The sequence below is a fragment of the Amaricoccus solimangrovi genome (assembly GCF_006385685.1).
In the GTDB taxonomy this organism is placed as follows: Bacteria; Pseudomonadota; Alphaproteobacteria; order Rhodobacterales; family Rhodobacteraceae; genus Amaricoccus; species Amaricoccus solimangrovi.
On record NZ_VFRP01000001.1, the window covers coordinates 111,551 to 166,721 of the forward strand.

General features: G+C 71.1%; 50 protein-coding genes and 1 tRNA gene (2 of these 51 cut by a window edge). 16 read left to right on the forward strand and 35 right to left on the reverse strand.

Annotated elements, in window-relative coordinates; all coding sequences use genetic code 11:
- Together FJM51_RS00495 and lpxB are read left to right on the forward strand one after the other, a co-directional pair.
- Positions 1-773 carry the 3' portion of an LpxI family protein gene (locus FJM51_RS00495; RefSeq protein ID WP_140452143.1) on the forward strand. Its footprint begins 88 nt before the window's first position, so the window shows 773 of its 861 coding nt (coding positions 89-861); its start codon lies off the left edge, out of view; the stop codon is at positions 771-773.
- Positions 774-811: 38 nt separating this feature from the next.
- Positions 812-1,975 (forward strand): lipid-A-disaccharide synthase, encoded by a 1,164-nt coding sequence (gene lpxB, locus FJM51_RS00500; RefSeq protein ID WP_140452513.1) that lies wholly within the window; start codon positions 812-814, stop codon positions 1,973-1,975.
- A 124-nt stretch (positions 1,976-2,099) separates the two neighbouring features.
- Here the strand turns inward: lpxB and gltA are convergent, their stop codons facing one another.
- Both gltA and gltX read right to left on the reverse strand, forming a co-directional pair.
- Positions 2,100-3,401: a citrate synthase gene (gene gltA, locus FJM51_RS00505; protein ID WP_140452144.1), complete on the reverse strand. Its 1,302-nt coding sequence runs from the start codon at positions 3,399-3,401 to the stop codon at positions 2,100-2,102.
- A 105-nt stretch (positions 3,402-3,506) separates the two neighbouring features.
- A complete protein-coding gene (gene gltX / locus FJM51_RS00510) occupies positions 3,507-4,970 on the reverse strand; it encodes a glutamate--tRNA ligase (protein ID WP_140452145.1) in 1,464 nt (487 codons plus the stop codon).
- 71 nt (positions 4,971-5,041) lie between these two features.
- Here gltX and FJM51_RS00515 point away from each other — a divergent pair, with 71 nt between their 5' ends.
- Positions 5,042-7,156 carry a ComEC/Rec2 family competence protein gene (locus FJM51_RS00515; protein ID WP_140452146.1) on the forward strand — a complete coding sequence of 705 codons (2,115 nt, stop codon included), beginning with the start codon at positions 5,042-5,044 and terminating at the stop codon, positions 7,154-7,156.
- 59 nt (positions 7,157-7,215) lie between these two features.
- Positions 7,216-7,704: a low molecular weight protein-tyrosine-phosphatase gene (locus FJM51_RS00520; protein WP_140452147.1), complete on the forward strand. Its 489-nt coding sequence runs from the start codon at positions 7,216-7,218 to the stop codon at positions 7,702-7,704.
- Between the two features lie 60 nt (positions 7,705-7,764).
- On the opposite strand, the gene FJM51_RS00525 is transcribed toward FJM51_RS00520, so the two are convergent.
- Both FJM51_RS00525 and FJM51_RS00530 read right to left on the reverse strand, forming a co-directional pair.
- Positions 7,765-9,036 carry a D-amino acid dehydrogenase gene (locus FJM51_RS00525; protein WP_140452148.1) on the reverse strand — a complete coding sequence of 424 codons (1,272 nt, stop codon included), beginning with the start codon at positions 9,034-9,036 and terminating at the stop codon, positions 7,765-7,767.
- Positions 9,037-9,160: 124 nt separating this feature from the next.
- Entirely contained in the window at positions 9,161-9,367 is a 207-nt protein-coding gene (locus FJM51_RS00530; protein WP_140452149.1) for a hypothetical protein, read from the reverse strand.
- Between the two features lie 122 nt (positions 9,368-9,489).
- Between FJM51_RS00530 and FJM51_RS00535 the strand changes: the two genes are divergently transcribed.
- Together FJM51_RS00535 and FJM51_RS00540 are read left to right on the forward strand one after the other, a co-directional pair.
- Positions 9,490-9,816: a hypothetical protein gene (locus FJM51_RS00535; RefSeq protein WP_140452150.1), complete on the forward strand. Its 327-nt coding sequence runs from the start codon at positions 9,490-9,492 to the stop codon at positions 9,814-9,816.
- Between the two features lie 229 nt (positions 9,817-10,045).
- Positions 10,046-13,696, forward strand: coding sequence for a vitamin B12-dependent ribonucleotide reductase (locus tag FJM51_RS00540; RefSeq protein ID WP_140452151.1), 3,651 nt, complete (start codon positions 10,046-10,048; stop codon positions 13,694-13,696).
- Between the two features lie 93 nt (positions 13,697-13,789).
- On the opposite strand, the gene FJM51_RS00545 is transcribed toward FJM51_RS00540, so the two are convergent.
- A complete protein-coding gene (locus FJM51_RS00545) occupies positions 13,790-14,215 on the reverse strand; it encodes an OsmC family protein (RefSeq protein WP_140452152.1) in 426 nt (141 codons plus the stop codon).
- A gap of 279 nt (positions 14,216-14,494) precedes the next feature.
- On the opposite strand from FJM51_RS00545, the gene rnd reads away from it, so the two are divergent.
- A complete protein-coding gene (gene rnd, locus FJM51_RS00550) occupies positions 14,495-15,655 on the forward strand; it encodes a ribonuclease D (RefSeq protein ID WP_140452153.1) in 1,161 nt (386 codons plus the stop codon).
- Positions 15,656-15,661: 6 nt separating this feature from the next.
- Here the strand turns inward: rnd and FJM51_RS00555 are convergent, their stop codons facing one another.
- Positions 15,662-16,177, reverse strand: a complete 516-nt coding sequence (locus FJM51_RS00555) for a DNA-deoxyinosine glycosylase (protein ID WP_140452154.1) — start codon at positions 16,175-16,177, stop codon at positions 15,662-15,664.
- Positions 16,174-17,478 (reverse strand): adenylosuccinate lyase, encoded by a 1,305-nt coding sequence (purB, locus tag FJM51_RS00560; RefSeq protein WP_140452155.1) that lies wholly within the window; start codon positions 17,476-17,478, stop codon positions 16,174-16,176. The genes FJM51_RS00555 and purB overlap by 4 nt, the downstream gene beginning before the upstream one ends.
- A gap of 81 nt (positions 17,479-17,559) precedes the next feature.
- On the opposite strand from purB, the gene FJM51_RS00565 reads away from it, so the two are divergent.
- Positions 17,560-17,973, forward strand: a complete 414-nt coding sequence (locus FJM51_RS00565; protein WP_140452156.1) for a DUF6314 family protein — start codon at positions 17,560-17,562, stop codon at positions 17,971-17,973.
- Positions 17,974-17,982: 9 nt separating this feature from the next.
- Here FJM51_RS00565 and FJM51_RS00570 read toward each other — a convergent pair whose 3' ends face one another.
- The 3 genes from FJM51_RS00570 to FJM51_RS00580 form a co-directional block, all read right to left on the reverse strand.
- On the reverse strand, positions 17,983-18,819 hold the full coding sequence (locus tag FJM51_RS00570) for an SDR family oxidoreductase (RefSeq protein ID WP_140452157.1): 837 nt from the start codon (positions 18,817-18,819) through the stop codon (positions 17,983-17,985).
- A 100-nt stretch (positions 18,820-18,919) separates the two neighbouring features.
- Positions 18,920-19,297, reverse strand: a complete 378-nt coding sequence (locus tag FJM51_RS00575) for a hypothetical protein (RefSeq protein WP_140452158.1) — start codon at positions 19,295-19,297, stop codon at positions 18,920-18,922.
- Positions 19,294-19,581 carry a rod-binding protein gene (locus FJM51_RS00580; RefSeq protein ID WP_140452159.1) on the reverse strand — a complete coding sequence of 96 codons (288 nt, stop codon included), beginning with the start codon at positions 19,579-19,581 and terminating at the stop codon, positions 19,294-19,296. The genes FJM51_RS00575 and FJM51_RS00580 overlap by 4 nt, the downstream gene beginning before the upstream one ends.
- A gap of 110 nt (positions 19,582-19,691) precedes the next feature.
- Here FJM51_RS00580 and FJM51_RS00585 point away from each other — a divergent pair, with 110 nt between their 5' ends.
- Positions 19,692-21,065 (forward strand): flagellar hook-length control protein FliK, encoded by a 1,374-nt coding sequence (locus FJM51_RS00585; RefSeq protein ID WP_140452160.1) that lies wholly within the window; start codon positions 19,692-19,694, stop codon positions 21,063-21,065.
- A gap of 19 nt (positions 21,066-21,084) precedes the next feature.
- Positions 21,085-21,774 carry a flagellar hook capping FlgD N-terminal domain-containing protein gene (locus tag FJM51_RS00590; protein ID WP_140452161.1) on the forward strand — a complete coding sequence of 230 codons (690 nt, stop codon included), beginning with the start codon at positions 21,085-21,087 and terminating at the stop codon, positions 21,772-21,774.
- 3 nt (positions 21,775-21,777) lie between these two features.
- On the opposite strand, the gene FJM51_RS00595 is transcribed toward FJM51_RS00590, so the two are convergent.
- Complete coding sequence (locus FJM51_RS00595) at positions 21,778-22,998, reverse strand: CoA transferase (protein WP_140452162.1); 1,221 nt, start codon at positions 22,996-22,998, stop codon at positions 21,778-21,780.
- Between the two features lie 148 nt (positions 22,999-23,146).
- Positions 23,147-25,189, reverse strand: a complete 2,043-nt coding sequence (locus tag FJM51_RS00600) for an ATP-dependent helicase (RefSeq protein WP_140452163.1) — start codon at positions 25,187-25,189, stop codon at positions 23,147-23,149.
- A 221-nt stretch (positions 25,190-25,410) separates the two neighbouring features.
- Here FJM51_RS00600 and cysS point away from each other — a divergent pair, with 221 nt between their 5' ends.
- The 3 genes from cysS to FJM51_RS00615 are packed head-to-tail and all read left to right on the forward strand — an operon-like array spanning position 25,411 to position 29,257.
- Entirely contained in the window at positions 25,411-26,856 is a 1,446-nt protein-coding gene (gene cysS, locus FJM51_RS00605) for a cysteine--tRNA ligase (protein ID WP_140452164.1), read from the forward strand.
- Positions 26,853-28,514: a citramalate synthase gene (cimA, locus tag FJM51_RS00610; protein WP_140452165.1), complete on the forward strand. Its 1,662-nt coding sequence runs from the start codon at positions 26,853-26,855 to the stop codon at positions 28,512-28,514. Before cysS ends, cimA begins: the two co-directional genes overlap by 4 nt.
- On the forward strand, positions 28,511-29,257 hold the full coding sequence (locus FJM51_RS00615; protein ID WP_233712917.1) for a squalene/phytoene synthase family protein: 747 nt from the start codon (positions 28,511-28,513) through the stop codon (positions 29,255-29,257). The genes cimA and FJM51_RS00615 overlap by 4 nt, the downstream gene beginning before the upstream one ends.
- Before the next feature lies 1 nt (position 29,258).
- On the opposite strand, the gene FJM51_RS00620 is transcribed toward FJM51_RS00615, so the two are convergent.
- From FJM51_RS00620 to FJM51_RS00670, 11 genes are all read right to left on the reverse strand, one after another.
- Complete coding sequence (locus tag FJM51_RS00620) at positions 29,259-30,506, reverse strand: MFS transporter (protein WP_140452166.1); 1,248 nt, start codon at positions 30,504-30,506, stop codon at positions 29,259-29,261.
- A 368-nt stretch (positions 30,507-30,874) separates the two neighbouring features.
- On the reverse strand, positions 30,875-31,813 hold the full coding sequence (locus tag FJM51_RS00625) for a 2-hydroxyacid dehydrogenase (RefSeq protein WP_140452167.1): 939 nt from the start codon (positions 31,811-31,813) through the stop codon (positions 30,875-30,877).
- 8 nt (positions 31,814-31,821) lie between these two features.
- On the reverse strand, positions 31,822-32,961 hold the full coding sequence (rodA, locus tag FJM51_RS00630) for a rod shape-determining protein RodA (protein WP_140452168.1): 1,140 nt from the start codon (positions 32,959-32,961) through the stop codon (positions 31,822-31,824).
- On the reverse strand, positions 32,958-34,880 hold the full coding sequence (gene mrdA, locus FJM51_RS00635; RefSeq protein WP_140452169.1) for a penicillin-binding protein 2: 1,923 nt from the start codon (positions 34,878-34,880) through the stop codon (positions 32,958-32,960). The genes rodA and mrdA overlap by 4 nt, the downstream gene beginning before the upstream one ends.
- Complete coding sequence (locus tag FJM51_RS00640; RefSeq protein ID WP_140452170.1) at positions 34,877-35,374, reverse strand: rod shape-determining protein MreD; 498 nt, start codon at positions 35,372-35,374, stop codon at positions 34,877-34,879. Before FJM51_RS00640 ends, mrdA begins: the two co-directional genes overlap by 4 nt.
- A complete protein-coding gene (gene mreC / locus FJM51_RS00645; RefSeq protein ID WP_233712918.1) occupies positions 35,371-36,291 on the reverse strand; it encodes a rod shape-determining protein MreC in 921 nt (306 codons plus the stop codon). The genes FJM51_RS00640 and mreC overlap by 4 nt, the downstream gene beginning before the upstream one ends.
- 67 nt (positions 36,292-36,358) lie before the next feature.
- Positions 36,359-37,387: a rod shape-determining protein gene (locus FJM51_RS00650; RefSeq protein WP_140452171.1), complete on the reverse strand. Its 1,029-nt coding sequence runs from the start codon at positions 37,385-37,387 to the stop codon at positions 36,359-36,361.
- Between the two features lie 179 nt (positions 37,388-37,566).
- Positions 37,567-39,213 carry an ATP-dependent nuclease gene (locus FJM51_RS00655; protein WP_140452172.1) on the reverse strand — a complete coding sequence of 549 codons (1,647 nt, stop codon included), beginning with the start codon at positions 39,211-39,213 and terminating at the stop codon, positions 37,567-37,569.
- Between the two features lie 79 nt (positions 39,214-39,292).
- Positions 39,293-40,870 (reverse strand): 2-isopropylmalate synthase, encoded by a 1,578-nt coding sequence (locus FJM51_RS00660; protein ID WP_140452173.1) that lies wholly within the window; start codon positions 40,868-40,870, stop codon positions 39,293-39,295.
- A gap of 430 nt (positions 40,871-41,300) precedes the next feature.
- Positions 41,301-42,089 (reverse strand): 23S rRNA (guanosine(2251)-2'-O)-methyltransferase RlmB, encoded by a 789-nt coding sequence (gene rlmB / locus FJM51_RS00665; protein WP_140452174.1) that lies wholly within the window; start codon positions 42,087-42,089, stop codon positions 41,301-41,303.
- A 109-nt stretch (positions 42,090-42,198) separates the two neighbouring features.
- Positions 42,199-43,287 (reverse strand): LacI family DNA-binding transcriptional regulator, encoded by a 1,089-nt coding sequence (locus tag FJM51_RS00670; protein ID WP_140452175.1) that lies wholly within the window; start codon positions 43,285-43,287, stop codon positions 42,199-42,201.
- 168 nt (positions 43,288-43,455) lie between these two features.
- Here FJM51_RS00670 and FJM51_RS00675 point away from each other — a divergent pair, with 168 nt between their 5' ends.
- A complete protein-coding gene (locus FJM51_RS00675; protein WP_140452176.1) occupies positions 43,456-43,971 on the forward strand; it encodes a hypothetical protein in 516 nt (171 codons plus the stop codon).
- A 60-nt stretch (positions 43,972-44,031) separates the two neighbouring features.
- Here FJM51_RS00675 and FJM51_RS00680 read toward each other — a convergent pair whose 3' ends face one another.
- Both FJM51_RS00680 and FJM51_RS00685 read right to left on the reverse strand, forming a co-directional pair.
- On the reverse strand, positions 44,032-44,808 hold the full coding sequence (locus FJM51_RS00680; protein ID WP_181164401.1) for a M48 family metalloprotease: 777 nt from the start codon (positions 44,806-44,808) through the stop codon (positions 44,032-44,034).
- Positions 44,809-45,041: 233 nt separating this feature from the next.
- Positions 45,042-45,127, reverse strand: a tRNA-Tyr gene (locus tag FJM51_RS00685).
- Between the two features lie 181 nt (positions 45,128-45,308).
- On the opposite strand from FJM51_RS00685, the gene FJM51_RS00690 reads away from it, so the two are divergent.
- On the forward strand, positions 45,309-46,157 hold the full coding sequence (locus FJM51_RS00690; RefSeq protein ID WP_140452178.1) for a fumarylacetoacetate hydrolase family protein: 849 nt from the start codon (positions 45,309-45,311) through the stop codon (positions 46,155-46,157).
- Positions 46,158-46,220: 63 nt separating this feature from the next.
- Here the strand turns inward: FJM51_RS00690 and FJM51_RS00695 are convergent, their stop codons facing one another.
- The 5 genes from FJM51_RS00695 to FJM51_RS00715 all read right to left on the reverse strand — a co-directional run bounded on the left by FJM51_RS00695 (position 46,221) and on the right by FJM51_RS00715 (position 49,447).
- Positions 46,221-46,541 (reverse strand): phosphoribosyl-ATP diphosphatase, encoded by a 321-nt coding sequence (locus FJM51_RS00695; protein WP_140452179.1) that lies wholly within the window; start codon positions 46,539-46,541, stop codon positions 46,221-46,223.
- The gene (hisF, locus tag FJM51_RS00700) at positions 46,538-47,302 is read right to left on the reverse strand and encodes an imidazole glycerol phosphate synthase subunit HisF (RefSeq protein WP_140452180.1); all 765 of its coding nucleotides are present in this window, start codon (positions 47,300-47,302) and stop codon (positions 46,538-46,540) included. The genes FJM51_RS00695 and hisF overlap by 4 nt, the downstream gene beginning before the upstream one ends.
- Positions 47,302-47,934, reverse strand: coding sequence for a LysE family translocator (locus tag FJM51_RS00705; protein WP_140452181.1), 633 nt, complete (start codon positions 47,932-47,934; stop codon positions 47,302-47,304). The genes hisF and FJM51_RS00705 overlap by 1 nt, the downstream gene beginning before the upstream one ends.
- A 10-nt stretch (positions 47,935-47,944) precedes the next feature.
- Positions 47,945-48,664, reverse strand: coding sequence for a 1-(5-phosphoribosyl)-5-[(5-phosphoribosylamino)methylideneamino]imidazole-4-carboxamide isomerase (gene hisA / locus FJM51_RS00710; RefSeq protein ID WP_140452182.1), 720 nt, complete (start codon positions 48,662-48,664; stop codon positions 47,945-47,947).
- 87 nt (positions 48,665-48,751) lie between these two features.
- Positions 48,752-49,447: a M10 family metallopeptidase C-terminal domain-containing protein gene (locus tag FJM51_RS00715; RefSeq protein ID WP_140452183.1), complete on the reverse strand. Its 696-nt coding sequence runs from the start codon at positions 49,445-49,447 to the stop codon at positions 48,752-48,754.
- A 174-nt stretch (positions 49,448-49,621) separates the two neighbouring features.
- Here FJM51_RS00715 and FJM51_RS00720 point away from each other — a divergent pair, with 174 nt between their 5' ends.
- Positions 49,622-50,005, forward strand: a complete 384-nt coding sequence (locus tag FJM51_RS00720; RefSeq protein WP_181164402.1) for a DUF2147 domain-containing protein — start codon at positions 49,622-49,624, stop codon at positions 50,003-50,005.
- A 19-nt stretch (positions 50,006-50,024) separates the two neighbouring features.
- Here the strand turns inward: FJM51_RS00720 and hisH are convergent, their stop codons facing one another.
- The 5 genes from hisH to FJM51_RS00745 all read right to left on the reverse strand — a co-directional run.
- Entirely contained in the window at positions 50,025-50,663 is a 639-nt protein-coding gene (gene hisH / locus FJM51_RS00725) for an imidazole glycerol phosphate synthase subunit HisH (RefSeq protein ID WP_140452185.1), read from the reverse strand.
- Positions 50,660-51,253 (reverse strand): imidazoleglycerol-phosphate dehydratase HisB, encoded by a 594-nt coding sequence (gene hisB / locus FJM51_RS00730; RefSeq protein WP_140452186.1) that lies wholly within the window; start codon positions 51,251-51,253, stop codon positions 50,660-50,662. Before hisB ends, hisH begins: the two co-directional genes overlap by 4 nt.
- A gap of 66 nt (positions 51,254-51,319) precedes the next feature.
- Complete coding sequence (locus FJM51_RS00735) at positions 51,320-51,715, reverse strand: DUF2237 family protein (protein ID WP_140452187.1); 396 nt, start codon at positions 51,713-51,715, stop codon at positions 51,320-51,322.
- A 60-nt stretch (positions 51,716-51,775) separates the two neighbouring features.
- Positions 51,776-52,834, reverse strand: coding sequence for a lipocalin-like domain-containing protein (locus FJM51_RS00740; protein WP_140452188.1), 1,059 nt, complete (start codon positions 52,832-52,834; stop codon positions 51,776-51,778).
- A 61-nt stretch (positions 52,835-52,895) separates the two neighbouring features.
- Positions 52,896-55,171, reverse strand: the 3' portion of a protein-coding gene (locus tag FJM51_RS00745) for an FtsX-like permease family protein (protein ID WP_140452189.1). It continues 118 nt past the right edge of the window; the window shows 2,276 of its 2,394 coding nt (coding positions 119-2,394); the start codon falls outside the window, past its right edge; its stop codon occupies positions 52,896-52,898.

Genomic DNA, 55,171 nt, shown 5'->3' on the forward strand with positions numbered 1-55,171 from the left:
ACCGCGTCGTGGTCTTCGAGGGCGTGGAGCTCGATTGGCTCGAGGGCCATCCGGTCCTGCGCGAGATCTTCGAGAAGCCCGGCAAGCTCTTCGCCGACCTGCGCGCGGCGGCGTGCGGCGTGGTGACCTTCGCGGGGGGAATGACGCGGCCGAAGCTGCGGCCGACGCGGTTCGACCTGAAATTCCTCGGCATGGCCCCCCGGCTCATCGCGGGGCTGCGGGCGGGCGACGATGCGACGCTGCGCATGGTCGCGGCGATCTTCGAGGCGGAGGGGCTCAGGATCCGCGCGCCGCACGAGATCCTGAGCGACCTGCTGGTCACCCCCGGCGTGATCTCGCGCCGTGTGCCGAGCGCCGCCGACCGCGCCGACGTGGCGCGCGCGGCGGCGATCGTGACCGCGCTCGGCGCCGCCGATGTCGGGCAGGGGGCCGTCGTCGCCCAGGGGCTCTGCCTCGGGCTCGAGTCGATCCAGGGCACCGATGCGATGCTCGATTTCGTCGCCGCGACCGGGGCGCCGTTCCGCCGCGACCCGGAGGGCGGGCGCGGCGTGCTCTACAAGGCGCCGAAGCCCGGCCAGGACTGGCGCATCGACCTGCCGGCGATCGGACCGGAGACGATCCGCCGCGCGGCCGCCGCCGGCCTCGCCGGGATCGCGGTCCGGGCGGGGGGCGTGCTGATGATCGGGCGCGAGGACTGCCTCGCCACCGCCGACGCCGCCGGGCTCTTCCTGCTCGGCCACGAGGCGGAAGAGCCGTCGGGGGAGGGAGCGTGACCCTGGGCGCCGCGCCGCCCCGCGGCCCGCGGCTCTTCATGATCGCGGGCGAGCCCTCGGGCGACCTGCTCGGCGCCGCGCTGCTGAGGGGCCTGCGCGAGCTGGGGCGGGCGCCGTCGCGGCTCAAGGGGATCGGCGGCCCGGCCATGGCGGCGGAGGGGCTCGTCTCGCTCTTCCCGATGTCGGACCTGAGCGTGATGGGCGTGGCGGAGGTGCTGCCGCGGCTTCCCGGCCTGCTCGCCCATATCCGCGAGACGGCGGAGGCGGTGATCGCCTTCCGCCCCGACGCGCTCGTGACGATCGACAGTCCCGATTTCGCGCTGCGCGTGGCGCGCAAGGCGAAGGCGGCGCTGCCGGATCTGAAGGTCATCCACTACGTCGCCCCCTCGGTCTGGGCCTGGCGGCCCGGGCGGGCGGCGAAGATGGCGCGGAGCGTGGATCACGTTCTGGCGCTCCTGCCCTTCGAGCCACCCTACATGGAAGCGGCGGGGATGAGTTGCGACTTCGTCGGCCATCCGGTCGCGGCGCAGCCGGTCGCGAGCGCGGCCGAGCAGGCGGCCTTCCGCGCCGGGCTCGGGATCGGGCCGGAACAGCCGCTGCTCCTGCTGCTGCCGGGCTCGCGGCGCGGCGAGGTGACGCGGCTCGCGCCCGTCTTCGCCGAGGTCGGCCGGAGGCTCCGGGCGGAGGATCCGGATCTGGCGCTGGTCGTGCCGAGCCTGCCCTCGGTCGCGGATCTGGTCGGCGCGCTGATGCCCGCGGACGCCGCCGGCTGGCCACGGATCATCGGGACCGAGCCGCTGCCCCGGGCGGAGGCGGAGGCGCGCCAGCGCGCGGCCTTCGCCAGCGCGGACGCGGCGCTGGCCGCCTCGGGCACGGTGAGCCTGGAACTGGCCGCGGCCGGCACGCCAATGGTGATCGCCTATGCGATGAACCCGCTCAGCGCCTGGCTCGCCCGCCGCCTGGTGCGGGTCTCCTCGGCGACGCTGGTCAATATCGTGACGGAGAGCCGCGCGATCCCGGAATTCCTGTTCGAGGACTGCACGGCCGAGCGGATCACGCCGGCCGTCGCGGCGCTGCTCGGCGACAGGGCGGCGGGGGCGGCGCAGATCGCGGCCGAGGCCGAGGCGATGGCGCTGCTCGGCCGGGGCGGCGAGGCGCCCGGCCTGCGCGCCGCCCGCTCGGTACTGAGGGTCATCGGGTAGGGCGGACATCCGTCCGCCACCACGGGGCGCCGCGTCGCGTAGGGCGGACATCTGTCCGCCACCACGGCGCCGCGTCGGGATGAGGCGCCCCGCCGGGGAAGGCGGACAGATGTCCGCCCTACGTTCAGCCGCGCTTTTCGACGTCGACGTAGTCGCGCGCGGTCGGGCCGGTGTAGAGCTGCCGCGGGCGGCCGATCTTGAGCTGCGGATCGGAGATCATCTCCTTCCACTGCGTGATCCAGCCGACCGTGCGCGCCAGCGCGAAGATCGGCGTGAACATCGAGGTCGGGAAGCCGATCGCATCGAGGATGATGCCGGAATAGAAGTCCACGTTCGGATAGAGCTTCTTCTCGATGAAGTACTCGTCCTCGAGCGCGATCTTCTCGAGTTCCTTCGCAACCTGCAGCGTCGGGTTGTTCTCGATGCCGAGCAGGCCCAGCACCTCGTCCGCGGACTGCTTCATCACCTTCGCGCGCGGGTCGAAGTTCTTGTAGACGCGATGCCCGAAGCCCATCAGCTTGAACGGGTCGTTCTTGTCCTTCGCGCGGGCGATGAACTCGGGGATCCGGTCGACCGTGCCGATCTCGCGCAGCATCTCGAGGCAGGCCTGGTTCGCGCCGCCATGCGCCGGACCCCAGAGGCAGGCCACGCCCGCGGCGATGCAGGCGAAGGGGTTCGCGCCGGAGGAGGAGGCGAGCCGCACGGTCGAGGTCGAGGCGTTCTGCTCGTGATCGGCGTGGAGCGTGAAGATCCGGTCCATCGCGCGGGAGAGGATCGGATCGACCGTGTATTCCGCGGCCGGAACCGAGAAGCACATGTTGAGGAAGTTCGAGGCGTAGTCGAGCGAGTTCTTCGGATAGACGAAGGGCTGGCCGATCGAGTACTTGTAGGCCCAGGCCACGATCGTCGGCATCTTCGCGATGAGCCGGATCGAGGCGACCTCGCGCTGCCAGGCGTCGCGGATGTCGGTCGAGTCGTGATAGAAGGCCGACATCGCGCCGACGACGCCGCAGACGATCGCCATCGGATGCGCGTCGCGCCGGAAGCCCCGGAAGAAATAGGACATCTGGTCGTGGAGCATCGTGTGGTTGGTCACGCGATTCTCGAAATCCTCGAGCTGCGCCGCGGTCGGCAGTTCGCCGTAGAGCAGCAGGTAGCAGACCTCGATGAAGAAGGACTTCTCGGCCAGCTGTTCGATCGGATAGCCGCGATAGAGCAGTTCGCCCTTGTCGCCGTCGATGAAGGTGATGGCGCTCTCGCAGGATCCGGTGGAGGTATAGCCGGGATCGAAGGTGAAGACATCGCCGTCGGCGTAGAGCCGCCGGATGTCGATGACGTCGGGTCCGAGCGTCCCCGAGTACATGGGCAGATCGAGCGTCTTCTCCCCAACGCTCAGTTTCGCCGTCCGGTGAGTCTGGTCGGTCATCCCTATCTTCCCTCCATGTGCCGCCCGTGAGAACGGGCGCGAAGATGTCTCGGCCGGCCGCGGGCCTGGCCTTCGATGCTCGCCGCGAGGCGCGGCTTCTCGCGATCAGGTCCGGGCCGCCTCCACGCAGTCGCCCAGACGCGCCAGGCATTCGTCGCGGCCGAGGATCTCCATCATCTCGAAGACACCGGGCGAAACCGTCCGCCCGGTCAGCGCGGCGCGCAGGGGCTGGGCGACCTTGCCGAGGCCAAGGTTCCTCTCCCCCGCGAACGTGCGAACGGTAGTCTCAATGTCCGCCGGATGCCAGTCCACTTGTTGCAGACGCGAAAGCAGATCCTCCAGCATTCCGGCCAGCGCGTTGTCGAGCACCTTGCGCGCGGCGGCGTCGGGCACGAAGGGACGCTGGCCGAGAAGGAAGCCTGCCATGTCAAGGACTTCCGGAAGGGTCTTGGAGCGTTCCTTCAGGTGCGGCATCGCGCGGAGCATCTGGTCGCGCCGCTCCGCCCCGAAGCCGGGCTCCCCCCGCGCCGCCAGATAGGCCTCGAGTTCGGCGAGCAGCCTTTCGTCGGGGCAGGCGCGGATGTGCTGTCCCGAAAGGTTCTCGAGCTTCTTGAAATCGAATCGTGCCGGCGCCTTGCCGAGATGGCCGAGGTCGAACCACTCGATCGCCTGTTCCGTCGTGAAGAACTCGTCGTTGCCGTGGCTCCATCCCAGCCGCGCGAGATAGTTGCGCATCGCCTCGGGCAGGTAGCCCATGTCGCGATAGGCCTCGACGCCGAGCGCGCCGTGCCGCTTCGAGAGCTTCGCGCCGTCCTCGCCGTGGATGAGCGGGATATGGCCCCAGATCGGCACCGGCCAGCCCATTCCCTGGTAGATCAGCGTCTGCCGGGCCGCGTTGGTCAGATGGTCGTCGCCCCGGAGGACATGCGTCACGCCCATGTCGTGATCGTCCACCACGACGGCGAGCATGTAGGTGGGCGTGCCGTCGGAGCGAAGCAGGATCAGGTCGTCGAGTGTCTCGTTGCGGAAGGTCACGGTGCCCTGGACCACGTCCTCGATCACCGTCTCCCCCTCGCGCGGGGCGCGCAGCCGCACCACGTAGGGCGCGTCGGGCCAGGTCGCGGGATCGGCGTCGCGCCAGGGCGAGCGGAAGAGCGGCGGCCGCCCCTCGGCCCGGGCCGTCTCGCGGAAGGTCTCGATCTCCTGCTGCGTCGCGTAGCAGCGATAGGCGGCGCCGCGCTCCATCATCTCGCGCGCCACCTCGGCGTGGCGCTCCATGCCGGCGAACTGGCTCGTCGCCTCGCGGTCCCAGTCGAGCCCGAGCCAGCGCAGCCCCTCGAAGATCTTCTCGGTCGCCTCCGGCGTCGAGCGGGCGCGGTCGGTATCCTCGATGCGGAGCAGGAAGGTGCCCCGGGCATGCCGGGCGTAGAGCCAGTTGAAGAGCGCGGTCCGCGCGCCGCCGATATGCAGGAAGCCGGTGGGCGAGGGGGCGAAGCGCGTCACCACGCCGGAAACGGGTACCTGACTCCGGGTCTCGGGGGCGGAAACCGCCCTGCCTTCGTCGGCCATGGTTAACCTCTTCTGAACCGCCGCGGGAGAAGGCTCGTCCTTAAGCGATTTCCGACGCGGAGAACAAGGCATTGGGGCGCATCGCCGCCATTCTGGATCGGCAGGCGCCGAATCTCGCGCTCTGGATCCCGGTGCTGCACGCCTGCGGGATCGGTCTCTATTTCGCGCTGCCCGCCGAGCCGCCGGGCTGGCTCCTCGTGGCCTGCCTCGGTCCGGCCGGGCTCTGCCTCGCACTCGCGCCCCGGCTCGGGCTCGGCGGCCGGGTCGCGGTGCTCCTTCTCGCGCTGCCGCTCGTCGGCTTCGCGGTCGCGGGCGGACGCGCGCGCCTCGTCGCCGCGCCGGTGCTCGACCGCGAGCGCACGGTCGCGATCGAGGGGCGGGTCGCCGGCCTCTCGCGCTCCGGCGCGGACCTGCCGCGGGTGCTGCTCGACGAGCTCTGGATCGGCGGGCTCGATCCGGCCGTCACGCCGGGTTTCGCGCGCGTCTCGCTCGGGCCCGGCACGGATCCCGCGCTGCTCGTCCCGGGGAAGCGGATCACCGGCACCGCCCGGCTCTCGCCGCCGCCCGGACCTTCGGAGCCCGGCGGGTTCGATTTCCGCTTCGTCGCCTATTTCGAGGGGCTTGGCGCCATCGGCTATACCCGGACGCCCTTCCTGGAGGCCGCGGCAAGCGAGGTCTCGCCCTGGCGGCAGATGGCCTTCCGCGCCCGGATGGCGCTCTCGCGGCGCATCCGGGCGGTGGTGCCGGGACAGGACGGCGCCTTCGGCGCGGCGATCCTGACCGGCGACCGCTCCGGGATCAGTCGGGCGACGGACGACGCGCTGCGCGCCTCGACGCTCTATCACCTCGTCTCGATCTCCGGCCTGCACATGGGCCTGCTCGCCGCGGCCGTCTTCGCCATCGTGCGCCACGGGCTCGCGCTCGTTCCGTGGTGCGCGCTGCGCTGGCCGCTGAAGAAGCTCGCCGCGGTCGCCGCGCTCATCGGCGGCTTCGCCTATCTCGCGATCTCCGGCAACGAGGTCGCGACGCAGCGGTCCTACGTGATGACGGCGGTCGTGCTCTGCGCCGTGCTGCTCGACCGGCCCGCGCTGACGCTGCGCGCCGTCGCGCTCGCCGCGCTCGTCGTGCTCACGCTGACACCGGAGGCGCTGGTCCAGCCCGGCTTCCAGATGTCCTTCGCCGCGACCCTCGCGCTCGTCACCGTGTTCGAGGCGCTCGGGACGCGGGCCTGGTGGTGCGCGATCCGGACCGACCGTCGCTGGCGCCTCGCGCGGCCCGTCATCGGCATCGCGATGACCTCGCTCGTCGCGGGCGCCGCCACCGCGCCGGTCTCGGCCTTCCATTTCAACGCCGCGGCGCCCTACGGACTCGTCGCGAACATGCTCGCCGTGCCGATGATGGGCCTCCTCGTGATGCCGGCCGCGGTCGCGGGGATCATGGCGATGCCCTTCGGTCTCGACGCCTTGCCGCTCACGCTGATGGGCTGGGGCGACGCCTATGTGCTCGGCGTCGCCGATTTCGTCGCGGGGCTCGGCGGCGCGGTCCGGGGCGTGCCGGCCGGGCCGCCCGCGACGCTGGCGCTGCTCGGCCTCGGCGGGGTCTTCGTCGCGCTCTGGCGCGGCCCGGGCCGCTGGCTCGGCCTGCTGCCGGCGCTCGCCGGCGTCGCGCTCTGGACGGCGGAGCCCCGGCCCGACCTGCTGATCGCCGGCAACGGGCGCCTCTTCGGGGTGATGACGCCTGGCGGGCGGACGATCAGCGTCGCGAAGGGCAACGCCTTCACCGCCGAAAGCTGGCTCCGGCGCGACGGTGACGGGGCGCGCCAGGCCGAGGCCGCCGCGCGCGGCGAGGTGCGGATCGCGCGCGGCAGGATCGAGGCCGAGGCGCCGGGGATCGGGCGCATCCTCTATCTCGGCTCGCCCCCGCCGGGGCGGCCGGAATGCGACGGCGCGGCGGTGCTGATCGCGCCGAGATGGACCGCGCCGCCCGAGGGCGGCTGTCTCTTCGTCGGCCGCGACCTGCTCGCGCGCGAGGGGGCGGTGGCGATAGACTTCGGCGAAGGATCGCCCCGGCTCCTCGGCGCGCGCTCGGCCGCGGCCGTCCGCCCGTGGTCGCCCCGTCCCGCCATCCCCGCCGCCGCCGCGCGCCCCGCGCCGGCGGGAGAGCTGCGCGCCGCCGCCGGGCCGTGACGCTTGCGCCCCGGCGCCGGGCGGATAGCATCTCCGGGCCGTCCGACCAGGGAGAGAGAATGCCCGCCCGTTCCGCCGACCGCCCCGCCGCCGTGCTGCTCGTCTGCCTCGGCAACATCTGCCGCTCCCCGCTCGCGGAGGCCGCGCTGCGCGCCGAGGCGGCCGCGGCCGGCCTCGCGCTCGAGATCGATTCCGCGGGGACCGGCGGCTGGCACGTCGGCGAGCCGCCCGACCCCCGTGCGCGCGCCGTGGCGCTGGCGCGCGGGATCGACATCGGCGGCTATCGCGGCCGTCAGGTGGCGCGCGCCGATTTCGCCCGGTTCGACCATATCGTCGCGCTCGACCACGAGAACCTCCGCGCCCTGCGCGCGCTTTGTCCCGAGGGGGCGCGGGCGCGGCTGAGCCTGCTGCTCGACCACGTGCCGGGGCGGGAGGGCGAGCCGGTCGCCGATCCCTATTTCGGCGGGCCGGAGGGGTTCGAGACCACCTGGGCCGACGTGACGGCGGGCGCCGCCGGGCTGATCGCGACGCTGCGCGGGGCGGGGTGACCGGGTCTCGGCGCTGATCGGCGCCGGGCTCGCCTGTCCGGGGAGTGCCCGGTGGCCCCCTCAGGCGCGCGGGGAAGCGGAGGCGTAGCGGGTGATGTCGAGCGGGCGGGCGTCGATCTCGGGCGTCAGCCCGGTCATCAGGTCCGCGAGCACGCGTCCCGAGCCGCAGGACATGGTCCAGCCGAGCGTTCCATGGCCCGTGTTGAGCCAGAGGTTCGCGAATCCGGCCCGGCCGATCACGGGCGGGCCGTCCGGCGTCATGGGGCGGAGGCCGGTCCAGAACGTTCCGCTCCGCGCCAGGCCGCCGGCGGGGAAGAGGTCCTTCACGACATGTTCGAGCGTCGGGCGCCGCCTCGGGTTCAGCCGGGTGTCGTATCCGGCGAGCTCCGCCATGCCGCCGACCCGGATCCGGTCGCCGAGACGCGTGATCGCGACCTTGTGCATCTCGTCCATCACGGTCGAGACCGGGGCGCCGGCGGGATCGAGGATCGGCACCGTCAGCGAATAGCCCTTCACCGGATAGACCGGCAGGTCGATCCCGAGCGGGCGGAGCAGGAGCGGGGCGTAACTCCCGAGCGCGACGACATAAGCCTCCGCGCTCAGCGCGCCCGCGGCGGTCTCGACCGCGGCGATCCGGTCGCCCTCGGCGCGGATCGCGTCGATCCCGACGCCGTAGCGGAAGGACACGCCGCGCGCCTCGGCGAGGTCGCGCAGCGCGTTGGTGAACTTGAAGCAGTCGCCGGTCTCGTCCTCGGGCAGCCGGAGGCCGCCGACGAACTTGCCCCGCACGCGCGCGAGCGCCGGTTCCGCGCGCACGCAGCCCTCGACGTCGAGCAGTTCGTGGGGCACGCCGAGGTCGCGCAGCACCGCGACGTCCTTGCCCGCGCCGTCGAGCAGTTTCTGTGTGCGGAAGAGCTGGAGCGTGCCCTGGGCGCGCTCGTCGTAGGAGATGCCGGTCTCGGCGCGGAGCGCGCGCAGGAGGTCGCGGCTGTATTCCGCGATCGGCACCATCCGGCTCTTGTTGACCTCATAGGGCCCGGCCGCGCAGTTGCGCAGCATCGAGAGGCCGAAACGCAGGAACGCCGGGTCGAGCCGGGGCCGGATCAGCAGCGGACTGTATTTCATGAAGGTCCACTTGATCGCCTTCACCGGAATGCCGGGCGCCGCCCAGGGCGAGGCATAGCCGGGAGAGATCTGGCCCGCGTTGGCGAAGCTGGTCTCGAGCGCCGGCCCCGGCTGGCGGTCGAGCACCGTGACCTCGTGTCCGGCCCGCGCGAGATACCATGCGCTGGTCACTCCGATGACGCCGCCACCGAGCACGAGAACCTTCATCCGCCAGAGCCCCCTCGCTTGCGAGACCCGCCGGAGCCGCCGCCGCCGGCGCGACGGCCCCCGCCGTCGATCGCCTCACTCTAGCCGGGCGCCGGCGCCGCGCAATCCCCTCCGGGGGAGGGGGTTACTCGCCGCCGGTGATCCGGGCGCGGCGGTCGTCGCGCGCCTGATAGATGATGATCCAGGCGAGCAGGATGAAGATCGGGTGGCCGAGCCCGCCGGAGACCAGGATGGCGGGCAGCCAGATCAGGAAGGTGACGATCGCCACCACCCATCGGCCCGTCAGCAGGATCGAGAGCGGCGGCAGAAACAGGGCGAGAACGTAGTTCATGCGGGACTCCTCGGGTTCCCTCGCAGGTAGGAAGGCTCCGCCGGGCGCGCAAGGCCGCGCGCCGGCTTTGACGCGGCGCCGCCGGGGTGGGATCATGCGCGCATTTTCATTGGAGATTGCGCATGAACTCGATTCCCTGGCCTTTCCCCGCCCTCGCGCCCCGCGAGAACCGGCAGGTGATAAATCCCTGGAGCTTCTTCCAGAACGCGCGATTCGCGCTCTTCAACGTCGACGGCCAGACCGCGCGGCCCGATGTCGAGCGGGCGATCCTCGACACCGCGAGCTACGGCAAGCAGCTCGGCCGGATCGAGGACGCGCTCGCCGTGCTCGTGCGCCTCGCGGAAAAGGGCGGCGCCGAGCTGACCGAGGAGGACGAGACGGCCTTCCTGATGCTGCGGGCGCTCCTCGTCGAGATCGCCAGGGCCAAGGAGGCGGCGCTCGCCCGGTAGGCGGCGGCGTGGACCGTCCGCCGCGCTCAACCAGGACGAGAATCAGCGGCTGACAGGATATCAACAGCCCGTTGTGGGTAACTTCCTGTCAACCACAATATCTAGGCTGAACCGCGGATAAATCGGTTGCGACTCGCGACCATTTGCGATCCCTTTGGGGCAGGGCCGACGCCGGCCACAATATCTGGTGGCATCACACAAGATGCCTTGAGATCCCGAGGAGAGAGCAATGAAGATCGAACGTCGCTTCACGACGGAGGAAACCGGTGCCTATGGGGCGCTCGCCTTCCGCGTCACTTCGTCGGAGATCCGCAACCCCGACGGTTCGATCGTCTTCAGCCTCTCCGACCTCGAAGTGCCGGAGACCTGGAGCCAGGTGGCCTCCGACGTACTGGCGCAGAAGTACTTCCGCAAGGCGGGCGTCCCGGCGGCCGTCCGCCGCGTGAAGGAAAAGGGCGTGCCGGAGTTCCTGTGGCGCTCGGTCCCCGACGAGGAAAAACTCGCCGCGCTGCCCGAGAAGGAACGCTTCGTCGGCGAGACCAAGGCCACCCAGGTCTTCGACCGGCTCGCCGGCGCCTGGACCTACTGGGGCTGGAAGGGCGGCTATTTCTCCTCCGAGGCCGATGCCCGCGCCTATCTGGACGAGATGCGCTACATGCTGGCGACGCAGATGGCGGCGCCGAATTCGCCCCAGTGGTTCAACACCGGGCTGCACTGGGCCTATGGCATCGACGGTCCGGGGCAGGGGCATTTCTACGTCGACTACAGGACCGGCGAACTCACCCGCTCGACCTCGGCCTACGAGCATCCGCAGCCGCATGCCTGCTTCATCCAGTCCGTCGAGGACGATCTGGTGAACGAAGGCGGGATCATGGACCTCTGGACCCGCGAGGCGCGGCTCTTCAAGTACGGCTCGGGGACGGGGACCAACTTCTCCGACCTGCGCGCGCAGAACGAGAAGCTCGCGGGCGGCGGCAAGTCCTCCGGCCTCATGTCCTTCCTGAAGATCGGCGACCGGGCGGCGGGCGCGATCAAGTCGGGCGGCACCACGCGGCGCGCGGCGAAGATGGTGATCTGCGACCTCGACCACCCGGATATCGAGGAATTCATCAACTGGAAGGTCGTGGAGGAGCAGAAGGTCGCCAGCCTCGTCGCCGGCTCCAAGATCCACGAGGCGCGGCTGAACGAGATCTTCGGCGCGATCCGCGCCTGGGATGGCGCCGAAGCCGACGCCTTCGACCCGAAGAAGAACGCGGGGCTGAAGGCCGCGATCCGCTCGGCCAAGAAATCGATGGTGCCCGACAGCTACGTGAAGCGCGTGCTGCAGTATGCCGAGCAGGGCTTCGCCTCGATCGAGTTCCGCACCTATGACACCGACTGGGATTCGGACGCCTATCTGACCGTCTCGGGCCAGAACTCCAACAACTCCGTCCGCGTGACCGACGCCTTCCTCAAGGCGGTGCGCGACAATGCCGACTGGGCGCTGATCCGCCGGACCGACGGCAAGGTTGCGAAGACGGTGAAGGCGCGCGAGCTCTGGGAACAGATCGGTCACGCCGCCTGGGCCTGCGCCGATCCGGGCGTTCAGTTTCACGACACGATCAACGCCTGGCACACCTGCCCGGCGGACGGGCCGATCCGGGCGTCCAATCCGTGCTCGGAATACATGTTCCTCGACGACACGGCCTGCAACCTCGCCTCGATGAACCTGCTGACCTTCCTCAAGGACGGCAAGTTCGACGCGCCGGGCTATGTCCATGCGACGCGGCTCTGGACGCTGACGCTCGAGATCTCGGTGCTGATGGCGCAGTTCCCGAGCCAGCGGATCGCGGAGCTTTCCTACCGCTTCCGCACGCTCGGCCTCGGCTATGCCAATATCGGCGGGCTGCTGATGAACCTCGGGCTCGGCTATGACTCGGCGGAAGGCCGCGCGCTCTGCGGCGCGCTCTCCGCGGTGATGACGGGCGAGGCCTATCGCACCTCGGCCGAGATGGCGGCCGAGCTCGGCGCCTTCCCGGGCTACGAGACCAATACCGACTCGATGCTGCGCGTGATCCGCAACCACCGCCGCGCGGCGACGGGCGCGCTCACCGGCTACGAGGGGCTCGCGGTGCCGCCGGTGGCGCTCGACCATTCCAATTGCCCCGACCGCGCGCTCCTCAATCTCGCGCATTCGATCTGGGACGACGCGCTGGCGCTCGGGACCGAGCACGGCTTCCGCAACGCGCAGGTCTCGGTGATCGCGCCGACCGGCACCATCGGCCTCGTGATGGACTGCGACACCACCGGGATCGAGCCCGATTTCGCGCTGGTGAAGTTCAAGAAGCTCGCCGGCGGCGGCTATTTCAAGATCATCAACCGGGGCGTGCCCCAGGCGCTGCTGAACCTCGGCTACACGCCGGCGGAGGTCGAGGAGATCGTCGCCTACGCGGTCGGCCACGGCACGCTCGGCAACGCGCCGGCGATCAACCCGACGGCGCTGATCGGCCACGGCTTCGGCCCGGAGGAAATCGCGAAGATCGAATCGGCGCTGCCGACCGCTTTCGACATCCGCTTCGTCTTCAACCAGTGGACGCTGGGCGAGGATTTCTGCGCGCAGGTGCTCGGCATCCCGCTCGAGAAGCTGCGCGACCCGTCCTTCGACCTGCTCCGCAGCCTCGGCTTCTCGAAGGCGCAGATCGAGGCGGCGAACATCCACATCGTCGGCGCGATGACGCTCGAGGGCGCGCCGCATCTGCGGCCCGAGCACTATCCGGTCTTCGACTGCGCCAATCCCTGCGGCAAGACCGGCAAGCGCTATCTCTCGGTCGAGAGCCACATCCGGATGATGGCCGCGGCGCAGAGCTTCATCTCGGGGGCGATCTCCAAGACGATCAACATGCCGAACGAGGCGACGATCGACGACTGCAAGGCGGCCTACGAGCTTTCCTGGTCGCTCGGCGTGAAGGCGAACGCGCTCTACCGCGACGGCTCCAAGCTGTCGCAGCCGCTCTCCGCCGCGCTGATCGAGGAGGACGAGGATCTCGAGGAAGTGCTCGCGACCGCGCCGCAGGGCGAGCGGGTCACGGTGCTGGCCGAGAAGATCGTCGAGAAGATCATCGTGAAGGAGATCGAGCGCTCGAATCGCGTGAAGCTGCCGGAGCGGCGCAAGGGCTACACGCAGAAGGCGATCGTCGGCGGCCACAAGGTCTATCTCAGGACCGGCGAATACGAGGACGGCCAGCTCGGCGAGATCTTCATCGACATGCACAAGGAGGGCGCCGCCTTCCGCGCGATGATGAACAATTTCGCGATCGCGGTCTCGGTCGGGCTCCAGTACGGCGTGCCGCTGGAGGAATTCGTCGAGGCCTTCACCTTCACCCGGTTCGAACCGGCCGGGATGGTGCAGGGCAACGACTCGATCAAGTCGGCGACCTCGATCCTCGACTACATCTTCCGCGAGCTGGCGGTGAGCTATCTCGACCGCACCGACCTCGCCCATGTGAAGCCCAAGGGCGAGAGCTTCGACGAGCTCGGCCATGGCGAGGCGGAACGCGCGGGCGAGGCGGGCGGCGAGGAGGCCCGTTCGGAGGCGGCGCAGCAGTCGATCGAGGTGATCAAGCAGATCTCCTCCACCGGCTACCTGCGCAAGCGCCTGCCGCGCGAACTCGTGCTGCTGCAGGGCGGCGCGACGGTCTCGGGCGCGCTCAACCTCGGCTCCGCGGTCGCCGTCGCGGAGATGACGGTCGAGACCCCCGCCACCGGCTTCGACGCCCGCGCCAAGGCCCGGATGCAGGGCTACGAGGGCGATCCCTGCGGCGAATGCGGCAACTTCACGCTGGTCCGCAACGGCACCTGCCTGAAGTGCAACACCTGCGGCGGCACCAGCGGCTGCAGCTGAGGAAGGCGGGACCGGGGGCGGCGCGCCGGCGCCGGCCCCCGGCACGCTTCGCGCCGCCGCGCCCGGAGGGGGCGCGGCGGCGCGTGGTCGTTCTCAGACCAGCGACGCGTCCATCGTGATCTCCGCGCCGGCGAGGACGCGGGAGACCGGGCAGCCTTCCTTGGCGCCCTTGGCGATCTCGACGAATTTCGCCTCGTCCGTGCCGGGCACGCTCGCCTTCACCGTGAGATGCACCGCCGTGATCGTGAAGCCAGCGCCGTCCGGGACCACCGTCACCGCGGCCGAGGTCTCGATCTTCTCGGCGGTCAGGCCCTCCTTGCCGAGCGCGCCGGAGAGCGCCATCGAGAAGCAGGCGGCGTGCGCCGCGCCGATCAGTTCCTCGGGATTGGTGCCCTTCTCCTCGCCGAACCGCTTGGCGAAGCTGTAGGGGACGTCCGAGAGCACGCCGCTTTCGCTCGAGACGGTTCCCGAACCGCCCTTGATGTCGCCTGTCCAGACGGCGGAGCCGGTACGTTTCATCGCGTTCTCCTTGCATGTTGCGGCCCGGGCCGGAGCCCGGACACGAGGTCACCGCCCGCGACACTGCCTCGCGCGCGACCGCTGAGGCAACGGCCCCCGGCCGGTTTCGTTCCGGCCGCCCGGCGCCACCGGGACGGCGCCTCGGTTCTTGCCATGCGATCATGCTTGTGCGAAACACGAAAAAACCGACGACCTGGACGAGCTTCGCGCACGTTTCTCAGCCCCGGTGCCACTCTGTACCGTTCACATAGTTCCGGCCGGGCGCCGGGGGAGTGCCGCTTGAAGCCGATTACCGAGACCGACGACCTCGCAAGATTCTGCGCGGATTGCGCCGATGTCCCCTACGTGACGCTCGATACCGAGTTCCTGCGCGAGCGGACCTATTACGCGCAGCTCTGCCTCGTGCAGCTCGCCCGGCCCGGCAAGGGCAACGACACCGCCGTGCTGATCGACGCGCTCGCGCCCGGCCTGTCGCTCGAGCCGCTCTACGAGCTCTTCCGCAATCCGAAGGTCGTGAAGGTGTTCCACGCCGCGCGGCAGGATCTCGAGATCTTCCAGCTCTCGGCCGGCGTGCTGCCGAAACCCTTCTTCGATACCCAGGTCGCGGCGATGGTCTGCGGCTACGGCGATCAGGTGAGCTACGAGACGCTGGCCCGCCAGATCGCCCGCGCCTCGATCGACAAGAGCTCGCGCTTCACCGACTGGAGCCGGCGCCCGCTCAGCGAGGCGCAGATGGCCTACGCGCTCGCCGATGTCACGCATCTGCGGCGCGTCTACGAGGTGCTGTCGCAGCGGCTGCGCGAGACCGGGCGCGAGAGCTGGGTTTCCGAGGAACTCGCGGTGCTGACGGATCCCGCGACCTACGCCGCCGATCCGGCGCTGGCCTGGACGCGGCTCAAGACCCGGTCCAGCCAGCCGCGCTTCCTCGCCGCGCTGAGCGAACTCGCCCGGTTCCGCGAGGAGACCGCGCAGGGCAAGAACGTGCCGCGCTCGCGCATCATGAAGGACGACGCGCTGCTCGAGATCGCGGCGAACCGGCCCAAGACCCACGAGGATCTGGCGAAATCGCGCCTGCTGCTGCGCGAGGCGCGCCGGGGCGAGATCGCGGACGGGATCCTCGCCGCCATCGCCCGGGCGGAGAAGCTGCCCGCCTCCGAGATCCCGAAGCCGCGCGAGGATCCGCCGCGCAAGCCCGGCTCCGAGGCCCTGGCCGACCTGCTGCGCGTGCTCCTGAAGGCGCGGGCCGATTCCTCGGGCGTCGCCCAGCGCCTGATCGCCTCGGGCGCCGATCTCGACGCGCTGGCGGCGGAGCAGGACGACGTGCCCGCGCTCAACGGCTGGCGCTACGAGGTTTTCGGGCGTGACGCCTCGGCGCTTCGGGAAGGCCGGATCGCGCTCGCCGCGGACGGTGGCGCGGTCAAGGTCGTGCCGCTCGACTGAGCCGGCTCAGCCGAGATATTCCCGCAACGCATCCCAGCGCCGCGCCTTCTCGGCGAGGGGCAGCGTATGGGCCGGGCTCGACGAGGGAAGGGCGAGAAGGTCGGGCGCCCGCTCCCCGGGCCAGAGGTCCGCGAGCCGCGCCCGGCCGTGACGCGCCGCCGTCGCTCCGTTGAAGGCGATGGCGCGCAGGTCTGGCAGCGTCGCGACCAGCCCCGCGAGGTCGGCGAATTCGGGATCGCGGATCGCCTGGTCGAGACTGCCGCGCCGCGTCGCCGAGCCGACCACGTCCCAGAGGCCGATCCCGGCCGCGCGCAGCGCGTCGAGCCGGGCCGGATAGGGCAGGGCGGCGAGATCGGCGCCGATCACGCCCCCGACCAGCCGCCAGAAGCCGTTGCGCGGATGCGCGTAGTACTGCCCCGCCGCGAGCGAGGCGACGCCGGGCAGGGAGCCGAGGATCAGCACCCGGGTCCGGGCGTCGGCCACGGGCGCGAAATGCCGCGCCCGGGGTTCCTCCCCGGTCACGCGCCGAAGACGCGGGCGAAGATCGTGTCGACGTGCTTGGTGTGATAGCCGAGGTCGAACTTCTCCTCGATCTCGGCGGGGGAGAGCGCCGCGGTCACTTCCGGATCGCCCAGAAGCTCGGTCTTGAAGTCCGCGCCCTGCTCCCAGACCTTCATCGCGTTGCGCTGGACGAGGCGATAGGAGTCCTCGCGGCTGACGCCGGCCTGGGTCAGCGCCAGCAGCACGCGCTGCGACATGACGAGCCCTTTGAACCTGTTCATGTTGGCGAGCATGTTGTCGGGATAGATCACCAGCTTCTCGATCACGCCGGCGAGCCGGTTCAGCGCGAAGTCGAGCGTGATCGTCGCATCCGGGCCGATCGCGCGCTCCACGCTCGAATGCGAGATGTCGCGCTCGTGCCAGAGCGCCACGTTCTCCATCGCCGGGACGACGGCCATCCGCACGAGCCGGGCGAGGCCGGTCAGGTTCTCCGTCAGCACCGGGTTGCGCTTGTGCGGCATCGCCGAGGAGCCCTTCTGGCCGGGCGAGAAGAATTCCTCCGCCTCCAGCACCTCGGTCCGCTGCATGTGCCGGATCTCGATCGCGATGTTCTCCATCGAGGAGGCGATCACGCCGAGCGTCGCGAAGAACATCGCGTGCCGGTCGCGCGGGATCACCTGGGTCGAGATCGGCTCGGGGCGCAGGCCCATCTTCTCGCAGACATGTTCCTCCACGGCCGGGTCGATGTTGGCGAAGGTGCCGACCGCGCCGGAGATCGCGCCCGTCGCCACCTCGTAGCGGGCCTTCTCGAGCCGGTTCCGGTTGCGGTCCATCTCCGCGTAGAACCGCGCGAAGGTGAGGCCCATCGTCGTCGGCTCGGCATGGATGCCGTGGCTGCGGCCGATCCGGACCGTGTCCTTGTGCTCGTAGGCGCGCTTCTTCAGGGCGGCGAGCACCTTGTCGAGATCGGCGATCAGGATGTCGGCGGCGCGCACCAGCTGCACGTTCAGCGTGGTGTCGAGCACGTCCGACGAGGTCATGCCCTGGTGCACGAACCGCGCCTCGTCGCTTCCGACATGCTCGGCGAGATGCGTGAGGAAGGCGATCACGTCGTGCTTGGTCACCGCCTCGATCTCGTCGATCCGGGCGACGTCGAATTCGACGTCGCGCGCCTTCCAGACCGCCTCGGCGTTCTCCTTCGGGATCACGCCGAGCGCGGCCTGCGCGTCGCAGGCATGGGCCTCGATCTCGTACCAGATCCGGAACCTGGTCTCGGGCGACCAGATGGCGACCATTTCGGGGCGGGAATAGCGCGGGATCATCGGGGCGGCCTTTCGCGGGGTTCAGGGAAGCGCGGCCGTCTGATAGACCGGCGCCCGGCATGGCACAAGGCGGGGGCGGCGTTGGAACTGGCGGCATTCGAGGGCGGCTGGCGGCTCGCGCGCCGGATCGAGGACGCCCGCGCCGGCGCGAGCGGGCGCTTCGAGGGCGCGGCGCGGTTCACCGCCGTGCCCGGCGGGCTCTCCTATGTCGAGGAAGGCCGGCTCATCCTCGGCGAGGGACGCCCGATGCGCGCGAGCCGGCGCTATTTCTGGCGGCCGGCGGGGGCCAGCATCGAGGTCGATTTCTCCGACGGGCGCTTCTTCCACGCCTTCGCGACCGACGCCGACCGGCCCGAGGCCGAGCACTGGTGCGACCCCGACCGCTACCGTGTCCGCTACGACTTCTCCGCCTGGCCCGAATGGCGCGCGGAGTGGCGCGTGAGCGGGCCGCGCAAGGACTACGCGATGGTCTCGACCTACCGCCCCGCGCCCTGAGGGCGGAGCTCAGTCCGCCGCCCCCTTCGCGAAGGCCGCGAAGGCCTCCGCGTAATCGGGATGCCAGCGCGAGAGTGGGGGGCGGTTCTCGATGATGTCGCCCGCGGCCCAGGCGATCCGGCGCTCGTCGAGCGGGCGGGAGACGTCGTTGTCCGGGCAGAGGATGTAGAAATCGCCGCGGTCGAGCGACTCGAGCATGAAATCCACCGTCTGCTCCGGCGTCCACGCCGCCTCCGGCTTCTCGGTCCGGCCGCCCGCGGCGAGCGGGGTGAAGACGAAGCCGGGGATCAGCAGATGCGCGCTGATCGCGCAGCCCTCGCGCCCGCGCAGGTCGTGCGCCAGCGCCTCGGCGAAGACCTTCACCCCGGCCTTGGCGACATTGTAGGCCGGATCGCCCGGCGGCGTGGTGATGCCCTGTTTCGAGCCGGTGGCGATCACGAGGCCCGGCCGCTCCCGCGCCAGCATCCCGGGCAGGAACACCTGCGCGCCGCGCACCACGCCCATCAGATTGACCGCGATCACCCGGTCCCAGGCCTCGGCCGGGCCGAGGATCCCGCTGCCGGGCTGGATGCCCGCGTTCAGCATCAGCGCGTCCACCCCGCCGAAACGCTCGCGCACCCGCGCCTCCAGCGCCTCCAGATCCCCGAGGCGGGACACATCGGTCTCCACCGTCAGGACCTCGCCGCCGATCGCCGCCGCCGCCTTCGCGAGCCGGTCGGCTCCGAGATCGGCGACGCAGACCTTGAGGCCGAGCGCGGCGAAGCGTTTCGCCGCCGCGAGGCCGATGCCGGAGGCGCCTCCGGTCACGACCGCGACCGCTCCGGGAACCAGGGCTGCGTGGGTCATCGCTTTCCTCCTTCCAGGGGTATTCGGCCCCCGTCTCGTTGCGAGGCCGACCCTAGCCCGGCGAAGGCCCGACGGCCAGCCGCCCGACGGAGGGAAGGGGTCAGGCGCGCCGGTCGCGCGTGCCGCCCTCCGAGCCGAACTCGACCGGGCGGCCGTCGGCGGAATAGATGCGCAGGCGTTCCGCCGCGCGGCGCGCGCGCGTGGCCGTCTCCGCCGCCGCCCGCGCGCCCGCGAGGCTCGCGCGCAGCAGCCGGCCGTTGCGCGCGGCCTTCGCCCTGAGCGCGGCGAGGAAATCCTCGTCCGGGCGCGCGCCGGCGAGGATGTCCGCGATCTCCGCCTCCCGCCGCGCGACGAGCGGCGCCAGCCGCGAAAGCGGCCCCTCCAGGATCACCCGGCGCTCCTCGTCGAGCAGGGCGAGAACCCTGTCCTGGCGCGACCCGCCGCCGAGCAGCGACCCGTCGAGCAGCGCCCGGATCATGCCCCGGCCCCCCGCGCCCTCAGCGCCTCGAAGATTGCCTCCGAGAGGCCGATCCCGCCGCGCTCCGCGAGTTTCGCCGCGTATTGCTCGGTCAGGAAGCTCGAGAAGGCCTCCTCGCCCGCGCCGCCGCCGAAGGCCGGGGAGGCGGCGTTCACCCCGCTCTCCCGCAGCATCTCGCTCAGGAAGCTCGCCTCGAAGGCCCGCGCCGCCGCGCGCGTGGCGCGGTCGGGATCGGGCGCCTTCGGGGCGGCTGCGGCTGTCGGGGTGGCGGGGGAGATGTCCATGGACCTGTCCTCGGAGGCTGCGCTGGGCGGACGATCCCGGCCGCGGCTTAAGAATTCGTAAGGCGGAACCGGGGCAGAACCGGGCGGGACAGACCCGGAGATGCCAGCGCATGAACGCCCCCGCCCTCGATTTCCTCGGCCCCGCGCGCCAGGCGCGCGCGACGGCGGCCCGTGAGGCGCGCCTGACGCCGGGGGAGGGCCCCGAGCCGGGCGCCGCCGGGGATTTCGCCAGCGTGCTCGGGCAGGACGCCGCCGCCCCCCCGCCGGCGCATGCCAAGGCCGACGCGCCTCCGGCGGAGGCGGCGCCCGCTGTCGCGGAGATCCCCGACCCGGAGCCCATCCCGGCGACGCTCCTCCCGACGTCCGGGGCGGAGGAGACGGAAAGCCTGCCCGCCCACGCCCGCGCGGAGAAGCGCGACCCCGACGAGGCGGCGCCCGTCGCTTCGCCCGCCGCGCCGATGCCCGCCATCGTCACCGCGGCGGCCGATTTCGCGCCGTCGGAGACGCCCGAAATCGTGCCCGCGGCTCCCGAGGGGGCGACAGCCGCGCCCACGCCGGCCCGCCGCGCCGTCGAGGCCGGGCCGCTTCCATCCCCGACGCCGGCTGTGTCCGCCGCGCCCGCCCGGCCCGCCGACGAGGCGGAGGCGGCGTCCGGTCCGGAGGCGTCCGAGGCCGCGCGGCCCGCCGCCCCGGACGCGCCCGCCGCGCCCGTGCCGGATCCCGGCGCGGCGGTGGCCGCCGCCGACCTGCCCGCCGCGCCGGATCACCCGCCCGCCGTCCGCGCGGCCTCCGCGGAGCCCCGTCCCGCCGCGGCCGCGAAGCCCGCCGCGCCAGAACGGGAGCCCGGGGCGGCCGCGCGGGCGGATTCCCCGCCTGTGCCATCCGCGACCGGATCCTCCGACGCCGGATCCTCCGCCACGCCCCCCGCCGCGCCGAGACCCGCGCCCGCCCGGCCCGGGAGCCATCCGGGCCTCGCCCCGGCGGATCCCGCGCCGCTCGCGATCGGTCCCGCCCCGCAAACCCCGGCCTCCTGGCGCCTCGTGCCCGACGCCCCGGCCGAAGCCCGCGCCGGTTCCGGGCCGCGCGCGGTCTTGGACCAGATCACCGTCGCGGTGGCCGAGAGCCGGGACTCGCGCGTCGAGATCCGGCTCGATCCGGAGGAACTCGGCCGCGTCCATATCGCGCTCACCCGCACCGAGCACGGGCTGCACGCGCTGGTGACGGCGGAGCGGCCGGAAACCATGGACCTGCTGCGTCGCCACGCAGAGACTTTGACGCGCGACCTGACGGCCGCGGGCTACGGCTCCGTCTCGCTCGACATGGCCGCGGGCGGGCGCGATCCCGGCTCCGGCGCGCCCGCCTCGGGCCGTCCCGCCCGGACCTACGCCGCGACGCCCGGTCCCGCCGGCGGCGCCGCGCCGACGCCGGCCCCGGCCGCGCCCGCCGTCCGCGCGGCCGGCGGCCCGCTCGACATCCGCCTCTGACCGAAAAGGGAGTCCGGCGATGGACCTGACCTCGACCACCACCGCGACCACCGCCCCCGGCGGCGCGACCGCCTCCGCGACCCGGACCGCCGCGGGCACGGCCACGAGCGCCGCCTCGGGCGCGCTCACCGCCGATTTCGACACCTTCCTGAAGCTCCTGACCACGCAGATGAAGTACCAGGATCCGCTCCAGCCGATGGACTCGACCGAGTTCGTGGCCCAGCTCGCGAGCTTCTCGGCGGTGGAACAGCAGATCGGTTCGAACACCCGGCTCGACTCGATCCTCGCGGCGCTCGGCGGCGGCGCGGCCGGGGGCTTCGCGGACTGGATCGGCCGGGAGGTCCAGGCGCCGACCAGCGCCGCCTTCACCGGCGATCCGGTCGAGATCGGCGTGACGCCGGAGGCGGGGGCGGACAGGGCGGTGCTGGTGGTGAGGAACGATTTCGGGGCCGAGGTCACCCGCCTCGGCGTCGATCCGGCGGCGACGAGCGTCACCTGGGACGGGACCGACGCCCAGGGCGCGACGGCGGCCTCGGGCAGCTACGGTTTCACGCTGGAGAGCTATTCCGGCGACGTCCCGCTCCCGACCACCGAGGGGCGGGTGTTCTCGACCGTGACCGAGGTCCGCCGCGGCGCGGCGGGCGAGACCGAACTCGTGCTCGCCACCGGCGACATGGTCTCCGCGGGCGAGATCACGGCGCTGCGCTGACGATCAGGCCGGCACCGGCCCCGCGATCACGCCCGAATCCATCAGCGCGCCGATCTGGCCCGAGGCGAGGCCGAGCACGTCGGCCAGCACCTCCTCGGTATGCTGGCCGAGTTCGGGCGCGGGGCGCGGCCGGTCCGGGGCCATCGCGCCGAAGCTGATCGGGGAGGCCGGAACCGGAAAGCGGCCGATGCCCGGCTGGTCGACCGCGTGGAACATCGGATTTTCCGGCGAGAGATCGGGATCCTCGCGCACCGCCTCGGCGAAGCTGCGAAAGACCGACCAGGTCACGCCGGCCGCGTCGAAGGAGCCGGCGAAATCCTCGACGGTCCGCGCCGCGAACCAGGGCCGGAGCAGCGCGGTGATCTCGTCGCGCGCCCGGAACCGCGCGCCTTCCTCGTTGAGATCGAGCCCGAGCCGCGAGCCGAGCGCGGCCATCGGCACGCCGACGCCCGTGACCTTCACGAGGCTCTTCCACTGCCGCCCGGTCAGGCCGATCACCATGACCCGCCGCCCGTCGGCGCAGAGGAAGTCCTGGCCATAGCCGCCATAGAGCGCGTTGCCGTATTTCGGCCGGTCGACCCCGTTCACCACCACCTCGCCGATGATCCCGCAATGGCCGAGCACCGCCGCCGCCACGTCCTTCAGCGCGAGCTCGACCAGTTGCCCGCCGCGCCCGCGCCCGCGGTCCCGCTCGGCGGCGAGCAGGCCGAGCGCGACCATCTGCCCCGCGATCAGATCCCAGGCGGGCAGCACATGGGCGACCGGATCCGCCGATCCCTCCGGCCCGGTCGCCATCGGAAAGCCGAGCGCGGGATTGACCGAGTAATCGACCGCCGGCCCGCCGTCGCGCGTGCCCTTGAGCGAGACCATGATCACGTCCTCGCGCCGCTCGCGCAGGCTCGCGAAGCTCATCTCGCCCCGCGCCGGCAGGTTGGTGATGAAGCAGCCGGCGTCCGGCCCCGGCGCGCAGATGAGTTCGGCGGCGAGTTCGCGCCCGCGCGGATCGGCGACGTCGATCGCGACGGAGCGCTTGCCCTTGTTCATCCCGGCCCAGAACAGGCTCCGCCCGTCCGGCGTGACCGGCCAGCGCGCCGCGTCCATGCCCCCGCCCGGCAGGTCGATCCGGATAACGTCCGCGCCCATCTGCGCGAGCGTCATTCCGGCCGAGGGCACCGCCACGAAGGCGGAACTCTCGACGACCCGCAATCCCCGCAACACGCCCATCTCCATTTCCCCGCGTCCTCGGCCCCGTTTCCCGAAAATTCTGGGCAAAAACCGGGGCGTGCGCCACGCGACATTGGTTCATGAGACTTCGGTTCATGCGACCTCCGGCCGAAGGGACGGATCGCGCGGCGCTCGGGGGCGGGCGGGCTCACTCCCACATGCCGCGCATCCGCGCGGCGAGGTCGCGCCGGGGGCCGGGCGCGGCCCGCGCCTCCTCGGGCGGCGGCGGAGGCCAGGAGCGTTCGGCGAGCCGCGCGACCACCGCGTCGCTCAGGAAGCGCGAGCGCGCGGCATGGACGTGGCGATCGCCGCGCGCCGCCTGGTTGTGGACGTGGAAGCGCGCCGGAACAAGGAGATGCAGCGCGTCCTTCGCGCGCGTCATCGCGACGTAAAACAGCCGCCGCTCCTCCTCGACCCCGGCGCGGGAGCCGGTCGCGAGGTCGGAGGGGATGCAGCCGTCGACGCAGTTCAGCACGAAGACCTGCTTCCACTCCTGGCCCTTGGCGGAATGGATCGTCGAGAGGATCATGTAGTCGTCGTCGAGAAGCGGCGGCCCGGCGAGATCGCCGCCCGCGGCCGGCGGATCGAGCGTGAGCTCGGTCAGGAACCGCGCGCGCGAGGGATAGCCCGCCGCGATCCCCTCGAGCGTTGCGAGATCGGCGATGCGCGCGGGCGCGTCCTCGTGGATGAGCTCGAGCCGCGGCTCGTACCAGGCGCGGAGCGCGGAGAGATCCGCCGGCCAGCCGTGCCCGGCGCGGAGCCCGGCGAAGAGCGCGACGAAATCCGCCCATTCCGCCGCCGCCCGCGCCGGCACCCGCGCGCCCCGGAGCGCCTCCGTCCCGCCGGGCGCCGCGAGCAGCGCCAGCAGCCGCTCGGCGCTCGCGGGGCCGATCCCGGGCACGAGCCGGAGCGCGCGGAAGCCCGAGACCCGGTCGCGCGGGTTCTCCGCGAGGCGCAGGAGCGCCATCACGTCCTTCACATGCGCGGTGTCGAGGAATTTCAGCCCGCCGAACTTCACGAAGGGGATGTTGCGCCGCGTCAGTTCCACCTCCAGCGGCGCGCTGTGCGAGGCGGTCCGGAACAGCGCCGCCTGACCCTTCAGCGCCACGCCCGCCTCGCGCGCCTCCAGCACCCGCTCGCAGACATAGGCCGCCTGCGCCGCCTCGTCGGGCACGCGGATCATCAGGGGCGGCAGGCCGCCTTGCCGCTCCGCCACCAGTTCCTTCGCATACCCCTCCCGCGCCTCGGCGATCACCGCGTTCGCGGCGGCGAGGATCGGCGCGGTGGAGCGGTAGTTGCGGGTCAGCGTCACGATCCGCGCGGGCGGGCTGAAGACCGCGGGGAAATCGAGGATGTTGCGCACCTCGGCCGCGCGGAAGGAGTAGATCGACTGCGCGTCGTCGCCTACCACCGTCACGCCGCGCCCGTCGGGCCGGAGCCCCGCGAGGATCGCCGCCTGGACGCGGTTTGTATCCTGATACTCGTCGATCAGCACATGGTCGAACCGCGCGCCCAGCCCGAGTTCCGGTTCGGCGGCGAGTTCGGCCCAGTAGAGCAGCAGATCGTCGTAATCGAGCACGCCCTGCGCCTGTTTCGCCGCGACATAGGCGGCGAACAGCGCCTTGAGCTCCGCCTCCCATTCCGCGCACCACGGGAAATCGCCAAGCGCCGCGGCCAGCGGCGCGCGCGCGTTGACCGCGCGGGAATAGATCGCGAGGCAGGTGCCCTTGGCCGGGAACCGCTTCGCCATGCGCGAGAACCCGAGTTCGTGCCGGCAGAGGTTCATCAGATCAGCGGAATCCTCGCGGTCGTGGATGGTGAAATCCGGGTCGAGCCCGATCTCGGTCGCCTGTTCGCGCAAGAGCCGCGCGCCGATCGCGTGGAAGGTCCCGGCCCAGGTCAGCCCCTCGGCCAGCGCCTCGGCCTTCTCGCCCATCACCTCGCGCGCGATCCGCCCGACGCGGCCCCGCATCTCCGCCGCCGCGCGGCGCGAGAAGGTCATGAGCAGGATCCGCCGCGGGTCCGCGCCCTCGACGATCAGATGCGCGACGCGATGCGCCAGCGTCATCGTCTTGCCCGACCCCGCGCCCGCGAGCACGAGCAGCGGCCCGTCGCCATGCAGCACTGCCGCCCGCTGCTCGGGGTTCAGCCGGTCGAGATATCCGGGTGTCGAAAGGGCGGCCTCGCTCATGCGGCGCATCTGGCACCGTTTCCGCTTTGTTCGCAAGCCTCGCGCCGTGTCGCGCTTGATTTCGCGCGCGGCGCGGCGCATATGGGGCGCCATGACGCGCCCCTGTCCGATTCCGACCGGCCTCATTCCCCGCTGAACCCAGAGGTTTCGCGGCGCGCTTTCCATTTCCAACTCAGGTCCGATGTGATAGCCCGCCGCGGCACAGCCGCGAGCCGCATGACATGACCGAGATCACGCTCTACAACACCAGGACCCGGAAGAAGGAGCCGCTGGTCCCGATCGACCGGGAGAATGTGCGGATGTATGTCTGCGGCCCCACCGTCTACGACCGCGCCCATATCGGCAACGCGCGCCCCGTCGTCGTCTTCGACACGCTGTTCCGCCTGCTCCGCCACACCTACGGCGCGGATCACGTCACCTATGTCCGCAACTTCACCGACGTGGACGACAAGATCAACAAGCGCGCCGCCGAGACGCTGCTTCCCGGCGAGACGGAACTCGAGGCGATCCGCCGGATCACCGACGAGACCATCGGCTGGTATCACGCCGACATGGACGCGCTCGGCACGCTCCGCCCGACGCAGGAGCCGCGCGCGACCGAGTTCATCGGCGCGATGATCGCGATGATCGAGACCCTGATCGCGAAGGGCCACGCCTACGCCGCCGAGGGCCACGTGCTCTTCGCCGTGGCGAGCTATCCGGAATACGGGGCCTTCGCGAAACGCTCGCTCGACGAGATGCGCGCCGGCGCCCGCGTCGAGGTCGCGCCCTACAAGCGCGACCCGATGGATTTCGTGCTCTGGAAGCCGTCAACGCCCGACCAGCCCGGCTGGGACAGCCCATGGGGCAGGGGCCGCCCCGGCTGGCACATCGAATGCTCGGCGATGAGCTATGAGTTGCTCGGCCCGAGCTTCGACATCCACGGCGGCGGCATCGATCTGGTGTTCCCGCACCATGAGAACGAGATCGCACAAAGCTGCTGCGCGCATCCCGAGGGGCGGTTCGCCAATATCTGGATGCACAACGGCTTCGTAAACGTCGAAGGCGAGAAGATGTCGAAGAGCCTCGGCAACTTCTTCACCGTGCGCGATCTGCTCGACAAGGGCGTGCCGGGCGAGGTGATCCGCTTCGTGCTGCTCTCGACGCACTACCGGCAGCCGATGGATTTCACCGAGGCGAAGATCGAGGAAGCCACCAATACACTCCGCAAATGGGCGGCCTATACCGATGGAATCGATACGGCGGGGCAACCCTGCGAGCGATTCATCGCGGCGCTCGCCGATGATCTGAATACTCCTAAGGCCATCAGCGTTCTTCATGAAATCGCTCGCCAAGATCCGCAAAGGCTGTTCGACGCGGGCCGGTTTCTGGGCTTTGAGATGTGCAACCCCAACCCGGACATTCCGCAGACGTTCTCAACAGAAGCATCGCGCCTACTGGATCGGCTGCTGGAACTGCGGGAGCGTATGCGGGGAGAGAAGAAGTATGCGGAAGCTGACCAGCTTCGAAATGAACTGATGGAAGCCGGGTGGATGGTAGTTGACGGTACCGGATCGCGAAGCGCGGTAGGACGCCCGAATTGGGCGCCCGAACTCGGCGTTCTAGAACGCGAAGCCCTCCGGGAAGATCGCGTCGGGGAGGTGGCAAAGAAATGGCTAGCGCAATGACCCTCTCCCGCCTCACCCTCTACGACACCACCCTCCGCGACGGACAGCAGGCGCAGGGCGTGGATTTCTCCGCCGGGGACAAGGCGCGGATCGCGCAGGCGCTGGATGCGCTCGGGATCGACTATGTCGAGGGCGGCTGGCCCGGGGCGAACCCGACCGACAGCGCCTTCTTCGCCGCGCCGCCCCGGCTCGCCCGCGCGCGGCTCACCGCCTTCGGCATGACCAAGCGCGCCGGGCGCTCGGCGGCGAATGACGAGACGCTGGCCGGCGTGATGAACGCGGGCACGGCTTCGGTCTGCCTCGTCGGCAAGACGCATGACTTCCACGTCACCGCGGCGCTCGGGATCACGCTCGAGGAGAACGTCGCCAATATCGCGGCCTCGGTCGCCCATGTCGCGGCGAGCCGCGAGGCGCTGTTCGACGCGGAGCACTTCTTCGACGGCTACAAGGCGAACCCCGATTACACGCTCGCCTGCCTCAACGCCGCGCTCGAGGGCGGCGCGCGCTGGCTCGTGCTCTGCGACACCAATGGCGGCACGCTGCCGGCCGAGGTCGGGCGGATCGTCGCGGAGGTGATCGCCTCCGGCATCCCTGGCGAGCGGCTTGGCATCCACGCGCATGACGACACCGGGAACGCGGTGGCGATCTCGCTCGCCGCCGTCGACGCGGGCGCGCGGCAGATCCAGGGCACGCTGAACGGGATCGGGGAGCGGTGCGGAAACGCCAATCTCGTCAGCCTGATCCCGACGCTTCTTCTGAAGGAGCCTTACGCGAGCCGCTTCGAGACCGGGATCGCGCGGGACGACCTGCCGAAGCTGATGGGGCTTTCGCGGATGCTCGACGACATCCTGAACCGGGTGCCGAGCCGTTCGGCGCCTTACGTCGGCTCCTCCGCCTTCACGCACAAGGCCGGGCTCCACGCCTCCGCGATCCTCAAGGATCCGACCACCTACGAGCATGTCGCGCCCGAGACGGTCGGCAACGCGCGCTACATCCCGATGTCGGCGCAGGCGGGCCAGTCGAACCTGCGCTCGCGGCTCGCCAAGGCCGGGATCGACGTGCGCGCCGACGATCCGCGGCTCGCGGCGATCCTGACCGAGGTCAAGGCACGCGAGGACCGGGGCTTCTCCTACGACACCGCCGGCGCGAGCTTCGAGATCCTCGCGCGCGAGCTTCTGGGCGAGATGCCGCGGTTCTTCGACGTGGAGCGCTACCGCGTCACGGTCGAGCGCCGCATGGGGCCGCGCGGCGAGCCGGTGACGGTCTCCGAGGCGGTCGTGGTCGCGCGCTTCGGGACCGAGCGGGTGATGAGCGTCTCCGAGAGCCAGGATCCGATCACCCATGCCGACCAGGGGCCGGTCAACGCGCTCTCCCGCGCACTCGGCAAGGATCTCGGGCCGTACCAGCCCTATATCGACGACATGCGCCTCGTCGATTTCCGGGTGCGGATCACCTCGGGCGGCACCGAGGCGGTGACGCGCGTGCTGATCGATTCCGAGGATGGCGACGGGCACCGCTGGTCGACGGTCGGCGTCTCGGCGAACATCGTCGATGCGAGCTTCCAGGCGCTGCGCGACGCGATCCTCTGGAAGCTGATGCGCGACGGCGCGCCGGTCGCGGGCGCCGCGGTCCGCCCGGCGGCCCCGGCGCGCGCGTGAGCGCCGAAAGCCTCGCCGCCGAGGTCGCGCGCGCCGATCCCGACCGGTTCCGCGCGGCGATGACCGCGCCGGCGGCGGCGCGGCCGGCGCTCTTCGCGCTCTACGCCTTCAACCTCGAGATCGCCCGCGCCCCGTTCGTCACCCGGGAGGCGATGATCGCCCAGATCCGCCTGCGCTGGTGGGCCGACGCGGTCGCGGAGATCTACGAAGGCCGGCCGCCCCGCCGCCACGAGGTGGTGGAGCCGCTCGCCGCCGCGATCGCGGCGCATGGCCTGCCGCGCGCGCTCTTCGACGGGATGATCGAGGCTCGCGCGCTCGACATCGATCCGGACGCCCTGGCGGGCCGGCCGATGCTCGACCGCTACATCGCGCATACGGCGGGCCATCTGATGGAACTCGCCGCCCGCGTCCTCGGGGCGCCGGAGAGGGCGCTGCCGGTGGTGCGCGACTACGCCCAGGGCGCGGGGCTCGCCGCCTGGCTCCGCGCGCGGCCGGAACTCGCGGCGCGCGGCCGGCCGGGTCCGGCGGTGGATCCCGGGACGCTGGCGCGCGACGGGCTCGACCTCATCGCCCGCGCCCGCGCCCGCCGGGCCGAGGTGCCGCGCGCGGCCGCGCCCGCGCTGCTCGCGGGCGTGCTCGCCGCGCCGAGGCTCGCCCGCGCGGCGCGGGGCGAGGAGATGGAACTGCCGGAGGTTCGCGCCCGCGCGACGCTGCTCCTGCGCGGGCTCTCGGGCCGCTGGTAGCTCAGGCGCGCGGCGGCGCCCGGCGCGCCTCCGGCGAGAGCACGAGCCAGATGAGCGCCCCGCCCGCGAGCGCGAGCATCGGGATCATCGCGAGATTGACCGCGTGCCAGCCCTGGACCGGGTCGCCCGCGACGCAGTTCATCAGCCCGCCCGAGGCGAGCGAGGCGAGGCCCACCATCGCGAAGACCGCGAAATCGTTCATCCCCTGCGCCCGCCCGCGCTCCTCCGGGCGATAGGCGGTGGCGAGCATGGTCGTCGCGCCGATGAAGCCGAAGTTCCAGCCGAGCCCGAGCAGGACGAGCGCCGCGAAGAACCGCGGGAGTTCGACCCCGCTCAGCCCCATCGCGCCGGCGCCGGCGAGGATCAGGAGCCCGATGGCAACGATCCGCTCGGCGCCGAACCGCGCGATCAGCGCGCCGGTGAAGAAGGAGGGCACGAACATCGCGAGCACATGCGCGCTCACCACGTCGGCGGCGTTCGCCGTCGTGAAGCCGCAGCCGACGATGGCGAGCGGGGTCGAGGTCATCACGAGGTTCATGAGCGCGTAGGAGACCATCGCGCAGATCATCGCGACCACGATCCTCGGCTCGCGCAGCAGTTCACCATAGCTCCGCGCGCGGGGCGCGTCGGGACGCGGCGGCGCGGGACGGGGGCTGTCGAGCAGCCGGAACACCCAGACGCCGGCGAGATTGAGCAGGATCGCCGCGACATAGGCGCCCGCGAAGGGGACGGGCGCGAGCGCGTCGCTGAAATGGCGCACGATCTGCGGCCCGACGATGGCCGAGGCGAGACCCGCGGCCATGGTCCAGGAGATCGCCTTCGGCCGGAAGCTCTCGCTCGCCCCGTCCGAGGCGGCGAATCGGTAGAAGCCCTGGGCGGACATGTAGACCCCGACCAGCGCCGAGCCGAGCAGGAAGAGCGCGAAGGAGCCGAGCACGAGGCCGAGCGCGCAGAAGGCGGCGCCGAGCCCGCCCCCGAGCGCGCCGAGCGCGAAACCGAGCCGCCGCCCCCGCCGCTGCATCAGGTTGGCGAGCAGCGGCGCGGTCAGCATCGAGCCGAAGACGGTGAGCGAGACCGGCAGCGTCGAAAGGCAGCGGCTCGGGCTCAGCATCTGCCCGGCGAGCCCGCCGAGGATGAAATGCACCGGCATCTGGCTGCCGAGCACGACCTGCGCCGCGGCGAGAACCGCGACGTTGCGCCGCGCGCGGCGATCGTCGATCCGGGGCGGGGGGGAGGTCGGCGCGTCCATGCCACCTCCTAGCGCGCGCCCGGGCCGTTTCCAAGCCGCGAGAAGGGCCCTCCGGGCGGGGGCGCCGCGTCGGGCGTTCCGTGCGTGGCAAGGCCGTGCCCGCGGCGCGCTTCGGGACCTTCGCCTCTCAGGGCGCCCCACCGGAACCGCCGCGCCGCGCCCGCCGGCTGTTCGGGCCGCCGGGTGCCCGGCCCGTCCGCGGCTGGCTTCTTCCCCCGTTTCATATGGGCATGAAATCTATCGGGCAGTCCGCGCCGGCCCGAAGGGCCGGAGCGAGGGGCCCCGCCAACAGGCGGGGAGAAACCGACTCCGGCCAAAGGGCCGTCCACCGTGCCCGCCGGAGGCGGGCGCGCCCAGCGCCCCCGCGCTCAGTACCCCTGCGCCCTGTCCACGCGGTAGAGCAGCGCCTCGCCGTCCTGATCGCGGCGGATGTTGAGCGCGATCGTCTCGGAGGCGGTGTCGGCGCGCGTCTCGGCGCCCACATGCGGTGTGACCGTGATCCGGGGATGGCGCCAGAACGGATGTTCGGGCGGGAGCGGCTCGACGCGGAAGACGTCGAGCGTCGCATGGGCGAGTTGGCCCTCGTCGAGCGCGTCGATCAGCGCCTGGTCGTTCACGACGCCGCCCCGGCCCGGATTGATGAGGAAGGCGCCGCGCGGCAGCATGGCGAGCGTGCGCCGGTTCAGCAGGTTCTCCGTCGCGGCGGTGCCCGGCAGGAGCGAGATCAGGATCTCGGTTCGCGCCAGCAGCGCCTCGAGCCCTTCCTCGCCGGAATGGGCGGGGATCCGGCTCTCCTCCCTCGGGCGGCGGCTCCAGCCCTCGACCTGGAAGCCGAGATCGCCGAGCGCCAGCGCGACGTCGCCGCCGAGCGCGCCGAGACCGAGGATCCCGACGCGCCGGTCGCGCGCCAGCGGCGGCACCACCTCGTTGCGCCAGACCCCGTCCTGGCCGAGGATATGCGCGTCCATGCCGAGGTGGTAGCGCAGCACGTGCCCGGTCACGTATTCGATCATGCCCTGTGTCAGGCTCGGATCGACCATCCGGCAGAGCGGCGCGGTCAGCGTCGGATTGCCGAGCGCGCGTTCCACCCCGGCCCAGAGGCTGAGGACGGCGCGCAGCTTCGGGAAGCCGGCGTAATCGGTCACCGGCCCCTCCGGGTGCCAGATCACGTATTCGGCGCCCCCCGCCGCTTCGGGATCGCGGATCAGCGCGATCTCGAGCTCCTCGGTCTCGAAGGCGCGTTCCAGATGGGGGATGTATTCCGCCGCGACCGCCTCGGGCGCGGAGATCAGTACCTCGATCGGCATGTTTCGTGTCAGCCTCTCTCGCGTGGCCTGTGGACATGCGCGCTCTGCGCGAGGCCGAAGGCGGCGAGCAGGACCAGCATCGCCGATCCCCCGTAGGAGACCAGCGGCAGCGGCACGCCGACCACCGGCATCAGGCCCATGACCATAGCCATGTTGACGGCGAAGAACAGGAAGAAAGTCGCGCCGATCCCGCCGGTCAGGAGCGCGCCGAACCGGTCGCGGTTGGCGATCGCGCTCTGGACGCAGAAGAGGATGACGAGCGTGAAGAGGATGAGAAGCGCCAGCGTGCCGAGAAAGCCGAATTCCTCGGCGAGCGTCGTGAAGATGAAGTCCGTGTGCTTCTCGGGCAGGAAATTGAGCCGGCTCTGCGTGCCCTGCATGAAGCCGCGCCCCGCGAGCCCGCCGGAGCCGAGCGCGATTTTGGCCTGGGTGATGTGATAGCCGGTGCCGAGCGGGTCCCGGCCCGGGTCGAGGAAGGTGTCGATCCGGTTGAACTGGTAGTCGCGCAGGAGCTGCCAGTCGGTGCCGCGCGATCTCAGCACCAGCGTGACGAGCCCGGCGGCGGCGGCGGCGGCGGTCGCGAAATACCAGATCGAGACGCCGGCGAGGAACATGACCGCCGCGCCTCCGGCGAGCAGCATGATCGAGGTGCCGAGGTCGGGCTGCGTCATGACGAGCGCGACCGGCGCGAGGATGAGCGCGAGCGGCGGGACCATCCAGAGCGGGCGCGAGACCTTGCCCGGATCGAGCCGGGCGTAATAGGCGGCGAGTACCATCACGAGCGAGATCTTCATCATCTCCGAGGGCTGGAGCACGATGAAGCCGAGGTTGATCCAGCGCTGCGCGCCCATGCCGACATGGCCCGCCGCCTCGACATAGAGGAGCAGCGCGAAGGAGCCGAGATAGGCGAGCGGCGAGACGAGCTTCCAGAAGCGGATGTCGATCATCGCGATCACCAGCATCACGCAGAGCCCGAGCGCGAAGCGGATCATCTGCGCCCGCGCCCAGGGATCGAGGGAGCCGCCGGCGACGGAATAGAGCATCATGAAGCCCATGCCCGCCACCGCGGAGAGCAGCAGGACCAGCGGCCAGTGCACCGCGAGGAGCTTCGCCGCGCCGCGGGGGGCGCCCGTGCCGCGCGCGCTCATGCGCGGTCCCGCGTCCCGGCGGCGGGCGGCGCGGCCTCGGCGGCGGGCATCCGCGCGCGTTGCTCCCCGATCGACTTGCGCTGCTCGGGCGGATAGGCCTCGAGCGGCGGCTCGCCGCCGCAGAGCGCGTAAAGCAGGATGTCGCGCGCGATCGGCGCCGCGACCGCCGAGCCGCCGCCGCCATGCTCGACGATCTGCGCGATCGCGTAGCGCGGCTTGTCATAGGGCGCGAAGGCGATGAAGAGCGCGTGGTCGCGCCGGTTCCAGGGCAGTTGCTCGTTCTTCGTGACGCCGCGGGCGCGTTCCGCGGCGGTGATGACGCGGACCTGGCTCGTCCCGGTCTTGCCGGCCATCAGCATCGCCGGATCCGCGATGCGCGAACGATAGGCCGTGCCCTCGTTCGAGACGGCGAACATGCCGTTCCGCACCGCCTCGAGATGGCGCGGGTCGAGGCCGAGCGATTTCGGCGGCTCGAAGGGCAGGTCCACGCCGCCGATCGCCCTGACGAGGCGCGGCGCCACCTCGGTCCCGGTCGCGACGCGCGCCGCCATCACCGCGAGCTGGAGCGGCGAGGCGAGCGTGTAGCCCTGGCCGATCCCGTAGTTGAAACTGTCGCCCACGGTCCAGCTTTCCTTCCGCGTCTCGGCCTTCCAGGCGCGGTCGGGCATCAGCCCGGCGGTGACGGCGGGCAGCGGCAGGTCGTGGCGGTAACCGAGGCCGAGGCGGCGCGCCATCGCGGCGATCGCATCGGCCCCGGTCCGCCGCGCGACCTCGTAGTAGTAGCAGTCGCAGGATTGCGACAGGCTCTTGCGCAGGTCGACCGAGCCGTGGCCGCCGTGCTTCCAGCAATGGAAGCGGCGGTTGCCGAGCTGGGTGAACCCGGCGCAATGCACCCGGTCGCCCGGCGCGATCGTCCCCGCGGCGAGCGCCGCGAGCGCCACGACAGGCTTGAAGGTCGAGCCGGGGGGATAGGCGCCCGCCACCGTCTTCGCCGCGAGCGGGCGGTATTCGTCCTCGAGCAGGCTGTTCCATTCCGCGACGCCGATGCCGAAGACGAAGCTGTTCGGATCGAAGCCGGGGGCGGAGGCGAGCGCGACGATGTCGCCGTTCGTCACGTCGATCACCGCCGCCGCGGCGCTCTCGCCCTCCATTCGCCGCATCGCATAGCTCTGCAGCCCCTCGTCGAGGGTGAGCGCGACGTCCTGGCCCGGCGTGCCCTCGGCCCGGCCGAGTTCGCGCATCACCCGGCCGGCGGCCGAGACCTCGATCCGGAGCGTGCCCGCCTCTCCCCGGAGCGTGTCCTCCATCCGCTGCTCGACCCCGGTCTTGCCGATCTGGAACCGCGGGATCCGCAGCACCGGGTCGGGATCCTCGATCTTCGCGAGATCGCTCTCCGAGACCGGCCCGACATAGCCCACCACATGCCCGGTATCGCGGCCGAGCGGATAGGAACGGCTGAGCCCGACCTCGGCGACGACGCCCGGCAGGACGGGGGCGTTGGCCGAGATCCGCGCGACATCCTCCCAGGTCAGATGCTCGGCGATCACCACGGGCACGAAGGCGCTGTGCGTCGCGATCTCGCGCAGCGCGCGCTCGCGCGTCTCGGCGTCGATCGGGATGATCCGGCCGAGCCGGTCGAGGATCGCCGGCGGGTCGCCGGCCTGTTCGCGCACGAGTGAGACGCGGTAGTTGCGCCGGTTGATCGCGAGCGGCACGCCGGCGCGGTCGGTGATCGTGCCGCGCGCCGGCGGGATCAGGCGCAGGTTGATGCGGTTCTCGTCGGCCAGCATCGCGTAATGCTCGTGCTGGCGCACCTGCAGGTCGCGCATCCGCCAGCCGAGCACGCCGACGACGCCGAGCTGGACCCCGAGCAGCATCAGCGCCCGCCGCGTGATCCGGGGGGGCGGCGCCGCGCTCATCGCGTCCCGCTCCGCGCCGGGCGCTGGCCGAGCAGCCAGCCGACCCCGAGCGCGACGAAGGGATAGGCGAGCACCGTCGCGACGACATGGCCGCGCAGCGCGGCGAGGCCGGGGCCGAGGGTGAGCCGCTCGGCCAGCGCCGTCGCGAGAATCGTCGCCGCGAAGGCCGCGGCCGCGAACAGCCATTCGCGGGGCGGGGACCAGCCGCGCGCGGCCCCGTCCGGGGCGCGGAAGATCTCGCTGGCGATCAGCAGCCCGAGCGCGCCGAGGCCCGGCGGGCGCGACAGCATCAGATCGGCGAGGAGGCCGAGCCCGACGATGACCGCCGCGGGCGCCGCGTCGGGCGCGCGCGCGACGAAGGCGAGCACGAGGCACCAGAGCAGATCCGGCATCGCCGCGCCGCTGCCGGGCGCGACGGGCACGAGCGGCGCGTGGATCGCGACGATCCCGAGGAGCGGGAGCAGCGCGCGGCGGGACCAGCGACCGGACCTCATCGTCCGGTCTCCGCGGCGGCGGTGTGCGCGTTCTCGGACGCCGCCGGCGCCTCCGGTTGGCGCGGCCCGATCAGTCCGCCGGGCTCGGTCACCATCGGGACCGGCGCGCGGCGCAGCAGCCGGACGAAGGCGAGCCCGGCGTAATCCGCCGCCAGCCCGACCCGCGGCCGCCCGTCCGCGGTCCGCGTGACCCTGCCGACCAGCACGTCGGCGGGGAAGATCCCGCCGTCGCCCGAGGTCACGACGCGGTCGCCCGGATGGATCGCCTCGGCCTGGTCGAGGAAGTCGAGCACCGGCGCGCCGGTCATGTCGCCGCTCAGGATCGCGCGCCCGCCGGAGGGCAGGATCGTGACCGGCACCCGGCTCGAGGAATCGGTCAGGAGCAGCACCCGGGCCGAGCGTTCCGCGACGCCCGCGACGCGCCCGACCAGCCCGAGCCCGTCGACCGCCGCCGCGCCGTCGCCCACCCCGTCCGCCGTTCCGACGTTGATCGTGACCGAGCGCTGGAACGGCCCGCCCGCGTCGGCCATCACCTCGGCGGTGACGAAGCTGATCCGGGGATTGAGCCGCACGCGGTTGAGCGCCAGCAGCCGCGCGTTCTTCTGCTCGAGCTGCAGCGCCATTTCGCGCCAGCCCTGCATCCGCTGAAGCTCGCGCCGGAGCTCCTCGTTCTGCTCGTGCACCCGCGCGTAGGAGCGCAGGTCGGAGACCATCCGCGTCGCGGAGGCGAGGGGGCGGATCGTCCAGTCGAAACTCGGCGCGAAGGCGTCGATGAGGCTGGCGCGGAACTGCTCGACACGGAGGTTGTCGACGCGCCAGAGCAGGAACAGGCCGATCATCAGCGCCGCCGCGATCCCGAGCAGGATCCGCCGCAACCCGCGCAGATAATCCGGTGATGCCTGTTTCTGGAGCGCCACGCCAATCCTGCCTCAGCGGAGGCCTCGCGTCGGGAGCGGCCGGGGCGACCCGCCGTTCCCGCCGCGCTCAGCCACCGAAGTCTATCACATGGGAAAGCTGCTTTTCAAATTCCAGCGACTTGCCGGTGCCGATCGCGACGCAGTTGAGCGAGTCGTCCGCCACCGTGATCGCAAGCCCCGTCTGCTCGCGGAGCGCGAGGTCGAGATCGCCGAGCAGCGCGCCGCCGCCCGTCAGGATCACGCCCCGGTCGACGATGTCCGCCGCGAGATCGGGCGGCGTCTGCTCGAGCGCGACCATCACCGCCTCGACCATCGTATGCACCGCCTCCGCCAGCGCCTCGGCGATCTGGCCCTGGCTGATCTCGATCTCCTTCGGCACGCCGTTCAGCAGGTCGCGCCCGCGCACCTCCATCCGCTCGCCCCGGCCATCGTCGGGCATGCGCGCGGTGCCGATCGTCATCTTGATCTTCTCGGCGGTCGACTCGCCCACGAGGAGATTGTGATGCCGGCGCAGGTAGCTCACGATCGCCTCGTCCATCCGGTCGCCGCCGACGCGGACGGAGCGCGCATAGACCACGTCGCCGAGCGAGAGCACCGCGACCTCGGTCGTGCCGCCGCCGATGTCGACGACCATGTTGCCGGTCGGCTCGGTGATCGGCAGGCCGGCGCCGATGGCCGCGGCGATCGGCTCCGAGATGAGCCCGGCCTTGCGCGCGCCCGCGGCCATCATGCTCTCGCGGATCGCGCGCTTCTCGACCGGGGTGGCGCCGTGAGGGACGCAGCAGATGATCTTCGGCTTGCCCCATCCGCGGCGATGCACCTTGCGGATGAAGTACTTGATCATCTCCTCGGCGACGTCGAAATCGGCGATCACCCCGTCGCGCATCGGCCGGATCGCCTGGATCGAGCCCGGCGTGCGGCCGAGCATCAGCTTCGCATCCTCGCCGACCGCGAGCACGGTCTTCTTGCCGTCCTTCACGTGGAAGGCGACGACCGAGGGCTCGTTCAGCACGATGCCCTTGCCCTTGACGTAGATGAGCGTGTTCGCCGTGCCGAGGTCGATCGCCATATCGGAGGAAAACCAGCCGCCAAACATCCGTGATCCGCCTTCGCCTGCCTCGGGAGTGTTCTCGTTGGCCGCCTTGGGCGCGGCTCATCCGCTTATAGGGGGCGGGCGCGAGGGGCGTAAAGCGGGGAGGGGGCCGATGGGCGCCGCGGCGCGGGCGAGATACAACTTTCGCGCGAGTGTGTGGCGTGGGCGCAACGGCGTCGGATCTAGGGCATTCCACTACGAGTTGGGTCGCCAATCCAGCGTACAATTCTGTTCAAGAATTCCCAAACATCATCTTCGCCAGGTTGAACGTACGCCGGATCTGCGGGATCGCTCCCCAGCATCTCAAGAGCTGCTACCGACCAATCGGTCTTCTTCCCCGGTATCCGCAGGTGAGGGAGCCAGCTTTCAAGTTCTCCATTGGGCACCGGAAATATTCCATAGTGTTCAAGATCAGTAAATAAACGTAGAGCAGCGTCACGATCTTGGGCATCAAGGCAATTGACGCCGCCATCTGTTTTCATATTTCGTCCTGAATTCTCAAATACCGACCTAATGGAAGATCGTAGTTGACCATAGCCATTATGGAGAGCTTCCGGGATGTTGGCCGCCTTCATCCAATTTGTCCAATTTTGCCCGCCGTCCGTCACAATGTCGATGTCAGAGATGGCCGCCGCCGGAACGCCAAATTCCCTTAGAGGACCCATAATATCCCTAATGGTATGCTTATTTTGAGCATTTACGAATAAAATTGAGGGTAAATTCATTATTTTGTTAGAAAGTCGATAATATATTTCAGCATAAAATGCTCTGTCATTATCAGACTCACATATCACTACCCCGTCGTGAAACAGGCCTGATATGACATTAGAACTGCGTATGAGGGGACGACGAAAGAAGTTTTTTAATCGGATAGGATCAAGGGTTCGACCCCGTGACTTTCCGTCGGAGAATTCTAATCTTACAACACGAACCGCCGGCGAACCCTGCACGCAACCTAGAAGAAAATCGGCGCTATGGGTGGATGCCACCATCGTAGCGGCCCGTTCGCTTATTAACGCTGCCAGACTTTTTCCTAGTTTTCGTGCCAGCGGAGGATGAAGAAATGCCTCTGGCTCATCAACTAGTACCGTATGGTACTCTCCGGAGCAGACTGCCGTCACAATGCCTGTGAAAGCCTGAACGCCATCGCTGGTCTCTTTGATGTGAAGTGCATTCTTGTAAAATTCCCGCATTTTTACATTGAGAGACTGTTCATCTTTTGGCGGTTTGACTCGCGAAAGGCGGATGCGCATCTGTCCGAGATTGGTTGGATCAATAACGAACCACATGCCAAATGCGTCTTTGATGATTTGGCGCACCTTGCGCCGTACTTCATCGTTGACAAAGAGGTTTGTCAGAATATTCTGTGGTGCGCGAAGAATATCCCCGGCGCTTCGATCGCTTGTCAGATCAAATCGTGATCTTCCATCCAAAAGCGTAACGCCCCAGCGATAGTAATATCTTGCCATCCAAGATGCATTGGCCGCTCCCGCAGCAGTATAATATAATTCCTCTCTGTTTACTTGCGTGTAATCTTGTTCACCAGATAGACTTATACCGCCTAAAATAACATAACCTGCTCGTACATTACTTGGGGAAAAGATCGACATCTTTTCCAATGTGCTATCAATCTCGCCTGACGACGGCCAATGAAGCGAAAATTCTTTTAGCAACATTCTTTTTCGATCAGTGTCTGCGTACAGACTTGCAATTTCGCGAAGAATTAAACTCTTACCAGCATTATTTGGCCCAACAAAGATCGTTACTCCATTCATCGGAAGATGTATGTCGTCGTTTTCGGTAAACTGTAATGTGATGGATTCTAGCAATTAATTTAATCTTTCGAACCGGCGGTCGGGATCGACGCAGAATAAGCTTGGCCCCGGCTCATCACCGGGGCCGCCGCCCTCACACCACCACGGCCTCCGGCGCGGTCTTCGTCCGCCGCACCATCAGCCGGTTCACCGCGTTCACATAGGCGCGGACCGAGGCGACGATCGTGTCGGTGTGCGCCGACTGGCCCGTGGAGATCTTGCCGTCCTCCTCGAGCCGCACGCTCACCGTGGCCTGCGCGTCGGTGCCCTCGGTCACCGCGTGCACCTGATAGAGGTTGAGCCGCGCCTCGTGGGGCACGAGCTTGCGAACCGCGTTGAAGGCCGCGTCCACCGGGCCGTCGCCGGTCGTCTCGGCGCGATGCTCCACCCCGTCGATCGTGAGCACGAGATCGGCGGTCTGCGGCCCCTCGGTGCCGCAGATCACGCGGAGCGACTTCACCTGGATCCGGTCGTTCGCCGCGTTGGTGCCGGTGTCCTGCATGAGCGCGATCAGGTCGTCGTCGTAGACTTCCTTCTTGCGGTCGGCGAGTTCCTTGAAGCGCACGAAGACGTCGGCCAACTGGTTGTCACCGACCTCGTAGCCGAGTTCGCGCAGCTTGGAGCGGAGCGCCGCGCGGCCCGAATGCTTGCCCATGACGAGCGAGGTGGCGTTGAGCCCCACGTCCTCCGGCCGCATGATCTCGAAGGTCTCGGCGTTCTTCAGCATGCCGTCCTGGTGGATGCCGCTCTCGTGCGCGAAGGCGTTCTTGCCGACGATCGCCTTGTTGTACTGCACCGGGAAGCCGGAGACGGTCGCGACCACGCGGCTCGCGTTCATGATCTTCGTCGTGTCGACGCCGGTCGAGTAGGGCATGATGTCGTGCCGGACCTTCATCGCCATCACGACTTCCTCGAGCGCGGTATTGCCCGCCCGCTCGCCGAGGCCGTTGATCGTGCATTCGATCTGGCGCGCCCCGGCCTCGACCGCGGCGAGGGAGTTCGCCGTCGCCATGCCGAGGTCGTTGTGGCAATGGGTCGAGAAGACCACCTCGTCGGCGCCCGGCACGCTCTCGATGAGCATCCGGATCAGCGCCGCGCTCTCGCGGGGCGCGGTGTAGCCGACCGTGTCGGGGATGTTGATCGTGGTGGCGCCCGCCTTGATCGCGATCTCGACCACGCGGCGGAGATAGTCGTGCTCCGTCCGCGTCGCATCCATCGGCGACCACTGCACGTTGTCGCAGAGGTTGCGGGCGTGCGTCACCGTGTCGTGGATCCGCTCGGCCATCTGGTCCATGTCGAGATTCGGGATCGCGCGATGCAGCGGCGAGGTGCCGATGAAGGTGTGGATGCGCGGCCGCCTCGCGTGGCGCACGGCTTCCCAGCAGCGGTCGATATCGGCGAAATTCGCGCGGGCGAGGCCGCAGATCACCGCGTTCCGCGCGACCGAGGCGATGCGCGAGACCGCCTCGAAATCGCCCTCCGAGGCGATCGGGAAACCCGCCTCGATGATGTCGACGCCCATCTCGTCGAGCAGCGTGGCGATCTGGAGCTTCTCCTCGAGCGTCATCGTCGCGCCCGGCGACTGCTCGCCGTCGCGCAGCGTAGTGTCGAAGATGAGGACGCGGTTCCGGGTGTCGCTGGAATCGCTGGCGGGGGTACGGGCTTCGGTCATGCCGGTGCTCCTTTTGGGAGGTCGTCTCGGATCTGTGGTTTGCTTCGCGGCGCCGGGGTCTCGATATCCTCTGAGCGCGCGCGCCGACCGGGCGTGCTCAGAGGCCGCTAAGCAGCAGAAGGAGGGCGCCCCGGGCATGGCCCGCGCCTTCGAGTCCTTCCGAGATCCATCCCATCCGCGTCATGGGCGCGGACTATAGGCGGGGCGGCCGGCGGTTGAAAGGGTGAAAATCGCCCCCGCGTGGACTGCGTCGCCGGGCGCGGACGCGCGACCAAAAAAAGCGCCCGGAAAATCGCCCGGGCGCGAAGTCGGAACGAGGGACAGTGAGACGAGGCAGGGCAGTTCCAAGGCACGCTGCCTCACCACCCGATGTAGGATGCGCCGGCTTCCCTTAAAGGGGAGTGAAGCAAACGTGATCGCGGGGAGAGCTTTACTTCGCCCGGCCCCGCGTCGCGGCGTAGAGCGCGACCGCCGCCGCGTTCGAGACGTTGAGCGAGCCGAAGGCTCCCGCGGCCGGGATCCGCGCCAGGCGGTGGCAGAGCTTCGTCGTGAGTTCCCGCATCCCCGGCCCCTCGGCGCCGAGCACGAGCGCGAGCGGCTGGCGCTCCAGCCCCGCCACCGCCGCGTCGAGCGTGAGTTCCGCCGCGCCGTCGAGGCCGATGACCGCGTAGCCCATTTCGGTCAGCGCGCCGATCGCATTGGCGAGGTTCGGCACGCGCAGGTAGGGCTGGCGCTCCAGCGCGCCGGAGGCGGTCTTGGCGAGCGCGCCGGTCTCGGGCGCCGAATGCCGGTGCGGCGCGATCACCGCCCGCGCGCCGAAGACCTCCGCCGAGCGCAGCACCGCGCCGACGTTGTGCGGATCCGTCACCCGGTCGAGGAGCAGCACGACCGGCGCCCCCTCCCTCGGCGCGCAGACCTCCGAGACCGAGCCCCAGTCGAGCGGCTCGACCTCGAGCGCCGCGCCCTGGTGGACCGAGGCGGGATCGAGCGGCGCGTCGAAGCGGCGCGGATCGGCGATCCGGGGCTCCATCCCGCTCGCGGCGATCTCGGGGCCGAGCTTGTCGGCGGCGTTGCGCGTCAGGACGAGCTGGCGCCGCTTGCGGCCGGGGTTGGCGAGCGCGTCGCGCACCGCGTGCAGGCCGAAGAGCCAGACGCTTCCGCCCGCGTCCGCGCGCCGCGCCCGTTCCTTCTCGATCGTCCAGGCGGGTTTCTTCGCCACTCTGCCCTCGCTCCGCGCAAGCGGTCCCCGGTGCGGGCCATGCCGGCCCCGGCGACGCGGATAGCAAGTCCGCGGGGGCGGATGCAAGGAGAGCGGGCGGGACCGGCCCTCAGGCGGCCGGAAGCGGCGGGGGCGCCGGCCGGGCGGTCGACCGCCTGACGGCGAGTTCGAACGGAAGGGCCAGGTGCCGGACGGGTCCGCCCTCGAGCACGATGCGCGTGGCGGCGCGGCCCTTCTCGAAGGCCGGCGTCCGCGCGACGGAGAGCGGTGGGCCGGAGCGCTCCTCCTCCTCGGCCCCCACGCCGAAGCTGATCACCGACAGCGCGGCGGGCACGTCGATGCCGCGCCCGCGGGCCTCCTCGAGCACGGCGAGCCCGAGATGCCCGGACAGGCAGATGATCCCGGTGGCGGCGGGCGCGCGGTCGAACAGGAGGGCGAGGCCGCCCCGCGCCAGCGCCTGCTCGCGCGTGAAGCCCGAGGCTTCGATGATCGGCACGTCGTCCATCGAGAGCCCCGCCGCGTGGACCGCGTCCGCGATCCCGGAGAGGCGGGCGGAGGTGGTGTAGCGGAAGCGCTCCCCCAGGATCCGCTCCGCGCAGACGGAGTCGTGGCGCACCGAGGGCCGGTCGTCGTAGAGCGGGGCGACGATGGCGAGGCGGCGATGGCCGAGTTCCAGCAGATGCCGCGCCGCGAGCCTGCCGCCCGCCCGGTCCTCGGCGCGGACCGAACTCACTTCCGGCCCGGCGTCGTGATCGACCACCACGGCGGGCAGGCCGCGGCTGAGGACGGGGAGGAGGGATCCGGCCTGCTCGGCGCCCAGGATGACGAACCCGTCGACGAGGGCGGAGCGCGCGCCGCATGTCCGGCTTCCGTCCGCGCCGGAGATGATCGAGAGGGCGATGCCCCGCTCCTCGCAGAGGCTCGCCGCGCCGGCGAGGAAGCGCCGGACCGACGCGTTCTCGAGCGCGTTCGAGATCCCCGCCGCGCCGGGGAGCACGACCCCGAGCGCGTTCATCCTGCCGGAACTCAGCATCCGCCCCCTGGGATCCGGGCCGCGGTAGCCGAGGTCGCGCACCGCCTTCTCGACCCGCGCGCGGAGCGCGGGCATCAGCAGTTCCGGCCGGTTGAAGGCATTCGAGACCGTCGCCTTCGATACGCCCGCGGCCTCGGCCACGTCCTGCATGGTAACGGTCTTCATCGGCGGGTCCCGCGCCCCTCAGCGTCGATCCCCAGTGTTACCAAGCCCGTGAACCGGTTCAAGCATTTGTTGACACCCCTCGGGCGGGGGTTCATCCTGCTTTTTGAACCGGTTCATTTTGTCATTTTCGACCGAATCATTTGATGACCAGCCAGAGGGAAAGCAGTCATGCGTCAGTGTATCGCCATCGTCGTGACGCTCTCCGCGCTCGCCAGCGCGGCGCCCGTCCTCGCCACCGAACCGTCACTCGTCTCGAGCGCCGGCCTGACGCCCGAGCAGGCCCAGGGGATGACGCTCAACGAGATCGCCGCGATGAAGTTCAACCGCGGCCGGTCGCCTCAGGACCAGATCCCCGTCGGGGCTTCGGGTCCGGTGACCAGCATGGCCTTCCAGGACCAGGTCGACGCCTCCGGCCGCGCCGGTCTGGTCGCCGCCGCCGGCCTGACGCCGGAGCAGGCGCAGGGCATGACGCTGAACGAGATCGCCGCGGCGAAGTTCAACCGGAACCAGTCCATGCAGGACCGGATCCCGACCGGAACGCCGGGCGCCGTGTCCAGCATGGCCTTCCAGGACTCGATCGACGTCTCCAGCCACTACCACCTGATCCGCGCCGCCGGCCTGACGCCGGAACAGGCGCAGGGCATGACGCTCAACGAGATCGTGCACATGATCTCGCCCGACTGAGGCCGGGCGCTCGGCGAAACACGCATCCGGGCGGACAAGGCCCGGATGCCGGGGCTCCGTTCAGGGCAGGGGAACGGGCGCGTTCTCCGGGCTGGGGGTGAGACCGGCGGATCGTTCGCGGTGGATTTCCGCGACCGCCGCCGAGATGACCTCCAGCCGCCGGGACGGGTCGGGATGGCTCGACATCCGCGACGGACTTCCCCGCCGCGCCGCCGCCCGCCGGAAGATCTCCGCGCCCTTCTCCGGCGCGTAGCCGGACCGTTCCGCGATGAAGGCGCCGATCCAGTCGGCCTCGAGTTCCAGCGCGCGCGCGCGCTCCAGCCGGGTGGACCGGTCTCCCCCGGTCGAACCCCCGGCCTTCGCGTCGGCCGCGCCGAGAAGGAACGCCTCCGCCGAGGCGGGATCGTTCGCGCGGGCGATGTGGCCGGCCACGTGATGCGCCGCCTCGTGGGCGAGCACGGTGGCGATCTCGTCGTCGTCGCGAAGCTGCGCGAGAAGGCTGCTGGTCAGCGTGATCGTGGGCCGGCCATCGGCGGATCTGGACTGGAACGCATTGGGCGGCGCGGCGGGGTCGACCGCCAGGACAAAGTCGAAATCGCAGGATCCGGGCCGCGCCGGACCCGTCCGTTCGGCGCAGACCGATTTGGTCGCGGCCTCGACCCGGGCCGCCACCCGGCCGAAATCGGCCCTGGACCGCGTGGGATAGGCCGATGCCGGCGCCGCGGCCTCGGGCGCGGCGGCCGTCGGCCCGCCGTAGCCCTGGGCGCCGCAGCCCGCCACGAAGATGCACAGAACGAGGGAAGAGGCGCGCGCCCGGATCGTCGCGATCGTCGTCATGCAGGCCAACTCGGGGAATTCTCCTTTCGGGAAGCGAAACCCAGGCAGTCAGTCCGAACGGCCGCCCTGGGCGACCCGAAGAGGGGAAACAGGCGATCGCCTACGTGTATCGACGCTTCCTGTCAAGACTTTTCTGTGACCGCGGCGCAAGAGACCGTTTCCGCGCGAGGCGGATGAGGGGGGCGGATGAAGCCGCGCTCAGGGTCTCTCCGCGGGATCCGTTGCCCGGCGACTGGTGGAGGGGGCTGGATTCGAACCAGCGTAGGGTTGCCCCGACGGATTTACAGTCCGTTGCATTTGACCGCTCTGCCACCCCTCCGAGGATGTCGCGGAAGCTCGCTTCCGGCGCGGTGGAGGCCAAATAGGCCAGCCGCGCCGGGGCGTCAACAGGGAAAGCCGCGCTTTCCGATGCCAATGTGCCGGTCGACTTCCGGCCGGGCATCGCCGATGGTCCGGTCCGCCGGGCAGGCGCCCGGAACGTGGCAAGGCGGAGGCGGGCGATGAAGCTCTTGAGGGTCGGAGCGAAGGGGGAGGAGCGGCCGGGGATGCTCGACGCGGGCGGGCTCATCCGCGATCTCTCGGGCGTGGTCGGCGACATCGCGGGGCACACGCTCTCCGACGACGGGCTCGACCGGCTGCGCGGCCTCGATCCGGTGCTCCTGCCCGAGATCCCGGCTGGAACGCGGATCGGGCCCTGCGTCGGCCGGGTCGGCAAGTTCATCTGCATCGGCCTCAACTATTCCGACCACGCCGCCGAGACCGGCTCGAAGGTGCCGAGGGAGCCGATCGTCTTCATGAAGGCGACGAGCGCGATCTGCGGCCCGAACGATCCGGTCTACATCCCGCGCGGCGCGGAAAAGACCGACTGGGAGGTGGAACTGGCCTTCGTGATCGGCAAGCGCGCGAAATACGTCGCCGAGGAGGAGGCGCTCTCCCATGTCGCCGGCTACTGCGTCGCGAACGACGTCTCCGAGCGGCATTTCCAGGTCGAGCGGTCGGGGCAGTGGACCAAGGGCAAGTCCGCCGATCACTTCGGCCCGGTCGGCCCCTGGCTCGTGACCCGCGACGAGGTGGCCGATCCCCAAAACCTCGGCCTCTGGCTCGACGTCAACGGCGAGCGGCGGCAGACCGGGAGCACGGCGACCATGGTCTTCGGCGTCGCCTTCCTCGTGAGCTATCTCAGCCGGTTCATGACGCTCGAGCCGGGCGACATCGTCGCGACCGGCACGCCGCCGGGCGTCGGCATGGGCATGAAACCGCCCCAGTTCCTCCGCGCGGGCGACGTGATCGAACTCGGGGTCGAGGGGCTCGGCCGCCAGCGCCAGGTCTGCATGGACGACCCCGGGTAGGGCGGACATCTGTCCGCCTTCCCCTTTCGGCCGCGCCGCCTTCCCCCTTCGGCCGCGCCGCCTTCACCCCTTCGGCCGCGCCGCCTTCTCCGCGACGCCCGACACGCCCTCGCGCCGTTCCAGCTCGGCCAGCACCTCGGACCAGCCGACGCCGCCGGCGCGCAGCATGACCATCAGGTGATAGACCACGTCGCCGGCCTCGTAGACAAGATTGGCCCGGTTGCCCGAGGCGGCGGCGACGATGGCCTCCACCGCCTCCTCGCCGAATTTCTCGGCGCATTTGCCGACGCCCTTGGCGAGCAGCTTCGCGGTATGCGAGCTCGCCGGATCGGCGCCGACGCGCGCGGCGATGGTCGCCTCCAGCCGGGTCAGCACCTCGCTCATCGCACCGGCCTCACCGCGATGCCGGCGGCGGCCATCGCGGCCTTGGCCTCGCCGATGGAAAAGGCGCCGAAATGGAAGATCGACGCGGCGAGCACGGCGGAGGCATGGCCCTCGGTCACGCCTTCCACCAGGTGTTCGAGCGTGCCGACGCCGCCCGAGGCGATCACCGGCACCGCGACCGCGTCGGCGACCGCGCGGGTGAGCGCGATGTTGTAGCCCGCCTTGGTCCCGTCGCGGTCCATCGAGGTCAGCAGGATCTCCCCCGCGCCCCGCGCCGCCATGTCCTTCGCGAATTCCACCGCGTCGATCCCGGTCGGCTTCGTGCCGCCATGGGTGAAGATCTCCCATTTCCCCGGGCGCACGGTCTTCGCGTCGATCGCGACGACGATGCATTGCGCGCCGAACTTGTTCGCGCTCGCGTTGATCACGTCGGGCGTGTTCACGGCCGCGGTGTTGAAGCTCACCTTGTCGGCCCCGGCGAGCAGGAGGGCGCGCACGTCCTCGGGGGTGCGCACGCCGCCGCCCACGGTCAGCGGCATGAAGCATTGCTCCGCCGTCCGGCTCGCGAGATCGAGCAGCGTGCCCCGGTTCTCCTGGCTCGCGGCGATGTCGAGAAAGCAGAGCTCGTCCGCGCCGGCCGCGTCATAGGCGCGCGCGGCCTCGACCGGGTCGCCGGCGTCGATCAGGTCGACGAAGTTGACGCCCTTCACGACGCGGCCCTCGCGGACGTCGAGACAGGGGATGACGCGCGTCTTCAGCATCAGGCGGTCCTCAGGGTGACGGCGGCGGTCGCCGCGGCGATCAGCGCGGCGCCGCCCGCGCGGTTGACGAGGCGGATCGCCCTCGGGCTCCCGGCCAGCCGCCGGGCGCGGGCGGCCGCGAGCGCGTAGCCGAAGGCATTGGCGAAGGCGAGCGTGACGAAGGTCGCCACCAGGATCGCCGCCTGCGGCGCGAAGCGGCGGGCGGGATCTACGAACTGCGGCGTGAAGGCGACGAAGAAGACGATGGATTTCGGGTTCAGCGTGGTGACGAGCCAGGCATGGGCGAGCATCCGGCCCGGCGCCCCCGCCTCGGTTCCCGCCTCGGTTCCGGCCTCGGGCCGGAGCGCGCCCCCCGCGCGCCAGAGCTTCACGCCGAGAAACACCAGATAGGCCGCGCCGATCCATTTGAGCGCGGTGAAGAGCGCGGCCGAACCCGCGAGCAGCGCGCCGACGCCGAGCATCGAGAGCGTCATCGCCGTCAGATCGCCGAGCGCCACGCCCGTCGCCACCGGCGCCGCGACCTTCCAGCCCCGGCCGAGCGCGTAGGAGACGACGAGCAGGATCGTCGGCCCCGGGATCACGAGCAGCACCGCCGAGGCGGCGGCGAAGGCGAGCCAGGTCTCGGGAGCCATTTCCGCCTCCTCAGGCTTCGAGCAGCCGGACCGCCTCGGCGAGGTCGATCCTGCCCTCGTAGAGCGCGCGGCCCGAGATCGCCCCGTCGAGAATGCCGAGCGCCTTCAGCGCCCGCAGATCCTCGATCGAGGAAACCCCGCCCGAGGCGATGACCGGGATCCCGACCGCGCGGGCGAGCGCCTCGGTCGCAGCCACGTTGGGGCCTTCCATCGCGCCGTCGCGGTCGATGTCGGTATAGATGATCGCGGCCACGCCCGCGTCCTCGAAGCGGCGGGCGAGGTCGGCCGCCTCGAGCGTGGTCTCCTCGGCCCAGCCCGCGACCGCGACCTTGCCGCCGCGCGCGTCGATCCCGACCGCCACCCGGCCGGGATGGGCGCGGGCCGCCGCGCGCACCAGATCGGGGTCGCGCACCGCGACGGTGCCGAGGATGACCCGCGCGACGCCCTTTTCGAGCCACATCTCGATCGTCGCCCGGTCGCGGATGCCGCCGCCAAGCTGCGCGGGCACCTCGGTCGCGGCGAGGATCGCCTCGACGGCGGCGGCGTTGACGGGCTGGCCGGCGAAGGCGCCGTTGAGATCGACGAGATGGAGCCAGCGGCACCCGGCCTCGACGAAGGCGCGGGCCTGGGCGGCGGGATCCTCGCCGAAGACGGTGGCGGCCTCCATGTCGCCGCGCAGCAGCCGGACGCAGCGGCCATCCTTGAGGTCGATCGCGGGGTAGAGGATCATCTGGCGCAAGCTCCGTCTCGGTCGCGCCTCTCGTAGCGCGGGCCGGGGCGGAATGCAAAAGACTCCCGCGCCGCCCGGGGGCGCGGATCAGAGCAGCAGGTCGTCCGCCCCGGGCATGTGCGACGCGCCGAGGCGGAGCGCGAAATCCGCGCGCCCGTCCCCGTTCACATCCGCCTCCAGCGCCGCGCCGGTCCAGCGCAATTCGCCCGCGGCGCCGGAGAATTCCCGCGCGCCGAGGAAGTCGAACGCCTGATCGCCGGGGGTGCCATGCGCGGCGTCGATGCCGCGCAGGTCGATCCGGTCGTGCCCGGACCTGAAGTCGGTGATCCGGTCCGGATCCGAGGCCGGCGAGTCGGAGAGCGCGGCGAAGCGGAAGAGATCGGCGCCGCCGCCGCCGGTCATCACATCGGCGCCGCGCCCGCCCGTGATCCGGTCATCGCCCCCGAAGCCGGGCAGACGGTCGGCGCCGGCCGAGCCGGTGATCCGGTCGTCGCCCGCGAGCAGCGCGCGGGCGAGCGTGGCGCCGCTCCCGTCGCGCGCGAGAAGCGCGGGGAAGCCCGCGTCCTCGATCCGCGCCACAAGCGCGCCGGCCTGGGCGATCTCGCCCCGGTCGAGCAGGCCCGCCGCCGCGACCTTCGGCCGGTATCCGGCCTCCTCCTCGCCGGGGGCGAGGAGGAGCCGCGTCGCACCCTCCTCGAAGACGAGGCCGGAGCCCCGCGCGGCGGGGGCGGTCGCGGGCAGGTCGCGGATGTCGAAGGGCTCGGAAAAGATCAGTCGGGCCATGGGTGCTCTCCTCTTCGTGACGGGGACAGCGGATTGGCACCCGGTATGCTTGACGCGAGCCTAACGCGGGGGCCGGCGGCGACGCCCGGCGCTGGCGCGCGACCTTCCGCCGCTCTTGGCCGCCGCTCGTTGACGGCCGCCCGGAGAGGCATAGTCTTTCCCCTCGGAGGGAGCATGATGCGCAAGCTCGTCGTCGTCCTGGCCCTGCTGGCGCCCCTCGCCGGGCGGGCGGAGGCCGATTCGCCGGTCGGATTGTGGCGGACCGAGGCGGTGGGGCCGAGAAAGGCCTATCTCGACGTCCGCGTCGCGCCCTGCGGCGACGCGCTCTGCGGCACGGTGGCGGCGACCCACAACACCCGGCGCACCGATCTCGTCGGCCAGGTGCTGATGACGGGCATGGTGCCCGACGACGACGGCGGCTGGAGCGGGGGCACCATCGTCGCCCCCGACACGGGGAAAAGCTACGCCGGGACGATGCGCCTCGACGCGGGCGGGCTCAGGGTCCAGGGCTGCGTCGCGGTCCTCTGCCGGACGCAGACCTGGGAGCGGCTGAACTGAGCGCGAAGCCTCCCGGGGCTCAGGGCTGCCAGCGCAGGAAATTCGCGATCAGGCGCAGGCCGGTGCGCTGGCTCTTCTCCGGGTGGAACTGCGTGCCCGCGATATTGCCCTGGCCGATCACCGCCGTGACCGGGCCGCCATGATCGACCCGGGCGAGCAGCGCGCCGGGATCGGCGGGCACGAAGTGATAGGAATGCACGAAATAGGCGTGATCGCCGCTCTCGATCCCGTCGAGCAGCGGATGGGGCCTGACGATCTCGAGCGCGTTCCAGCCCATGTGCGGGATCTTGCAGGCGGGATCGGACGGCGTCAGCCGGACCACCTCGCCGGCGATCCAGTCGAAGCCCGGCGTGTCCCCGAATTCGCGGCCCCGCGTCGCGAGCATCTGCATGCCGACGCAGATGCCGAGGAAGGGCGCGCCGTCGCGCCGCACCCGCGCCTCGATCGCCTCGAAGAGCCCGTCGCGCGCGAGCAGTCCCGCGCGGCAATCGGCGAAGGCGCCGACGCCCGGCAGCACGATCCGCTCCGCCCGCGCGACCGCCTCGGGGTCGGAGGTGACGAGGATCGGCCCGCCGCCGGTCTCGTCGGCGACCCGCTGGAAGCTCTTGGCCGCCGAATGCAGGTTGCCGCTCGCATAGTCGATGATGGCCGTGGTCATGCCGAGAGCGTGCCCTTGGTCGAGGGAATCTCGCCGCCCGCGCGCGGATCGGGCTCCACCGCCTCGCGCAGCGCGCGGGCGACGGCCTTGAACGCGGCCTCGGCGATGTGATGGCTGTTCGCGCCGTCGAGCCGCGTCACGTTGAGCGTGACGCCGCCCTGCATCGCGAAGGCGGTGAAGAATTCGCGCACCAGTTCGGTGTCGAATGCGCCGATCTTCTCGGTCGGGAAATCGACGTTCCAGACCAGGAAGGGCCGGCCCGAGAGGTCGAGCGCCGCGCGCACCAGCGACTCGTCCATCGCGAGATGGCAGGAGCCGTAGCGGCGGATGCCGCGCTTGTCGCCGAGCGCCTGGGCGAGCGCGCGGCCGAGCGCGATGCCGACGTCCTCGACCGTGTGGTGATCGTCGATATGCAGGTCGCCCTTGGCGCGGACATGCAGGTCGATCAGCGCGTGGCGCGCCAGCTGGTCCAGCATGTGGTCGAAGAAGCCGACGCCGGTCGCGCAGTCATGCGCGCCCCGGCCGTCGAGATTGATGCGAACTGTCAGGCTGGTCTCGCTGGTGTCGCGGCTGATCTCGGCCGTGCGCATCGGATGTCCTCGCTCGGGGTTTCGCGGCGCTTATAGCCGCCCCCGCGGGGGGTTCCAAGCGGCGGCTCAGGTGTTCCTCGCCGGGATCGGCATCGCATTGGCGAGCAGCGCCTCGATCGGCACGTGGCGCAGCGTCGCGCGGTGCGTGCTCGCGAGGATCACCTTCGGCGCCACCCCGGCGATCCAGGCTTCCTTCCAGCGTTCGGCGCAGAGGCACCAGCGGTCGCCCGGCCGCAGCCCCTGGAAGCCGAATTCCGGCCGCGGCGTCGAGAGGTCGTTGCCGCGCGCGCTCGAGAAGGCGAGGAACTCCTCCGTGACGCGGACGCAGACGGTATGCGCGCCGCGATCCTCGGATCCGGTGTCGCAGCAGCCGTTGCGGTAGAAACCCGTGACCGGGTCGAAGGCGCAGGGTTTCAGCGGCTCGCCCAGGACGTTGATGCTGTCTTCGATCGTGTCATGCATGGCGCGGTCCTCCCCTTCGGTCATGTTGGCCCGATGCCGGGCCGCTGTCCATGCCGGCGCTCAGCGATAGCCGGTCATTTCGAGATAGCCCCGCCCGGTCGCCCCGCCGTCGAGCCGGATCGGCCCCTCCCAGTAGGAATAGAGCGTGCCCATCCAGGCGGCCGGGTTGAGCGCCTCCGCGGTCGTGTCGAGTCCGAAGCGCGGCACCTCGATCCGCCAGCGCGTCGGCAGCCGGCGGTCGGCGACGCGGGTCTCGGTGAGCGGCGTCAGCCGGATCTCGCCGGGCGAGAGCGGGGTGGGCGCGCCGTCCGGGGCGATCCATGTACCGCTCAGGAAGGCCGGCGCCTCCTCGGAGCGGAGCGCGAAGAGCATGACCCGCGCCCCGGAGGCGAGCGAGAGGGCGAACCAGTCCCAGCCGCGCTGGCCGGAAGCGAGCGGCTGGCTCGACCATTCGCGGTCGAGCCAGGCGGTGCCGGTGACCGGGATCGTGTCGGGGCCGAGGCGGAGCGTGCCCGTCACGCCGTAGAAGGGCTGGCTGTAGTAGTAGGAAGCCTGTCCGGAGGCGGATTTGACGCTGAACCCGTCCGCGCCCTGCGGCACCGGCGGCGGGGCGGCCCGCGCCGCGAGATCGTAGGAGAAGCCGTCGCCCGCCGCGTGGATCGCCAGATCCGCGAGCGCGTCCGCGCCCGGCCGGCCGGCGCCGGTCATCGACCAGTCGTCGATGAAGGCGCGGAAGGGCTCCGCCGTCACGCCGGCCTGGCCGATGCCGCCCCGCGCGAAGGTCTCGGCGAAGAGATGGGTCTCGGCGCTGGTCACCGCCGCGTGCGCCATCCAGACCGTCGGACTGTCCCAGCCCCCCCTTTCCGGCCCGGGCGAAAGCGGCTGGCGGAACAGCGTCCATTGCGCGCCGTATTCCTCGCCGTCCGGCCCGGTCAGGTTCGCGGTCAGGTACCACCATTCGATCCGGAAGCCCGGATGCGGCCCGTGGTCGCGCGGGAAGACGAGACGGGCCGGGGCGGTCACCGGCAGATAGTCCTCCGCCTCGGTCCCCAGCCCCGCGAAGCCCTGCGCCCCGGCGGCGGCGGGGAGAAGCAGGAGCAGGATCGTGCGAATAAGCATATGCATAACGACGCGAGGCGGCCGCGGGCGGCGGAGGCGGGGCGGAATAAGCATATGCATATCAGCGTTCATCGCTGAACCTCCGGATGAGGTCGGCGGGCGCGGCGCGGGCGAGACGGAGCGCGGGCCAGAGCGCGGCGAGCGCGCCGGTCGCGAGCGCGAAGAGGAAGAGCCGCGCCCAGTCGAGCGGGAAGAGCAGGAGCGGCAGGCGCCAGCCGAAGGCGCGCGGGTTGATCACCTCGGTCAGCACCCAGGCCACCGCGAGCCCGAGCGGGAGCGCGGCGAGCGCCGTCAGCCCCGCGAGCGCGACCGCCTGGCCGAGCTCGATCGCGGCGAGCCGCCGCCGGGTGAGCCCGAGCGCCCAGAGCGGCGCGAGCTGGCCGAGCCGCTGTTCCGCGAGCGTCAGGAGCCCCGTCAGCAGCGCGATCCCCGCGACGATGAGCGTCAGCGTGTTGAGCGCCAGCGTGACGGCGAAGGTCTTCTCGAACACCCGCTCGGCGGAGGCGCGCAGCCCGGCGCGGTCGGTGACGTCGACCCCCTCCCGGCCCCGGAGGTCCGCGAGAAGCGCCGGCACGCTGGCGGGATCGGCGCGGACCGCGAGGCGGCGGAGTTCGAGTTCCGGCCAGCGCGCGCGGACCTGCGCGACCGGGGCGAGCACCTGCGCTTCCGGGTTGCCATAGTCCGAATAGACCCCGGCGACGCGCGTCTCCCAGGCGCCGGTCGCGGTCGGGATCGCGAGCGCGTCCCCGGGCGCGAGCCCCGCGCGGCGCGCCATCTGCTCGTTCACCATCACCGCGTCCCCCGCCGCCACCCGGTCCCAGGGGCGGTCGAGCGCGGCGAGCAGCGGCCAGCCCTCGCGATAGAGCGGATCGTCGGTGAAGGCGTAGATCTCGAGCGGGGCGCCGGCGAAGCGGCTTCGCGCCGCGCCGATCGGGAGCGCCGCCGTCACGCCGGGCGTAGTCGCGAGAGCGGCCCCGATCACCTCCGCCGCCGCCCCGTCCGGCGCGGAGAGGTAGATCTCCGCGCCGAGCCGCTGGTCGAGCCAGCCGAGGAAGGTGGCGCGGAAGCTCGAGACCATGGTGCCGACCCCGACATTGACGCCGAGCGCGAGCAGAAGCGCCATCAGCGCGAGCGAGAGCCCGCCGAGTCGCTGGCGGCCATCGGCGAAGAGCCAGTGTGCGACCGGCCCCTTCGCCCGCCGCCCGAGCGCCGCGAGCACCAGGGCGAGCAGCCCCGGCAGCAGGAGCGCCGCGCCGAGGAGCAGCGCGCCCATCAGCGCGAAACCCGCGAGCAGCGAGCCGCCGAGAAGGAGGAGCGCGAGCGCGAGCGCGCAGAGGAGAACCGCCGCCCCGGCCTGCCAGACCAGCCGGCGGCGGAGCGCGCCGAGCCAGGCCTCCGGCCGGGCGGCGGCGAGCGGGCCGAGGTGGAAGGCGCGCCAGAGGCTGTCGCCCGCGGCGGCCAGCGCGCCGAAGGTCGCGATCCCGAGCCCGGCGAGCCACCAGGCCGGATCGAGCGCGAGCCGCCCCGGCACATGCGCGCCGTAGAGCCCGTTCAGCGACGCCGCGACGTCGGGCAGCAGCGCCGCCGCCATCAGATAGCCGCCCGCCATGCCCGCCGCCCCGCCGAGAAGGGCGAGCGCGAGGATCTCGGCGAGAAGCGCGAGCGCCAGCCCGCGCGCGGGCACGCCGAGCGCGCGCAGCGTCCTCAGCATCGGCCGCCGCCGCTCGAAGGCGAGGCCGATGGCGGCGTAGACGATGATGAGCCCGACGAGGAAGCTCAGGAAGCCGAAGGCGGTCAGGTTCAGGTGGAAACTGTCGGTCAGCCGCGCGAGGTCGTCCGCCGGCCCCTCCGCGACCGTCAGCCGGTCCGCGAAGGCGGGCGGCACCCCGGTTCCGGCGGGCGCGAGCAGATAGGAGACGCGGTCCGGAAGGCCGAGCAGCCCGGCCGCGCGGCCGATGTCGAGCAGGAGCGTGCCCTCGGGCACCTGGCCGGAGGCGACGAGTTCGGGAAGTCCCGGCCGGCCGGCGAGCCGCGCGATGGTCGCGGGCGCGGCGAAGGCGCGGCCGGGCGGCAGCACGAAGGCGGGGAGCGCGGCCGCCTCCTCCCCGATCGGCGCGGCCCCGCGCGGGAGCGTCATCGGCTCGACGCCGACGAGATGGAGGTCGACGTCGCCCGCCCGCCATTCGCCCTCGAGCACCGGCGAGACGCGCAGGCCCGCGCGGCGCAGCGCGACATAGTCGGAGAGGGGCAGGCGCTGGCCGTCCGCCGCCACGATCCGCGCGCCGCCGGAGACGAGACCGGCCGCCTCGGCGTAGCTTCGGCGCGCCTCGGCGTTCA

Coding starts and splice junctions, on each gene's coding strand:
- lpxB (WP_140452513.1), top strand. CDS start 812: ATGATCGCGGGCGAGCCCTCGGGCGACCTGCTCGGCGCCGCGCTGCTG.
- gltA (WP_140452144.1), bottom strand. CDS start 3,401: ATGACCGACCAGACTCACCGGACGGCGAAACTGAGCGTTGGGGAGAAG.
- gltX (WP_140452145.1), bottom strand. CDS start 4,970: ATGGCCGACGAAGGCAGGGCGGTTTCCGCCCCCGAGACCCGGAGTCAG.
- FJM51_RS00520 (WP_140452147.1), top strand. CDS start 7,216: ATGCCCGCCCGTTCCGCCGACCGCCCCGCCGCCGTGCTGCTCGTCTGC.
- FJM51_RS00525 (WP_140452148.1), bottom strand. CDS start 9,036: ATGAAGGTTCTCGTGCTCGGTGGCGGCGTCATCGGAGTGACCAGCGCA.
- FJM51_RS00530 (WP_140452149.1), bottom strand. CDS start 9,367: ATGAACTACGTTCTCGCCCTGTTTCTGCCGCCGCTCTCGATCCTGCTG.
- FJM51_RS00535 (WP_140452150.1), top strand. CDS start 9,490: ATGAACTCGATTCCCTGGCCTTTCCCCGCCCTCGCGCCCCGCGAGAAC.
- FJM51_RS00540 (WP_140452151.1), top strand. CDS start 10,046: ATGAAGATCGAACGTCGCTTCACGACGGAGGAAACCGGTGCCTATGGG.
- FJM51_RS00545 (WP_140452152.1), bottom strand. CDS start 14,215: ATGAAACGTACCGGCTCCGCCGTCTGGACAGGCGACATCAAGGGCGGT.
- purB (WP_140452155.1), bottom strand. CDS start 17,478: ATGATCCCGCGCTATTCCCGCCCCGAAATGGTCGCCATCTGGTCGCCC.
- FJM51_RS00570 (WP_140452157.1), bottom strand. CDS start 18,819: ATGACCCACGCAGCCCTGGTTCCCGGAGCGGTCGCGGTCGTGACCGGA.
- FJM51_RS00575 (WP_140452158.1), bottom strand. CDS start 19,297: ATGATCCGGGCGCTGCTCGACGGGTCGCTGCTCGGCGGCGGGTCGCGC.
- FJM51_RS00580 (WP_140452159.1), bottom strand. CDS start 19,581: ATGGACATCTCCCCCGCCACCCCGACAGCCGCAGCCGCCCCGAAGGCG.
- FJM51_RS00585 (WP_140452160.1), top strand. CDS start 19,692: ATGAACGCCCCCGCCCTCGATTTCCTCGGCCCCGCGCGCCAGGCGCGC.
- FJM51_RS00590 (WP_140452161.1), top strand. CDS start 21,085: ATGGACCTGACCTCGACCACCACCGCGACCACCGCCCCCGGCGGCGCG.
- FJM51_RS00595 (WP_140452162.1), bottom strand. CDS start 22,998: ATGGGCGTGTTGCGGGGATTGCGGGTCGTCGAGAGTTCCGCCTTCGTG.
- FJM51_RS00600 (WP_140452163.1), bottom strand. CDS start 25,189: ATGAGCGAGGCCGCCCTTTCGACACCCGGATATCTCGACCGGCTGAAC.
- cysS (WP_140452164.1), top strand. CDS start 25,411: ATGACCGAGATCACGCTCTACAACACCAGGACCCGGAAGAAGGAGCCG.
- cimA (WP_140452165.1), top strand. CDS start 26,853: ATGACCCTCTCCCGCCTCACCCTCTACGACACCACCCTCCGCGACGGA.
- FJM51_RS00620 (WP_140452166.1), bottom strand. CDS start 30,506: ATGGACGCGCCGACCTCCCCCCCGCCCCGGATCGACGATCGCCGCGCG.
- FJM51_RS00625 (WP_140452167.1), bottom strand. CDS start 31,813: ATGCCGATCGAGGTACTGATCTCCGCGCCCGAGGCGGTCGCGGCGGAA.
- rodA (WP_140452168.1), bottom strand. CDS start 32,961: ATGAGCGCGCGCGGCACGGGCGCCCCCCGCGGCGCGGCGAAGCTCCTC.
- mrdA (WP_140452169.1), bottom strand. CDS start 34,880: ATGAGCGCGGCGCCGCCCCCCCGGATCACGCGGCGGGCGCTGATGCTG.
- FJM51_RS00640 (WP_140452170.1), bottom strand. CDS start 35,374: ATGAGGTCCGGTCGCTGGTCCCGCCGCGCGCTGCTCCCGCTCCTCGGG.
- FJM51_RS00650 (WP_140452171.1), bottom strand. CDS start 37,387: ATGTTTGGCGGCTGGTTTTCCTCCGATATGGCGATCGACCTCGGCACG.
- FJM51_RS00660 (WP_140452173.1), bottom strand. CDS start 40,870: ATGACCGAAGCCCGTACCCCCGCCAGCGATTCCAGCGACACCCGGAAC.
- FJM51_RS00670 (WP_140452175.1), bottom strand. CDS start 43,287: ATGAAGACCGTTACCATGCAGGACGTGGCCGAGGCCGCGGGCGTATCG.
- FJM51_RS00675 (WP_140452176.1), top strand. CDS start 43,456: ATGCGTCAGTGTATCGCCATCGTCGTGACGCTCTCCGCGCTCGCCAGC.
- FJM51_RS00680 (WP_181164401.1), bottom strand. CDS start 44,808: ATGACGACGATCGCGACGATCCGGGCGCGCGCCTCTTCCCTCGTTCTG.
- FJM51_RS00690 (WP_140452178.1), top strand. CDS start 45,309: ATGAAGCTCTTGAGGGTCGGAGCGAAGGGGGAGGAGCGGCCGGGGATG.
- FJM51_RS00695 (WP_140452179.1), bottom strand. CDS start 46,541: ATGAGCGAGGTGCTGACCCGGCTGGAGGCGACCATCGCCGCGCGCGTC.
- hisF (WP_140452180.1), bottom strand. CDS start 47,302: ATGCTGAAGACGCGCGTCATCCCCTGTCTCGACGTCCGCGAGGGCCGC.
- FJM51_RS00705 (WP_140452181.1), bottom strand. CDS start 47,934: ATGGCTCCCGAGACCTGGCTCGCCTTCGCCGCCGCCTCGGCGGTGCTG.
- hisA (WP_140452182.1), bottom strand. CDS start 48,664: ATGATCCTCTACCCCGCGATCGACCTCAAGGATGGCCGCTGCGTCCGG.
- FJM51_RS00715 (WP_140452183.1), bottom strand. CDS start 49,447: ATGGCCCGACTGATCTTTTCCGAGCCCTTCGACATCCGCGACCTGCCC.
- FJM51_RS00720 (WP_181164402.1), top strand. CDS start 49,622: ATGATGCGCAAGCTCGTCGTCGTCCTGGCCCTGCTGGCGCCCCTCGCC.
- hisH (WP_140452185.1), bottom strand. CDS start 50,663: ATGACCACGGCCATCATCGACTATGCGAGCGGCAACCTGCATTCGGCG.
- hisB (WP_140452186.1), bottom strand. CDS start 51,253: ATGCGCACGGCCGAGATCAGCCGCGACACCAGCGAGACCAGCCTGACA.
- FJM51_RS00735 (WP_140452187.1), bottom strand. CDS start 51,715: ATGCATGACACGATCGAAGACAGCATCAACGTCCTGGGCGAGCCGCTG.
- FJM51_RS00740 (WP_140452188.1), bottom strand. CDS start 52,834: ATGCTTATTCGCACGATCCTGCTCCTGCTTCTCCCCGCCGCCGCCGGG.